This window comes from Bacteroidales bacterium (genome assembly GCA_035353855.1).
GTDB lineage: Bacteria > Bacteroidota > Bacteroidia > Bacteroidales > CG2-30-32-10 > DAOQAK01.
This window is the reverse complement of record DAOQAK010000032.1, coordinates 1-46862: the sequence shown is the minus strand read 5'-3', so window position 1 is coordinate 46862 and position 46862 is coordinate 1. Positions and strand designations below refer to the sequence as shown.

General features: G+C 33.3%; 38 protein-coding genes and 1 tRNA gene. 27 read left to right on the top strand and 12 right to left on the bottom strand.

The window, feature by feature from the left end; all coding sequences use genetic code 11:
* Positions 1 to 344: 344 nt before the first annotated feature.
* The 4 genes from PKK00_09470 (at position 345) to PKK00_09455 (ending at position 4365) form a co-directional block, all read left to right on the top strand.
* Positions 345 to 1208, top strand: a complete 864-nt coding sequence (locus tag PKK00_09470; protein HNW98623.1) for a hypothetical protein — start codon at positions 345 to 347, stop codon at positions 1206 to 1208.
* 82 nt (positions 1209 to 1290) lie between these two features.
* The gene (locus PKK00_09465) at positions 1291 to 1677 is read left to right on the top strand and encodes a hypothetical protein (GenBank protein HNW98622.1); all 387 of its coding nucleotides are present in this window, start codon (positions 1291 to 1293) and stop codon (positions 1675 to 1677) included.
* Positions 1678 to 1839: 162 nt separating this feature from the next.
* A complete protein-coding gene (locus PKK00_09460) occupies positions 1840 to 3033 on the top strand; it encodes a YCF48-related protein (GenBank protein HNW98621.1) in 1194 nt (397 codons plus the stop codon).
* A gap of 696 nt (positions 3034 to 3729) precedes the next feature.
* A complete protein-coding gene (locus PKK00_09455) occupies positions 3730 to 4365 on the top strand; it encodes an MBL fold metallo-hydrolase (protein HNW98620.1) in 636 nt (211 codons plus the stop codon).
* A 265-nt stretch (positions 4366 to 4630) separates the two neighbouring features.
* On the opposite strand, the gene PKK00_09450 is transcribed toward PKK00_09455, so the two are convergent.
* Entirely contained in the window at positions 4631 to 5617 is a 987-nt protein-coding gene (locus tag PKK00_09450; protein ID HNW98619.1) for a glycosyltransferase family 9 protein, read from the bottom strand.
* 136 nt (positions 5618 to 5753) lie between these two features.
* On the opposite strand from PKK00_09450, the gene PKK00_09445 reads away from it, so the two are divergent.
* The 9 genes from PKK00_09445 to PKK00_09405 all read left to right on the top strand — a co-directional run bounded on the left by PKK00_09445 (position 5754) and on the right by PKK00_09405 (position 15025).
* Positions 5754 to 6527 (top strand): TatD family hydrolase, encoded by a 774-nt coding sequence (locus PKK00_09445; protein HNW98618.1) that lies wholly within the window; start codon positions 5754 to 5756, stop codon positions 6525 to 6527.
* Positions 6524 to 7555 (top strand): type I asparaginase, encoded by a 1032-nt coding sequence (locus PKK00_09440; GenBank protein HNW98617.1) that lies wholly within the window; start codon positions 6524 to 6526, stop codon positions 7553 to 7555. Before PKK00_09445 ends, PKK00_09440 begins: the two co-directional genes overlap by 4 nt.
* A 61-nt stretch (positions 7556 to 7616) precedes the next feature.
* A tRNA-Ser gene (locus PKK00_09435) sits at positions 7617 to 7707 on the top strand.
* A gap of 1150 nt (positions 7708 to 8857) precedes the next feature.
* The gene (locus PKK00_09430) at positions 8858 to 9802 is read left to right on the top strand and encodes a substrate-binding domain-containing protein (protein HNW98616.1); all 945 of its coding nucleotides are present in this window, start codon (positions 8858 to 8860) and stop codon (positions 9800 to 9802) included.
* A gap of 24 nt (positions 9803 to 9826) precedes the next feature.
* Positions 9827 to 11530: a tetratricopeptide repeat protein gene (locus PKK00_09425; protein HNW98615.1), complete on the top strand. Its 1704-nt coding sequence runs from the start codon at positions 9827 to 9829 to the stop codon at positions 11528 to 11530.
* 377 nt (positions 11531 to 11907) lie between these two features.
* Complete coding sequence (locus tag PKK00_09420; GenBank protein ID HNW98614.1) at positions 11908 to 12891, top strand: MotA/TolQ/ExbB proton channel family protein; 984 nt, start codon at positions 11908 to 11910, stop codon at positions 12889 to 12891.
* Positions 12892 to 12929: 38 nt separating this feature from the next.
* Positions 12930 to 13562 (top strand): biopolymer transporter ExbD, encoded by a 633-nt coding sequence (locus PKK00_09415; protein HNW98613.1) that lies wholly within the window; start codon positions 12930 to 12932, stop codon positions 13560 to 13562.
* Positions 13563 to 13591: 29 nt separating this feature from the next.
* Entirely contained in the window at positions 13592 to 14221 is a 630-nt protein-coding gene (locus PKK00_09410) for a biopolymer transporter ExbD (protein ID HNW98612.1), read from the top strand.
* 36 nt (positions 14222 to 14257) lie between these two features.
* Complete coding sequence (locus PKK00_09405; GenBank protein ID HNW98611.1) at positions 14258 to 15025, top strand: TonB family protein; 768 nt, start codon at positions 14258 to 14260, stop codon at positions 15023 to 15025.
* A 288-nt stretch (positions 15026 to 15313) separates the two neighbouring features.
* On the opposite strand, the gene PKK00_09400 is transcribed toward PKK00_09405, so the two are convergent.
* From PKK00_09400 to PKK00_09390, 3 genes are all read right to left on the bottom strand, one after another.
* Positions 15314 to 17374 (bottom strand): OmpA family protein, encoded by a 2061-nt coding sequence (locus PKK00_09400; GenBank protein ID HNW98610.1) that lies wholly within the window; start codon positions 17372 to 17374, stop codon positions 15314 to 15316.
* Between the two features lie 28 nt (positions 17375 to 17402).
* Positions 17403 to 18449 (bottom strand): tetratricopeptide repeat protein, encoded by a 1047-nt coding sequence (locus PKK00_09395; protein HNW98609.1) that lies wholly within the window; start codon positions 18447 to 18449, stop codon positions 17403 to 17405.
* Between the two features lie 80 nt (positions 18450 to 18529).
* Positions 18530 to 19408: a UbiA-like polyprenyltransferase gene (locus PKK00_09390; GenBank protein ID HNW98608.1), complete on the bottom strand. Its 879-nt coding sequence runs from the start codon at positions 19406 to 19408 to the stop codon at positions 18530 to 18532.
* Positions 19409 to 19519: 111 nt separating this feature from the next.
* Between PKK00_09390 and PKK00_09385 the strand changes: the two genes are divergently transcribed.
* From PKK00_09385 to PKK00_09365, 5 genes are all read left to right on the top strand, one after another.
* The gene (locus tag PKK00_09385) at positions 19520 to 20302 is read left to right on the top strand and encodes a class I SAM-dependent methyltransferase (GenBank protein ID HNW98607.1); all 783 of its coding nucleotides are present in this window, start codon (positions 19520 to 19522) and stop codon (positions 20300 to 20302) included.
* Between the two features lie 46 nt (positions 20303 to 20348).
* Positions 20349 to 21101: an ABC transporter ATP-binding protein gene (locus PKK00_09380; GenBank protein HNW98606.1), complete on the top strand. Its 753-nt coding sequence runs from the start codon at positions 20349 to 20351 to the stop codon at positions 21099 to 21101.
* A complete protein-coding gene (locus PKK00_09375; protein ID HNW98605.1) occupies positions 21076 to 21639 on the top strand; it encodes a cob(I)yrinic acid a,c-diamide adenosyltransferase in 564 nt (187 codons plus the stop codon). The genes PKK00_09380 and PKK00_09375 overlap by 26 nt, the downstream gene beginning before the upstream one ends.
* A 12-nt stretch (positions 21640 to 21651) precedes the next feature.
* A complete protein-coding gene (locus PKK00_09370; GenBank protein ID HNW98604.1) occupies positions 21652 to 23037 on the top strand; it encodes a DUF5103 domain-containing protein in 1386 nt (461 codons plus the stop codon).
* A 455-nt stretch (positions 23038 to 23492) separates the two neighbouring features.
* Positions 23493 to 24158, top strand: a complete 666-nt coding sequence (locus tag PKK00_09365) for a hypothetical protein (protein ID HNW98603.1) — start codon at positions 23493 to 23495, stop codon at positions 24156 to 24158.
* Positions 24159 to 24395: 237 nt separating this feature from the next.
* Here the strand turns inward: PKK00_09365 and PKK00_09360 are convergent, their stop codons facing one another.
* The gene (locus PKK00_09360) at positions 24396 to 26552 is read right to left on the bottom strand and encodes an aldehyde ferredoxin oxidoreductase C-terminal domain-containing protein (protein HNW98602.1); all 2157 of its coding nucleotides are present in this window, start codon (positions 26550 to 26552) and stop codon (positions 24396 to 24398) included.
* A 472-nt stretch (positions 26553 to 27024) separates the two neighbouring features.
* Here PKK00_09360 and PKK00_09355 point away from each other — a divergent pair, with 472 nt between their 5' ends.
* From PKK00_09355 to PKK00_09320, 8 genes are all read left to right on the top strand, one after another.
* Complete coding sequence (locus tag PKK00_09355; protein ID HNW98601.1) at positions 27025 to 28470, top strand: histidine phosphatase family protein; 1446 nt, start codon at positions 27025 to 27027, stop codon at positions 28468 to 28470.
* 25 nt (positions 28471 to 28495) lie between these two features.
* On the top strand, positions 28496 to 29074 hold the full coding sequence (locus PKK00_09350) for a GGDEF domain-containing protein (protein HNW98600.1): 579 nt from the start codon (positions 28496 to 28498) through the stop codon (positions 29072 to 29074).
* A gap of 104 nt (positions 29075 to 29178) precedes the next feature.
* Positions 29179 to 30807: an L-glutamate gamma-semialdehyde dehydrogenase gene (gene pruA / locus PKK00_09345; protein HNW98599.1), complete on the top strand. Its 1629-nt coding sequence runs from the start codon at positions 29179 to 29181 to the stop codon at positions 30805 to 30807.
* 30 nt (positions 30808 to 30837) lie between these two features.
* Positions 30838 to 32487 (top strand): aldehyde dehydrogenase family protein, encoded by a 1650-nt coding sequence (locus PKK00_09340; protein ID HNW98598.1) that lies wholly within the window; start codon positions 30838 to 30840, stop codon positions 32485 to 32487.
* Positions 32488 to 32591: 104 nt separating this feature from the next.
* Positions 32592 to 33596, top strand: a complete 1005-nt coding sequence (wtpA, locus tag PKK00_09335) for a tungstate ABC transporter substrate-binding protein WtpA (protein HNW98597.1) — start codon at positions 32592 to 32594, stop codon at positions 33594 to 33596.
* A complete protein-coding gene (locus PKK00_09330; protein HNW98596.1) occupies positions 33586 to 34371 on the top strand; it encodes an ABC transporter permease in 786 nt (261 codons plus the stop codon). Before wtpA ends, PKK00_09330 begins: the two co-directional genes overlap by 11 nt.
* Positions 34358 to 35419 carry an ABC transporter ATP-binding protein gene (locus PKK00_09325; GenBank protein ID HNW98595.1) on the top strand — a complete coding sequence of 354 codons (1062 nt, stop codon included), beginning with the start codon at positions 34358 to 34360 and terminating at the stop codon, positions 35417 to 35419. The genes PKK00_09330 and PKK00_09325 overlap by 14 nt, the downstream gene beginning before the upstream one ends.
* A gap of 41 nt (positions 35420 to 35460) precedes the next feature.
* Positions 35461 to 36477: a hypothetical protein gene (locus tag PKK00_09320; protein HNW98594.1), complete on the top strand. Its 1017-nt coding sequence runs from the start codon at positions 35461 to 35463 to the stop codon at positions 36475 to 36477.
* 292 nt (positions 36478 to 36769) lie between these two features.
* On the opposite strand, the gene tnpA is transcribed toward PKK00_09320, so the two are convergent.
* The 6 genes from tnpA to PKK00_09290 all read right to left on the bottom strand — a co-directional run bounded on the left by tnpA (position 36770) and on the right by PKK00_09290 (position 44782).
* Positions 36770 to 37231 (bottom strand): IS200/IS605 family transposase, encoded by a 462-nt coding sequence (gene tnpA, locus PKK00_09315; GenBank protein ID HNW98593.1) that lies wholly within the window; start codon positions 37229 to 37231, stop codon positions 36770 to 36772.
* Between the two features lie 719 nt (positions 37232 to 37950).
* Positions 37951 to 39657, bottom strand: a complete 1707-nt coding sequence (locus tag PKK00_09310) for a nucleoside-triphosphatase (GenBank protein HNW98592.1) — start codon at positions 39655 to 39657, stop codon at positions 37951 to 37953.
* The gene (locus tag PKK00_09305; protein HNW98591.1) at positions 39638 to 40459 is read right to left on the bottom strand and encodes a DUF364 domain-containing protein; all 822 of its coding nucleotides are present in this window, start codon (positions 40457 to 40459) and stop codon (positions 39638 to 39640) included. The genes PKK00_09310 and PKK00_09305 overlap by 20 nt, the downstream gene beginning before the upstream one ends.
* 56 nt (positions 40460 to 40515) lie before the next feature.
* Complete coding sequence (locus tag PKK00_09300; protein ID HNW98590.1) at positions 40516 to 42858, bottom strand: TonB-dependent receptor; 2343 nt, start codon at positions 42856 to 42858, stop codon at positions 40516 to 40518.
* A gap of 30 nt (positions 42859 to 42888) precedes the next feature.
* Entirely contained in the window at positions 42889 to 43818 is a 930-nt protein-coding gene (locus PKK00_09295) for a hypothetical protein (GenBank protein ID HNW98589.1), read from the bottom strand.
* A gap of 82 nt (positions 43819 to 43900) precedes the next feature.
* Complete coding sequence (locus PKK00_09290; GenBank protein ID HNW98588.1) at positions 43901 to 44782, bottom strand: T9SS type A sorting domain-containing protein; 882 nt, start codon at positions 44780 to 44782, stop codon at positions 43901 to 43903.
* Positions 44783 to 45032: 250 nt separating this feature from the next.
* On the opposite strand from PKK00_09290, the gene thiF reads away from it, so the two are divergent.
* Positions 45033 to 45608, top strand: coding sequence for a sulfur carrier protein ThiS adenylyltransferase ThiF (thiF, locus tag PKK00_09285; GenBank protein ID HNW98587.1), 576 nt, complete (start codon positions 45033 to 45035; stop codon positions 45606 to 45608).
* Positions 45609 to 45619: 11 nt separating this feature from the next.
* Here the strand turns inward: thiF and PKK00_09280 are convergent.
* On the bottom strand, positions 45620 to 46862 hold a 1243-nt coding region (locus PKK00_09280), incomplete at its 5' end, for an ATP-binding protein (protein ID HNW98586.1).

Below are 46862 nucleotides of genomic sequence, written 5' to 3'. Positions count from 1 at the left end.
ATGTGTGCATTTTATCAACTATGGACAGTTAATATTTATAATGCGTTTGCCCTGTGGAGCAGTATATAGGATTAATCAATTTTCATTTGTTTTTTTAACTTATGTTTATGTTACTTTTCCGATAATTGTACTTCCTTTTTACTGCTCCACTTTTATAGACACAATATTTTTTAAAATTATATTGCCGAAAGTTGCAAACACAAATGTTACCAAAACTAATTGAATCGTTTTGATGAATATTTCGACCAAATAAAATAACATTAAAGAGTGGAGACTTGCAACCACTTTACAAACGGGGCGACACTACTAAGCCAAACTAGTAGTAAAATTTAAAATAAAAATAAATGAAAAAAATAATTACAATTATAATTCTATCTTTTGTTACTTTTTCTGCAAATGCACAAACAAAAGTTGATACCCTGACAAATGAAAAGGTAATTAAACTTTCAAAACTTGGTTTACAGCCATCAGTTATCGTTAATAAAATTCAAACGAGTTATACCTTATTTGATGTCAGCACGGACGGTTTAATAAATTTGAGTGACAATGGAGTGTCTGCAGATGTAATCAATGAAATGATGAAAACAGACGCAAAAGCACAATTAACTGTTGCAAATCAAAAGGATTTAAACGATCCTAAGACTATGCGCAAAACAGGCATATATTTGTATAATCCTAAAGATAGTGTAAAAATAATCAGACGAGTTGACCCAACTGTAACCTCAACAAACAGCTCTGGTGGTTTAGGTACAGCTCTTGCGCAACATTATACTTATGGAATTGCGAAAGATAAATTAAAATCCAACATATCTGGGAAAAATAGCAAAATGCAGATAATAGACACCAGTCCTGTTTTTTATTTTTATTTTGAAACCAATACAAATCCAGGAGCAGATGATTGGTTTTTTGCTACTGCTACTTCTCCTAACGAATTTTGTTTAGTTAAACTTGATGAAAAAAAAGATAGTAGGGAAATGGTGGTAGGTGATGCAAATGCTTATGGAAGTTCTTCAGGTATATCAAATAAAATAAAAGTTTCATTTGACTATGAAGAAGTAACAGAAGGTATTTATAAAGTTACTTTCAAACAGCCATTAGAAAAAGGTGAGTATTGTTTTCTATATGCCAGTTCAACTCCAACAAGATATTCTAACAATAAAGTTTTTGATTTTGGCATTCAAAACGGACAATTAAAAAGTAATGAATAAAAAATGGAGTCCAGATACCATTAAAAACGGGGCGATATCGAAAAGCCATACGAGTAGAAATTACAAATAAATTTATAATAAAATGAAAAAAATATTAATTATCGCATTATTACTCTTTTTTGTAAAGACTGTTTCTGCACAAACCTTTTATGTTGAAAAGACATCAGATGGATTTGAACAACCAATAATTGATAAATTGGTAGAATTAAATAAGAAAATTACCACAAAACAAGATTCATCTGATTATACAATAAAATGTATTATACAAAAAGCAGCAAAATTCTCAGCAGAAGGAAATATTGAAATTTATGAGACTAAAACTGGTAATGCGCTACAAAAATCAAAACTTGTTAAAGGACGAACTACTGCTTTCAATGGATATGCTAGCCCTAAAAAGATTGTAATGAATATAATAGCAAAAGATTATCTATATGACCTACTTTTTGAGGTAGAAAAAACAAAAAAATAGAAAAACTTTGCAAGCTCCCCTCGCTGATTGACGGTTGTACCGTCAGTCTTCTATGTTCAGGAATGTACAGTTTAATTTAAAAAAGTGGAAACAGGAACCCACTTAAAAAAACGCAGCGAACTGAAAAGCCAAATTAGTAGTGAAATTTAAAATAAAAATAAAATGAAAAAAGTTACAATAATTTTAATAGTTATAATTGCTATGACAATTAAAACTAATGCTCAGTGGGTAGCACAAACAAGCGGAATATCTTTAGCTTTATTTTCAGTTTATTTCACCAATTCCAATACGGGGTATACTGTTGGCATGAATGGAACAATTCTTAAAACTACCAATGCTGGCAATAATTGGATAGCATTACAAACCAGTGGAACAACTAGTCATCTAAGTTCAGTTTATTTCGCCGATGCTAATAATGGCTGTGCTGTGGGTGGTACTGGAACAATTATTATAACCCAGAATGCCGGTAACAGTTGGACGGTGAGAACAGGAGGCGGAGGTGAGCAATTATATTCAGTTTTTTTAACCAATCCCAATACAGGTTACGCTGTTGGCGGCTCTGGTGGTATAAGCAATGGTTTAATCATTAGTTCAAGTAATTTCTGGGGAGCAATAGGCGGGCAATATAATACATTATGTTCAATTTATTTCACCGATGTCAATACAGGTTACGCTGTTGGCTATGATGGAACAATTCTTAAAAGCACAGACGCCGGAAGTAGTTGGACATCACAAACCAGTGGAACAACTAATATCCTATATTCAGTTTATTTCACCAATGCTAATATTGGTTATGCTGTTGGTCAAAATGGAACAATTCTTAAAACCACAGACGCTGGAAATAGTTGGATTACACAATCTAGCGGAACAGCTAATAAGTTAAGTTCGGTTTATTTCATCAATGCCAATACGGGTTATGCTGTTGGCAATTATGGCACAATTCTTAAAACAACCAATGGCGGAACTATTTGGACAGCACAATCAAGTGGAACAACTAGTGGTTTAGCATCAGTATATTTCACCAGTAGCAATATAGGATATATTGTTGGAGGTAATGGAACGATTCTTAAAACTACAAATGGAGGTGTCGGTATTTCAGAATTATCTAATGAAGAAAATAATATTAGTGTTTTTCCTAATCCTGCTAATGATAATATTACAATTGAAAACACTTCTTTAAATAATTACAAAGATGAAATGATTTCAATTTATAATATTCAAGGGCAATTACTAATACAGCAACCAATGATACAGACAAAGATTAATATTGATATTTCTGACTTTACTAGAGGAATGTATTATTTAAAAGTACAAACTGAAAACGGAATAGCAGTAAAGAAATTCATAAAAGAATAAAATCAAAAACTACGGAAAGGGCTCAGAAATGAGCCTTTTTCTTTTAGTGTTCTTTGACACCCCAAAAGAATATAAGCTACTTCACTGAGAATATAAGCTATATCTCCATGAAAGTTTTGAGCTGCGCTGAGTGATTTTTCAACTGCTCTATGAATATAAACGACTGCTCCTAGTGATTTTTCACCTGCAAAAAGAATATGAGCGTCTGTGCCCAGTGTTTTTTCATCTGCAAAAAGAATTTAAGCGACTGTGCTGAGTTATTTTTGACATGCTCTGTGAATATGACAACCTGCGGCAAATGATTTTTCACCTGCGACAAGAAAATAAGCGACTGCAAAAAGAATACTTGCTTCTGCTTTCAATTTATAGAAAGTTTTGTCGCTGATTAACCCAATCGCACAATGTAAAGCACTTTTGCAGCTTAATTTTAAAGGCAGATATTTGTGTGGCGACAAAACAGCTTTCCATTTTTCGCCCACTATCGGCAGTAACCTATTCTCGGCAGACAAAATTCCCTTCCCTTCAGTAAAAATTTAAAAGCCAACACTCAACCCGACAAAGACATTATTTCTTTGACAGCAGAGTGCTATTAGTCGTTATCATTACAAACGCTATTTCAAAGTATTAACTCCATAATATCCAAATTCTTTCCCTTCCCAAATTATTAATACTTTTGTAATCACTAATTTAAATTTTATGATTACTGTAAAATCCTTTGTTTTCAACCCTTTCCAGGTGAATATGTTTTTGTTGTACGACGAAACGAAAGAATGTGTAATAGTTGACGCTGCCTGCATGAACAGCGATGAAGAAAAAAAACTTTTAAATTATATTTCTGCAAACAACCTTAAACCCGTGCATCTGATAAGCACTCACCCGCACATCGACCATGTTGCCGGAAATAAATTTATTTGCAATACGTACAATATTCCGCTCACAATTCATAAAGACGGGCTTCCTATTTTAAAAGGTGTTGCGCAATATGCAGCAGCGTTTGGCTTTGATGATGTAGAATATTTTGAACCTAAAAATTTTATTTCGGAAAATGACATTTTAAAATTCGGAAGCTCGGAATTAAAAATTTTATACACTCCCGGACATGTCAATGGCAGTATTTGCCTGTATTCCGAAAAAGATAATTTTGTAATTGTTGGCGATGTACTGTTTAACGAAAGCATTGGCCGCAGCGACCTTCCAACCGGAAATCATGATCTGCTCATCAGCAGCATAAAAAACAAATTGCTTGTACTGCCCGAAAATACTATGGTTTACCCGGGTCACGGACCTACGACAACTATTGGATACGAGAAAAAGAATAATCCTTATTTATAATAGAAAATAGTAAAGAGAAAATTGTTTTGTATTTTATTAGTTATTTTTTTACCGATGACTATTAACCAAACCAGCTGCTCAACCTATCAACCATTACCCCATTTATATGATAGAACACGAATGACGCGGATTTTACGGATTTACAGCAAATTTAAAAAATAATGATTGAATATTTTGTCTGCCTTAGGTAGGTTTGAGGTTTGAACTTTGAACTTCATTTCCCCTTGTCAACTTGTCTGCTTATCAACTTGTCAACTAAATTTTCTTACTCCCAATGAATGCTATTCACCACTTCTTTTTCATCAATAAGGTTCATGCATTTGAAATGGTTCTTGGGGCATTTTTCAAATCCAAGCTTTGAGCAGGGACGGCAATGCAGATTCTTTACTTCAATGATTTTTGAAAGGTGTTTATATTCTTCCGGGAAATAAGGATACATGCCGAATGCAGGGACAGTGTTTCCCCAAATTGATATCACAGGTTTTTTAAAAGCAGCTGCAACATGCATTAAGCCGGTATCGTTTGATATTACCTGCTTCGATTGTTGAATAATCGATGCTGCCTGGTTCAGCGAATATAGTCCGCAGGCATTATAAACTTTATCTCCTACTACACTTTTTATCAATTCACCCGATTCATGATTTTCTTTACCTCCAAGAATAATAACAGGATGATGAATTCTTGTACAAATTGAAATTATTTTATTATCGGGCAATCTTTTAGTAGCATGCTTTCCGCCAATAACAAAAGCAACATATCCATTCCTGTGAGTTTCGGGTAAATCGGAAAGATTCACAACTTCATCATCACTGATAAAATAATCCAGACCTTTACCATCATTCTTCACTCCAAGTTTTTCAACCACATCAAAAAACCGGTCAACATTATGAACTTTTGGAAGTAAATTTATTTTTGTATAAACGTAAAGTTCTTTTTTAATATTTAGCTTTTTAACCGAATTAAAAGGTCTTACAAGATGCAACACTGTTGATGTAGAACGTATGCTGTTATGTAAGTCGATAATAAAATCATACTTCTCTTCTTTTAACTGAGGCATAACCGACATAACACTTTTCTTTATGGTGTAAATCTTATCGATATAAGGATTATGCTTTACTATAGGCAAATGTGATTCTTTTGTAAGGTAATGTAATTCTACATCTTTAAGTTGTTGTTTTACGCAACGAATTATCGGCGAGGTAAGCACAATATCACCAATTGAGCTGAACCTTATTATCAGAATTTTTTTCAAGGTTATTGTTTTTTACAAAAATATAAAAATAAATCACAAACTATTTTAATTCAACATTTTTTAACTATTAAGAAATTATTAAATTTTCAAGTAAAAAATTAAATTTTTTCATTTCAAAAAGCAGTATTTTTGCCACATGATTTTGATAGACTCGCATACACATATTTACCTTGAAGAATTTGCAGATGATGTTGAATTGACCGTCAATCGTGCTATTCAGAACGATGTAAAAAAACTGATTTTACCCAACATCGACAGCACTTCAATAAAACCAATGTTTGATTTGTGCAATCAATTTCCCGGTATTTGTTTTTCCTGCATGGGGCTTCATCCCGGTTCTGTCAATCAAAATTATCATTCCGAAATGGAAATCATCAGCGAATGGTTAGCGAAAGAAAAGTTTGTAGCCATTGGTGAAATTGGAATTGACTTGTATTGGGATAAAACTTTTATCAATGAACAAATAGAAGTTTTTAAACTTCAGCTTGAGCTTGCAAAAAAATATAATCTTCCGGTAATCATTCACAGTCGTAATGCGCTGAATGAAATCATTCAAGTACTTAACGAGAAAAATTATTCCGATGTGAAAGCTGTTTTCCATTGCTATCCGGGCAGTTTGGAGCAGGCAAAACAATTGATTAAAAATAATCATTTGCTCGGAATCGGTGGAGTGGTTACATACAAAAATTCGGGGCTTGCAAAAGTTGTAAAAGAAATTCCTTTGGAAAATATTATTCTCGAAACCGATTCACCTTACCTGCCACCAGTACCTTATCGCGGACAACGAAACGAAAGCGCTTACATCAAAACCATAGCTGAATTTATTGCAACACTACGTAATTGCAGTGTTGATGAAGTAGCCGCAATCACTACAAAAAACGCATGTTCATTTTTTAATATCGAAATATGAAAAATAAAACTTCAATCCTGATTATTTATACAGGCGGAACCATTGGAATGATTGAAGACGAAAAATCAGGAGCATTGAAACCTTTCGATTTCAAACATCTTTTAAAACATCTTCCTGAACTGAAAAAATTCAACTTGAATATCGATTCGTATTCTTTCAACCCATTGATAGATTCATCAAATATGAACCCGGCAATGTGGGTAGAACTAGCCAAAGTAATACAAAATAATTACGAAAAATTCGATGGATTTGTAATCCTGCATGGCTCCGATACTATGGCTTTCACAGCATCAGCATTAAGTTTCATGTTGGAAAACCTTTCAAAACCCGTTATCCTTACCGGTTCACAACTACCTATCGGTGTAATACGCACCGATGGCCGGGAAAATCTTATTACCGCTATAGAAATAGCAGCTACCCGAAAAAACGATAAACCGTTAATTCCTGAAGTGTGTATTTATTTTGAACATAATTTATATCGTGGCAACAGAACGCATAAATTCAATGCTGAAAATTTTAGTGCATTTACTTCTGCCAATTACCCTCCTTTAGCCGAAGTTGGTGTGCGCATCAAATTCAACAACCAGTTTATTTCAAACCCAATAATGGATTTTTTAATCGTTCACACCAAGCTTGATGCGAATATTGCTATCCTGAAATTATTCCCGGGAATTGAAAAAAACACTATCGAAGCATTCTCACAGATAAAAGGTTTGAAAGCTCTAATACTTGAAACATATGGCTCAGGCAATGCTCCTACAGACAAATGGTTTCTTGAAGCTTTGGAAAAAATGATAAAAAAAGGAATCATCATCCTTAATGTTACACAATGCAAAGGTGGAGCCGTTGCACAGGGGAAATACGAAACCGGCGCAAGTCTTTATAACATTGGTGTTATTGGCGGTGCTGATATTACAACCGAAGCAGCAGTAACGAAATTAATGTATTTACTTGGAGAAAATTTTGCTATTCCTGAAATAAAAAAACTGTTGAAAATATCATTAAGAGGTGAACTAACAGAAGATTAATATATTTAAGTAATTTTTATTTTCTTTTATTTTTATATATTTGCAACCTTAAAAATTCAAAGGAGAGATGGCCGAGTGGTCGAAGGCGCACGCCTGGAAAGTGTGTAAACGTCACAAGCGTTTCATGGGTTCGAATCCCATTCTCTCCGCCAATCAAAAAGCCAGCTCCGCAAGGAGCTTTTTTATTTTCGGAAAAAGTCTAAAATTTATTTTATGACTTTTGAAGAAAATAAAAAAATAGCACGAACGTAGTGAGTGTGGTTTTTTGATTGAAGCCCTCCCTCAGGGTTCTTTCGCCACAAGGCGAATAATCCCTTTGTGTCTTGTGTTGTTTGTTTGTGGCAACTGGTTTGGGTAATTGTCAAAGGTCTTATGAAAATGAAATAAAAAAATAGCACGAACGTAGTGAGTGTGGTTTTTTGATTGAAGCCCTCCCTCAGGGTTCTTTCGCCGTAAGGCGAATAATCCATTTTTCGTTTGTCGTTTGATGTTTATTGTTTGTTGCAAATAGTCTAGTAAATTTTCAATGGTATTTTGGGAAAAAAATAATACGAACGAAGTGAGTGTGGTTTTTTGATTGAGGCCACCTCATTCGGGTTTTTTAGCCAAAGGCGAAAACTCCATGTTTCGTTTGTTTTTTTCCACCACGGCGGAGTATTTTGTTATTTTTTTAGAAATGTTTTGGTTTTTTTATTGAAGTATACCGACAGAAAAGAGTTTTGCAAAAATATTTTTTGTTTTCTGTACGGTATAACTCGTTCTAAACAGTTTTGCCTTTGCAAACCTTATAAGAACGAGTATATTTCCAATTTTAAATTGAAAATCGTGATATTATTCCATATATGTCATATTGTTTTGATAGTAATAAATATTCTAAATTATTTATGTTTACGAGCTTCTGTTATTCAAAGAAAAAGCTTTTATTATAAATGATTTCCCGAATAAAAAATATTTTTACATTTGTACCGAATAGTATTTAGGTCTTGATTTAAGAAAAATAAAAGTAATTACAATAAAATACTGTTTCTTGCGTTTAACAGTTAAGCGAAAAGAAACGGCGGCAATATTCAGAATGATGGCCTTTGACAAAAAGCTTCTCGCTAAAATAATGATCTGGTTCGGACTGGGAATGGTGGTTATTTTCTTTGGACTAGGCATTATGTTAATATATTTTCCTGTTTATACTTACCTGCCTCAGGAAATTAAAACTATAATCGGTATTTTCTTTATAGCTTATGGTTTTTTTCGCTTAGCTAGAGTTTACACACAAATCCGTCAATCAAAAAACGAAAGGAATAACCCATGAAAACCTATCTTAAATATAGTCCGGTCCTGATAATTATTTTATTCTTAACTTCTTGTTCAGGATTCAATAAAAAAAATAATACTATTAACGAAACTCCAACATCAGGCAATATTAAAATTGCTGTTGACGAAGCATATCAACTATTATACGACACTGAAATATATACTTTTGAATCTATTTACGCAAATGCAAAAATCAATGCTTCTTATAAGCCCGAAGGCGAAGCTTTTGCTGACTTTATGAACGACTCGGCAAGAATAGTCATTACTAACCGCAAGCTTACCGATACAGAAGAAAAAGTTCTTATGAGCAAACAAATTTATCCCAAAACGGTAAAAATTGCTATTGATGCTTTGGCTTTTATTATCAATAACGACAACCCTGACACCCTTCTTCAATACGAGCAGATAGCCGATATTTTTTCAGGTAAAATAAATAAATGGAATCAAATTAATCCTAAATCATTACTTACCGAATTAAATGTTGTTTTTGATAACACTAAATCATGTAATACACGTTTTATTAAAGAAAAATTCAATTTAAAAAATGATTTTCCAAAAAATTGTTTTGCTGTAAATACTAATTCCGATGTAATTAGTTATGTGGAAAAAAATAAAAATGCAATTGGTATTATTAGTGTAAACTGGATTAGTGATAAAGATGACAGCATATCTCATGAATTTCTAAAAAAAATAAAAGTAATTTCAGTTAGTACTCCGGGAAGCATTGACGACTATTACAAACCCTATCCCGGGAATATTGCTGAAGGCTCATATCCACTAACACGTGATGTTTATATGATTAACCGTGAAACATTCACAGGGCTTGGCACAGGTTTTGTTTCCTTTGTTGCAGGAGAAAAAGGACAACGAATAGCACTGAAATCAGGACTTGTCCCTGCCACAATGCCAGTCAGACTTATTACAATAAAAAGTGAATAATTTAAATATAAGGAGATAAATAAAATGTTACGTTATGTTAAATTTTTTGTATGCTTATTTTTGGTAGTAGTGCTTTCGCAATATACATTGAAAGCACAGGATCTAAAATCTGCCATCCGCCTTTCGGAAAGCGAACAGTATGATGCTTCGCATAAAGCATTCGACGACTTACTTGCAGCACAGCCAACAAATGGTGAAATATATTTTTATTATGGCGAAAGCTTTCTTAAACAATATTTTGTAGATAGCGCTGCTGCATCATTAAGCGAAGCAGCAAATTCAGCTCTTCAGTATTTTAATAAAGGTATTGAGAAAGCTCCTGCTGACCCATTAAATTATATTGGCGCTGGAAGAGTTTATATTTTACAAAATAAAAGAACAGAAGCAGATGCTAGTATTCAGAAAGCAAAAGATCTAATGCCTCTGAAGGGTATGAAATATACAAAATCAGATATCCCAACTACAAAACAAGCTCTATCTTATGCAAAAATTGCAGAAGCATACCTTAAAGCTCCTGGTTTTACAAAAGAAGCTTTGCTCGAAATTATTGATAATGCAACCGAACGAAGCACACTTGTTCCTGAAGTTTATTTGATTAAAGGTGATATTTACCTTAACTACAATGATGGCTCAAGCGCAATAGTTGCTTATAATAAAGCTAATGAACTTGACCCAAAATCATGTAAGGCTATGGTAAAAATAGGACAACTATGGATGAGAGCTAAATCATACAATGATGCTTTGGATTATTATAAAAAAGCTATTGATATTGAAAGTACTTTTGCTCCTGCTTATCGCGAAAGAGCCGAATTGTATGGTCTTGCACAACAATGGGACAATGGTATTAAAGATTACGAAAAATTCATAGAGCTTTCAGGCAATAACTTTTATGCGAAAGTACGTTATGCTGCTTTTCTTTACATGGCAAAAAAATATGAAGAAGCTGTTAAATATATTGAAGAACTGAAAACTCTTGACAAGGATGCAATAAATAAAAATTATAATTATGTCAACCGGTTGGAAGCCTATTCTTATTATAATCTTAACAATTATCAGGATGCTTTAACTGCAATTAAAACCTTCTTCCAATATACCAAACCTGATAAAATTATGGCTGATGATTATAGTTATTATGGCGACATCCTAAGCAAACTTGGCACTCATGATGAAGCTTCACAAAAATATATCAAAGCTTTAGAATTAGATTCTACTAATTATGATTTATACTCAAAAATATCAAAAGAATATGCTGCATTGAAACAATATGATTTGGCTGCAAAATATATTGAATTGAAAATCAGTTCAGGAAAACCAACTCTGATGGACTATTATGAAGCTGGAAAAACCTGTCTGAACGCAAAAAAATATGATAAGGCTGATACATGCTTTGGTTCTGTTCTTGCACAAAAACCAGATTATATTAATGCTGTTATGTATCGTGCACAAGGTAGATCCATTGTTGATTCAACAAGTGAACTCGGGCTTGCCAAACCATATTATGAAAATTTAGTAACTTTATCTTTAGCTGATTCGGCCAAATATGTAAAATATCTTACTACCGCATATAGTTATTTGAGATATTATTACTTCAAACAATATAATATGAATAAAAAATGCGAAGATGCTAAAAAAAGTATTGGTTACTGCGATAAAATATTAGCAATCGACCCAAAAGATCAAAATTCAATTGATATAAAAAAATCGCTGGCAGTGAAATGCCCATATTAATATTAACAATATTTTATTTTAAAAGGGGCTGAATATTCAGCCCCTTTTTTTTACCGTTAACTTTTTTATTTTATCCGTTAACTTATATTTTTTTACCTTATAATGATTGTTGCTTTTTAGATATTATACATAATATTATTTTTGATGTGTAAAACCACAAGAAATTTTATTTTTATTCATCTAATAAAAGGAGGTAATAAACTAATTATTAAACTAATTTGAATTAAAGGCAGGCAAGCCATCATTCTGAATTTTAAATAATAAAAATAATTAAAGAATTTACAGGTATTGTTATTTAAAAAAATATTTATATTTGCCACACATAAAAAACAAATAAACAAAAATCAAATAAATTATTAATCAATAAATTAAAAACTATGGCAAAGAATTCAACTGGTCAAACGCTGAAAGATGCAATGTCATCCGTTTTTGCAGTTAGCTCCCTGCTAATTGCATTAGCAGCCGCAATTGCGATTTTCATCTTCGTAATGGGAAACCCGGATAACTTTCAAGGAGGAAATCCTGAAGGAACACCAATACCCGGTAACTTTTTAGCAATGATGTATAAAGGAGGTATAATCGTTCCTATACTTCTTACTTGCGTATTAGTAATTATGATTTTCTCTCTCGAAAGATTAATCACTATAGAAATGGCTAGAGGTGGCAGTGTTGGTTATGCTACATTTAAACTTATATTAAGACTTGTTTCTTTCCTATTGGTTTTAGGAGGTTTTGCATATTTAATTTTAGTAAAAGATATGATTATCGGTCCAATTTTAATTGTTGCAGCTTTAATTGTTTTCGGAATTTTATCATTAGGAATGAGTAAATATAATGCAGGTGCATTTTTAAGGAATCTTCAAACTTTACTGGCTTCTGACCAAATAGAAGCTGCTATTGCAGAATGCGACAAACAAAAAGGTTCTATTGCCAATGTTGCCAGGGCTACATTAGGAAAATACAGAGAATTACAAAATGATACAAGATTAGAAAAGGAACAGAAAGTACTTGCTTTACAGAAAGAATTTGATGAAGCAGCTACCTTAGAAGCTCCTATGTTATCAAAGAATTTAGTATTCCTTTCTACCTTGGCTTCATTATCAGTACTTATTGGACTACTTGGTACAGTATTCGGAATGATCCGTGCATTTGCCGCTTTGGCATCAGCAGGTTCTCCGGATGCTCTTGCTCTTGCAACAGGTATATCAGAAGCTCTTATCAATACTGCATTTGGTATTGGTGGTTCAGCAAGCGCAATTATACTTTTCAACTATTTTTCATCGGTTATTGATGGTATGACTTTTAAAATTGATGAAGCAGGATTCAGCATTGTTCAAACTTTTGCTGCTACTACTAAATAATTAAGACCAATAAACTCATTAATTAAAAAAAATAAAACATGCCAAAAATAAAGCTACCGACCAAATCACCACACATCGACATGACGCCGATGGTGGATTTGTTTTCGTTGCTTTTAACCTTTTTTATGCTTACTTCTACTTTCAGGCCTCAAGAAGCTGCTGTTATTGATACGCCAAGTTCTATTTCTGAAAAACAAGCACCTGAAAAAAATATTATCACCATTTCTATTGCTAAAGATGATAAGATTTTCTTCAATATTGATAACGGTAAAGATTCTTCAACTCATTACCGCAGAGATATACTTGCAAAAATGGGAGAACGATACAATATTAAATTTTCCGAAAAAGAACTGAATAAATTTGAAACATCTTCTTCTTTTGGAATGCCTATTAATATTTTAAAAAGATGGTTAAATACTGAAGATTCAAAAGAAAGGGAAGCTATGGAAATAGGCATCCCAACTGACTCTGCAGATAACCAGCTTGGTTATTGGGTTCGTTATGCACGTATCGTAAACCAGCAAGCAGAAGTTGCCATAAGAGGTGATGCCAATACTGATTACAAAACAGTAAAAAAGGTTATGGACTTAATGCAAGAAAACAAAGTGAATAAATTTAACCTTACAACTAATCTTCAAAAAGAAGAAGTAAAACTTGAAGATTTAAATTAATAATATATTCTTGATATAAAATATAAATTATGGCAGAAATAATCCAGGAAGAAAAACAAGAAAAAGGTCAGAGAAAAAAACCTAAAAAGCACTCCACGCATATTGACATGACTCCTATGGTGGACCTTATGTGTTTGCTTATCACCTTTTTTATGCTTACTACAGCTTTCAGTAAGCCAAAAGTAATGGAAATCACTATGCCGGAAAAATCTGATAAAACTAGCGAGGGTCCTAAAATAAATAAAGACAGAGTTATAAATATTCTTATGTCTGGAGACGATAAACTTTATTGGTATCCCGGTTTGGCTGATCCAAAAACTCCACCACTGCCCGAATTAATAAAAACCGATTACAGCAAAGATGGCATTCGTAAAGTCCTTCTTAATAAAAATAAAAATGTTTTCAAACAGGTTGAAGAACTTAAACAGAAAGTTTTAAAAGGTGACTTATTAATGGCTGACAGTACTTTGAACCGAAAAATTAAGGAAATAAAAAAATCAGACAAAGGCTCGCCAATCGTTCTTATAAAAGCTGATGAAAAAGCTAAGTATAAGAATATTGTTGACATTATCGATGAAATGGCTATTTGCAACATTGCCAGTTACGCTGTTGTTGATATTAGTGATGTGGAACTGGGAATGATTGATGCTGCTAAGTAAAATGAATTTTATTCGTTATAAAAAATAAAAACGAAAATGGCTGAAAAAATAAAAACTGACATCGATGAGATAGTTTTTGAAAAACGTAATAAGGAATATGGAGCCTATTACCTAAGGAAAGCGTATAACCGTTTTGTTACCCGTGCGCTTACTGCTGCAGTAATAGCCCTTGCTCTCGCAGTTATCATTCCTTTTCTTATTTTCAAACAAGCTCATTCGGTAAATGTAGATAAAGAAGTAGGTGTTGTATTTACTGACATGAATAAACCACCGGAAGATGCACCACCTCCTCCACCTCCTCCACCTCCTCCTGAAGCGTTAGAACAAAAGGTGAAATTTACTGCACCTGTTGTTACTGCCGATTCTGTTGAAGATACCGGTGCTCTTAACCAGGATGATTTGAGCCAGCAATCTACAACAACAGCTGTTACAGAAGAAACAGAAATCGTTGTTGAAGAAACTCAAAACCAGGTTATTGAACAGGCTGCACCTATTCTAACCATAGTTGAGCTTATGCCGGGATTTGATGGTGGGGAAGAAAAAATGTATGCATGGCTTGGAGAAAATATTAAATATCCCCAGATTGCCAAAGAAACAAATATAACAGGAACAGTTATCGTAACCTTTGTTGTTGAAAAAGACGGAAGCATTTCCAATGTACAAGTACTAAAAGATATTGGCGGTGGTTGCGGTGAAGAAGCTGTACGTGTTGTTAAAAACATGCCTAAATGGAAACCCGGAAAACAAAATGGTGTTCCTGTACGTGTTCAATTTAACCTGCCTATCAGGTTTACTCTAGAATAGAAATAATATTTCTATATTCCCAAAGCCTTTCTTTTGAAAGGCTTTTTTTATTTATGATTTCATTTGTAATATATGAATTATATTCGCTTTCAACAGATTTGCAAACTGAACGATCAGTTCCGAATTCACATATTATCAAAAAGTGAGCTTATGAGCACAATTAAAAAAAATTGCGAAGCTAATATGATTAAAACAAGTTATGCTGATTTATCCCGATTTGCGGTGGATCAGAAAAAGACATTATGCAATCCATCTGTGTTGAATTACATTATCCAACTTACAAACCAATTACTTACTGATTACTTTAAATTCAGTACGCCTGTTCTTTTGTCGGCCTTCTTCAGAATCATTTGAAGCAAGAGGCTGGTCAAAACCATAACCTTTATATGTAAGTCGATCCGAAGATATTCCATTTTTTACAAGATAATCAACCACTGATTTAGCACGATTTTCAGAAAGTGTTTTATTATATGCTGCTGATCCAATATTATCGGTATGTCCCGATATCTCTATTTTTAAATTAGGCATATCTATAAGCAGTTTTACCAAGCGATCAAGTTCAGAAGTTGATTCTGTTCTAAGTGTTGCTTTATCAAAATCAAAGAAAATATTATTCAACACAATTTTATTACCTACTTCAATTTTCTTCATACGAATATCCTTCACAATTTCTCTAAATCCAGTAGCTGCAGGTATATCAAAATTTTCAGAATGAAATAAATAACCTTCTGCTTTTACGGCAATACCATAATTAACACCCGAAGGCAATGAAACAAGGTATTTACCTGATGCACTATTCGATTCAAAACTTGCTATAACTTCATTCTTCACATTATCGGTTAATTCAATTGTTGCTTTTAAAGCTTCAGAAGATTTATCATCAACAATAGAACCTTTAAGTAAAGTAAGCTGGTTTGATTTGATCTCAACCGTAGATTCAATAACTGTTTCGCTTACAGGAGCTGTAATGCTTGCAAGCAAGTTATCCTCATTATTATTTATAACCGGTTTTTCGGGACCAAGAATTGTAACCATATAAATATCCTGACTACCATATCCACCGGGCATTGCAGAAGAATAGTAACCATGAAGTCCACTTGCTGAAATAGTAAAAAAGACATCATCGTCAGTAGTATTAACAGGATATCCAATATTTTCAGGCTCTGACCATTTTCCATCAATAAATTCTGATTTAAAAATATCATAACCACCCATTGTTTTATGACCTTTAGAACTAAAATACAATGTTTTTCCATCGGGATGCATGAACACACCTTCTTCATCCATATCAGTATTAATAACATTACCAATATTAACCGGCTCTGTCCATTTATTCTTATCATTTTTCTTGGTAACATAAATATCACTTCCGCCAAAACCACCGGGTTTATCGCTTACAAAATAAAGTGTACGACCATCGGGGCCAAAAGATGCGCCGGATTCATGATAATTGGTATTGATTTGTTTTGAAAGTCTTTCCGGTTTTCCCCATTGGTTTCCATCAAGTTTACATTCATAAATATCACCTCCATTTTCTCCTTTGTATATCAGCAGAGTTTGTCCGTCAGGAGAGATTCCAACAGTAGCATCATGTGTTTCTGAATTTAACGGTTTACCGGGATTTATAGAAGGCGACCAAACATTATCTTTATTATATGATATATAAATATCTTCAAAATATTTAAAATCGGTTGGGTCTTTAGCTCCACCGGTAGTATTTTCATGCCGTGCGGTAAAAAACAGTGTTGATTCGTCAGCAGTAATAATAGGACTATATTCAGGAAGCGTTGAGTTTATTGAAGTTCCCATATTATCAATAAAAACCCGAATAGGATTTTTTACCAATTCAGCACCATATTGGGCTTGTGTAATTCTTCGTTCAATTTCTTTTGAAATTTTTTCTAATTCTGTAGGCGACAATGATTCTTTGTATGTCTTAAATTCGAATTGTGCTTTATCAAAGTCATAATTGAAATGATAAGCCTGTCCAAGCAGATAATGTAAGTCGGCTGCAATATTAGAATTAAGTTTTACAGCGCTTTCAAAATAAGGTATTGATTTTTTCTTATCAGGAGAATTCAAAAAACATTTTCCTAATTTATAATTAAGTAATGCATTATTAGGATTAAATGCCTGCGCTTTTAAATAATGATCAATGGCGATCGTGAAGTTCCCCCCACCCAGTTCATATAAATCATCACCTGCTCCGAGTTCTTTTAAAGCTTCTTTTAATTCTGATTTTTGATCAGGAAAATTTTTTTTATCAAATTCAACATTTTTCTGTGCAAATCCAATGTTGAGAATAAAAACTAAAATCAATGATACGATATAGAATTTTATTGTGCGCATAAAATTATTTTTTCAGGTTAATAAAATATTATTTACACTTTCCGGAATAAGTCTCGGCAGAAGTAATTCCAAGTGTTGCTGCCTTTTTCCAATCTTCACATGCTCCTTTTACATCACGCAGCATTTCTTTTGAAATTCCCCTATTTAAATAAGCATAACCATAATTCTCATTTAATTTAATTGCTTTGTTATAATCTTCAACAGCGCTTTTATATTCTTTTTTCTTATAATACGCATTGCCCCTGTTATTGTATGCATAAGCATAATCCTGTTTTAAATTTATGGCCTGTGTAAAATCTTCAATAGCGCCTGAGTAATCTCCCAATTCCATTTTAACGCTACCCCTGTTATTATAGGCAATGTAATATGAAACATCTATTTTTATTGCAGCAGTATAATCATCAAGAGCATCTTTCAGATTGCCTAATTTTTTTTCAACACTTCCTAAATTATTAAATGCAAATGCAAGTTTTGGATTTAATTTCACTGCTTTCTGATAATCTTCTTTAGCACCTTTTAAATCATCAAGCATTTTTTTTGCACTTCCCCTGTCATTGTATGCATAAGCATAATCCGATTTATTTTTTATAGCATTAGTAAAATCGTCTGATGCTTTTTGATACTCGCTATTTTCAAAATAAATTCCGCCGCGGTAATAGTATGCTTGTGCATAAGCAGTATTTATTTTTATTGCATTGCTATAATCTTCAATTGCTCCCGTTTTATTATCCTGTGCGTATTTAACCTGAGCACGGCTAAAAAAAGCTTTATCGTTACCAGGATTTAATTCAATTGATTTATTAAAATCGGTAAGGGCACCTGAATAATCTTTTAGTTCAAATTTTACAGAACCCCTGTTGTAATATGCTTTTTCAAATTCAGGTTTTAGTGTTATCGCTTCATTGAATTTTGCCAAAGCATCGTTATAGCTTTTTGCATCATACAAAGTGATGCCTTCGTTGTAAAGCTTTTCTGCTTTCTGGTCGTCAACACCTTTAGCAACAATAGTATCCTGTGAATGCGCAATATTAATAAAATAAATTGCGAAAAGAAAAATCAGAAAATATTTTTTCATGTGGAAGAAATTTTATCATCAAATTTTAACGCAAGATAATAAAAATGTTTCCATTTTTGAAATAATAAACACAAAAGAATTCATATCAGCCATTTAGAAATGATTTCCGCAATTACAAAAACCCCAAAAGATATGCTGGCAAAACCATTTAATGTAACAAAGGCCAGGTTGATACGACTTAAATCGGATGGCTTTACAATTAAATGCTGATAGATTAAAAGTAAAATATATATTAATGAGCCTATCCAGTAAAACATTCCAAAATTCAGAAAAATTCCGTTGTATATAATTATTGCAGCTGTAACAAAATGAAATAATCCTGAAAGAATCAATGAATTTTTTATACCAATAACTACAGGAATTGATTTAAGGTTTTGTGACTTATCGAACTCAATATCCTGTAATGCATAAATTATATCGAAACCGGAAACCCAGAAAAGAACAGCAAATGAATAAAGCACAGGTACTACTGCAAAATGCGCAGTTACTGCAATGTAAGCTCCTATAGGCGCCAATGCCAAACCTAATCCCAGCACTAAATGGCATAACGGCGTAAAACGCTTGGTATAACTGTAACCCATAATTACAAGCAAAGCCACTGGAGAAAGGAAGAAACATAATAGGTTAATAAAATATGTTGTAACTATAAATGCTGTTGCTGAAACTATTGTAAACACAAGTGCTGTAGTAGGAGAAATTTTTCCGGAAGGTATTTCGCGTATTGCTGTTCTGGGATTTTTTTTATCGAAACTACGGTCAAGGTAGCGGTTAAAAGCCATTGCAGAACTGCGAGCCAATACCATGCAAAGAAATACCAATAAAAAAAGTTTTATATCAAAATTATTATATATCTCATCAGAACCAAGGAAGAAGCCTATGAATGCAAAAGGTAAAGCAAAAACAGTATGAGAGAATTTTACCAAAGAAAAATATTTTGCAATTGAAGAAAATATTTTCATTTATATATTGTTTTATTTTAAACCGATTTTCACATGCAAATTTAAAATTAATATCAGATAATTTGAATGAATATATTATTAAAATATCAGGGTTTTATTTATCTTCGTTGAATGAATAAAGCCTCTGTCATACATCAATACCTGCATTATTATTTTTCGTCAAAAACCCGTTACGATATTCATTCTCCATTTATTTATGATTTTGTTTGTAATGTAATAAAAAGCAAAACCAACAATAAAGGAATAACAGATATTGAACATTTGCGAAAAGAACTTAAAAAAAATAATTCGGAAATATTAGTTACCGACTTTGGTGCAGGCTCGGTAAATAATAAAAATAAAACAAAAACCATCAGCGACATAGCAAAGCATTCGCTGAAAAGCAGGAAATACGCATTATTACTATATCGGTTGGTAAAACATTACAAGCCTTCGAAAGTTTTGGAACTGGGCACAAGCCTTGGTATCAGCACATGTTACATGGCTAAAGCAAATCCTGAAACTAAAATTATTACTATTGAAGGCTGTAAAAATATTTCTGAAATTGCAAAAGATAATGCTAACAAATTAAGTTTAAAAAATATTGAATTCATTACAGGAAATTTTGATGACATCCTTAAAACCTTTGTCAGTCAGAATAAGCCTGAATTTATTTTTTTTGATGGAAATCATACAGAGGAAGCTACTTTAAAATATTTTGAAACTGCTCTGCAATTTATTAATAACGAAAGCGTTTTCATTTTCGATGATATTAACTGGTCGGAGGGAATGAAACACGCATGGGATAAAATAAAAAACCATACATCAGTAAAAGTTTCTATCGATCTGTTTTTTATTGGGATGGTATTTTTCCGTAAAGAATTGAGTAGAGAAAGTTTTGTTATCCGATATTAAACAATAAATCGATACATTTGCAATAACACTATGATTCATAAATAAAATGGCAGAAAAAGAAGAAGTAATACGATTTGATCATATAACAAAGAACTATAAAGTGGGAACTGAAATAGTTCGGGCATTACGTGATATTTCATTATGCATTTACAGGAATGAATATGTAGCATTAATGGGACCATCCGGTTCAGGGAAATCGACTTTAATGAATATTCTTGGTTGCCTTGATTCGCCTACTGACGGACAATATATACTAAACGGCACTGATGTAAGTTCACTTTCCGATTTCAATCTTGCAGTGATCCGTAACAAGGAAATTGGTTTTGTATTTCAAACTTTTAATTTACTTCCCCGCGCTACAGCTCTTGATAATGTTGCTTTACCTTTAATATATGCCGGTTTCGGGAAAAATAAAAGAATAGAAAGAGCAACAGAAGTTTTAAAAAGCGTTAACCTTGAAGATCGAATTACACATCGTCCAAATGAACTTTCGGGGGGCCAGCGTCAGCGTGTTGCAATCGCAAGAGCATTAGTAAATAATCCGTCAATTATTCTTGCCGATGAACCCACTGGAAACCTGGATTCAAAAATTTCAATTGAAATCATGGGGCTTTTTGAAGAAATTCATAAAGCAGGAAATACTATTATCATTGTAACCCACGAAGAAAGTATTGCTCTTCATGCGCACCGCATCATCCGATTGATTGACGGGAAAGTAGCATCCGATGATATCAATAAAAACATTACAACATACAACAAAGCTATTTTAGATTATGCCGACGAAAAAAAACAAAGCTAAAATATATACAAAAACAGGAGACTTCGGCGAAACCTCGTTGCTTGGAGGTATGCGCATCCCCAAGTTTCACAAACGGATTGTTGCATATGGAACACTCGATGAACTGAATTCATACATAGGATATTTACGCGATGTAATTTCCGATACAGATACTAAAAAAATTTTGCTTCAAATCCAGAATAAATTATTTACAGCCGAATCGCTGCTTGCAGCCGAAAATGAAAAAGCCGCAGAAAAGTTACCAAAAATAAAAACCGAAGACATTACACTTCTTGAACAAGAAATTGATACCATCAGTGAAACATTACCCGAACTGAATTCGTTTATAATACCCGGTGGTCATTCAATCGTTTCACTTTGCCATATCACACGTTGCGTATGCCGTCGCGCTGAACGCGTTACTCTTGAACTTGCAGCTCATAATGAAGTTGATAAACTTATAATACAATACCTGAACAGGCTTTCCGATTTTTTGTTCATTCTTGCCCGTAAAATTGCAAGAGATAATAATATTGAAGAAATTATTTGGAAACCTTAATTACTATTCAAAATGTATTTATTCAGTAAACTGAAAAACCAATCATATATTTTTCCTTTTGTTTTTATTTTTTTGTTTTGCTTCTCTTTGTCTGTAAAAGCATCTATTCCTTGTGATACTATAAAAAAGAAAAATAAAAACAAAGAGAAACCTGTTTCAAATGAAGATGAATATTACAAAAAAACCTTTCTTCGTTACGAAGATTATACTTATAAAGAAAATATCAATACCATCTTATTTTATAAAGATGGATTTGAATTATCTCCTCCTCTTTTACAACTTGGCTCAGACGAGGAATTAATACTTAGTTTTGATGATTTCAGCGATGATATAAAATCATACAAGTATACGATCATTCATTGCGATGCCGGTTGGAAACCTTCGGATATGCTGCAAATGGATTATATTGATGGGTTCAATGACGATTATATAAACACCTATTCTCCTTCGTTTAATACCTTGCAGAAATATTATCATTACGATTTAAAATTCCCTTCAGAAAATCTTCGTCCCACAAAATCAGGAAATTATATTTTAAAAGTTTTTGAAAATGATGATACCGAAGAAAACCTTGTACTGACAAGACGTTTCATGATATTTGAACAAAAGGTTGATGTAGTAGGAGAAGTAAAGCGCGCTACGTCGAACGAAGATATGTTTTATAAACAGGAAGTTGATTTTTCCATTTCAAATCCATCATATACTATTTCTAATCCTTACATTGATTTAAAAGTTATCATACAGCAAAATAATCGCTGGGATAATGCAGTGTATGATATTAAACCAAAATATGTAAAAGACAACAAGCTTGTTTATGATTACGAAGACATCAATGTTTTTAATGGCGGTAATGAATTCAGGCATTTCGACACAAAAAGCATTCGGTTTATTTCTGACCGTATAAATAAAGTTGTTCGTGATTCGCTGGGTTATGAAGTATACCTGTTGCCTGATGAACGTCGCTCATATAAAGTTTACTCATCTGAAACTGATATCAATGGATTGAAGTTTATTAAAACAGATGATGCCATTAAAAGCAGCGATATTGAAGCAGAATATGCTTATGTACATTTTGTATTACCTTATTACGAACAAATTGCCGAAGGAAATATTTATATTTTTGGCGCGCTTACCGACTGGCAATATAAAAAAGAAGCCATCATGAAATATGATAAAACACATAGTGCATATACAGGAACATTATATCTTAAACAAGGCTACTACAATTACGAATATGTTCTGTTGAATAACAATGAAAAAACAGGCGATGAAACTTTTATTGAAGGAAATCATTTCGACACTGAAAATGATTATACCATCTACGTATACAACCAGGAACAAGGAACAAGCTACGACAGGCTGATCGCTGTAAAAAAATTAAATTCTTTCAGGAAATAAATTGCATATAAAATTAAAAATTTTGTCAGCCACGTTTAGATTTGTTTTAGATTGATGACAACAGGTTAAACCCAGATTACGCAATAGAAAATTCAATTACTGAAAATCCATAAGTTCATAATGCGTAGCATTAGAACTTTTTAAATAATAAAAATACCTGCACTTATTGCCCGTCAACGGTTTTATACTTCGGCTGAACGAATTTGCAAAATAATGCAAATTCATTCGCTCAGTATTACTGAATCTAAACGACTTTGACTTTGCAAATTCGTCAAGATTCAGTATAATCAAATTCTTAATTTTATTTTATCTAATTTTTTGCCTATTACATAATTTGGGTTTAATGCAATTTTAATGTCTCATTAACCCCGTTTTAATTGCAGCTTTTTATTACAACAATAGATTTGTCAAATCATAATAATAAAATAATACAAGTAAATTTTAAATTTAACAACATGAAAAAAATAAAATTAATCACAATCATAGCAATATTAATTGCAATGTCGCTCACTAAAAGCTACGCTCAGTTTACATTTAGTGTAAGTCCGGGTTTACAATTAAACAGTGCTACTTTCGGCATAAAGAAAAATAATTTTGTTCCATTTTTTAGCCTTCAAATGATAAATGGAAATGTTAACTATATTGAAACCGGAAGAAGGTATGATTCAAATATGGGTAGCATTGTAAGTTATAAAGATGAATATAAATATTCATTAACTGTTTTGGCTCCTTCACTGGGATTAAAATATTTCATTAAAGAAAACAATAAGCTTAAAGCCTTTCTTAGTACAGGTTTTATAAAGTTTTTTCCATTTGGGAAAGTTGAAGACAGTAGTGACCCATCAGCCAATGAAGATTTTAAAGAAAATTTAAAAGGGATTAACGCGTTAGGATTTCAATTCGGCTTTGGTACTGAATATTTCTTCGACGATAACTTTAGTATAGGTGGAGAATTTGGGTATAGGTTTCTTCATTTAAAATATAAATACGAAGATGATGTTCTTGTTTATGATCCTAATTTAGGAACAGATGTGTCAACAAAAAGAACATATGACAATAAGTATAACTTAAACCCAACATATATAAAGCTTTCATTGAATTTTTATTTTGACAAAAAATGAAGCCCCCAGCCGCAGAGCAGTGGGGTATCGATAAGTATTTCTTTTTTTGCTCAGCAAGCTGCGGAGTATTCAATCATTTATCCCGTTCTGATTGTATCGGAACGCATCTGCTATCGGGATTTCTATTTCGCCGGCAAGGCTGGCGTTCAACTTACAAATTTCAATTCAGAATGTTTTTGAAATTTGAGTTTCACGAATAAAAAGAAACCCCGCTGAATCAGCGGGGTTTCTTAATTTTTATTGTAGAGGTTTTACCACTTCAATCAATTCGGGTAAATCCATTCCTATTTCTTTTAAATGTTCAATTGTAGGAACTCCGTTTTTGGTCCAGCCTCTTCTTTGATAAACTGCATCGAGCAACTGTTCATAACGATCTTCACGATATTTACGAGTGATTGCAACTTTCTCAGTAGTTGATTTTCCGGTTGGATCAACACCAATCAGTTCTTTCATTTGCTTGTCATAACGTTCCTGTCTTGATTCATATTCTTCATTAGTTACAGGTCCACAAGCACGGTAAGGTTGAGCATCATGTTTGCGCAAGCCGTATCCCCTGCGGATACTGAATATCCTCTGGAAATTATATACTCTTTCCGATTGAAGTATCAATCCTTTATTATCAAGTGGTAATCCTGTAACTGCGGTGAATATTGTCAGGTAATTGTCCACATGTTCGGGAACTTTTGCAGGTTCAGCGGTTTGTTTATTATTTTCGGGTTCCACGTCGTTCCATGGTAATTTACATAATCCCATTAAACCGAACCATGTACGGAACATTGGGAAATAATGTAAAGCTTCCGCTTTTTTCTCAAAAGTAGGAATCTGGTTGTTTACCATATCCATAAATATCAGCCATGCTTCATCGTGCTGAGGACCTTTATTGGTCATGGCATAACCTCCTTGCTGAGCAAGCGATTCCTTTGAAACATACTGAGAATATTCAAGACCTTTATTTTCCATGCCTATATCCTGCATAAACTTAAGATCGCCCCAGCCGTTCTTTGCAAATAATTCTTTCATCTTACGAACACCGAGTCCTGCAATTTTCCCAAAACCTTCGCCACGTGCCATTTGATGCAGCATTTCCATTACTGCATCCCAGTTTCCAAAATTCAATTCCAGTCCGCCTGTTCTTTCTTTATTTAAAATTCCGTTCTCATAACATTCCATAATGAAAGCAGTAAGCGTTCCATAAGTGATAGTGCATATTCCATATGTATCACAATAGAAATTACATTCAATAACATGATCGGCTTCCCATACGCCAATACACGAACCAAGACTTCCGGCTGTTTCATATTCCGGTCCGTCAACAGTAACTTTAGTTCCCTTGTATGGTCCGGTTTTTAATTCAAAATTATCAACTGCTTTTGCACAGGCCATAGTACATCCAATCCAGCAACCATCGGGTAATCCCTGTGTAAATTTCGATTTCCATATTTCAGAATGAAGTCCGCCGGCTTTGGGATGACTTCCGAATTTAAAGTTATGAGTAGGCAACAAATCATAATCGTTCATGATCTCAACAAGGTGAGCAGTGCCTTTGGTACGCATTTCACATTGTTTATCGTCGAGTTCACGAATTTCTTTATTGAAACGTTTCCCGCGTTCAGCAATAGCTTCGAGGTTTACAACATTATTTAAATTTCCTTTTACACCTGAATATTTACAAACTATTGCTTTAATTTTTTTATCTCTTAAAACGGTTCCTATTCCACCACGACCGGCTTGTTTTAAGCGGCAGACTTTTCTTCTCGGATCCCAGAAACTAAAATTAAGCATACCTATAAGACTGTGCTGTGCTGCCATTCCGGCTGATACAACAGCAACATTCATCCTGTCTTTTTCATCATTGGCATACATCATTGTGAGTTCTTCAGCAAGAATATGGCTGTCGATAGTTTCTTCAGGCGCTTCTTCAATAGTAATTCTTGAATTAACACCATCAATCACAATAATCACTTCTTTTTCTGATTTTCCTTGTAATTCCAATGAATCAAATCCAGAGAATTTCAGGAATGGTCCAAAATACCCGCCAACATTACTGTCTATAACTACATCCGTTTGCGGAGAAATGGCAACAACCAATGATTTTCCTGTGCCGGAATACTGAGTAATACCGGCAATTGGTCCCGGAGAAATTACAATTTCATTATCGGGGTCATTCCATTTTGTATCGGGTTTTGTTGCATCCCACAACAACCTTAAACCAAAACCTTTTCCGCCGATAAATTTTTCTTTCATCTGCTGGCTTACCGGTTTTTCATTTATAGTATTATCAGAAACATTAACGTATAATGTACGGTTATTATAACCTTTGTCAATGGGAGCCGATTTATATTTGTATTCTTTCAACAATACATGTCTGGCTTTCATTTCCTCTATGTTTTTCATAAATTCAATTATTTTATTTTGGTAATTATTCTTTACAAAATTATAAATTTAAGTCATTCAAAAAAATATTTTCTCATTATGTAATGCAGTGCATATCGTGGGATTCAAAAAAATAAATTTTCAAAACTATCGATAAGAAATTAAGCCGGCTCATTAAAAATAAATTAAACAATCATTAACACCTATAATATATTATAATATTCGCATACCATTTCAAATACATTGTTAAACAAGGTCTGTAACACAAATTATATCGGGTTAACCGAATCAGAAATAATAATTCGTATTTTAGATTTTTATTAGTTTCACTTTAGTATAACTTTTTTTTGTTAATCATTTAAGATAATATTTATGTTTAAAAGCACCTAAATCGATTGAGTTTAATTGACTTTAGAAACAATATGTATTATATTTGCAAACTTAATTTTTACCGACTATAATTTTATATAAAAATATTTTAAAGTATTATATTATGAAAAATGAAGAATTGAACGGTTGTCCCGGAGAAGATACCAGAAAAACAAATGAAAAAAAAGAAAAAAAAAGAGTAATTTCAACCAGCATCGCATTAAGAGAACATGCCGAGTTTCATAACTGCCATACCGAAAAAAGTGTAAAAGAAGATATCGCTTTTTTAAAATTGGTATATGGCGATAAACTTAAACTTTCAGAACACGATGTAACTATTGATTTTATTAATAATTTAAAAATAATCAGTAAAGAAATTTATTTCTTTCTGAAAAATTTCGAGATAGATTTGAATCCGCAAAGTTATATTAAAAGTAAATATGAATTTATAACACACCAGATACCCAATGCCGACCCTCATCTCCTCTATCTGGCATGGAACGGGTTAATACAGAATGACAGTTTCAGAAGACTATTACTCCAGATATTCAGCATTAGCAAATTCAGTGATATGCTTTGCCCGCAAAATATTCCTTCATACGGCTCGTCACTTACAAGATACCGTACCAAGCTTATCCTTGCCGATGATATGGCCACTAATCCCGATGGCAGCAGAAGAACGATAGGGAGAACACTTGATGATGGAAGCGGCTTATCCATGCAGGAAGCGATAATATGGCTGCCTAATGGGAAAGCCATTCCAATGTTTGCCCAGGCTTATGTCCCGCTGAATCAAACGCAGGTAATCCTTATCCGGCATGGCAAATCAATTCATGAATCGGGTGGAGATAATCCTGAATTTGTTGGTTCAGGCTTTTGGGATACCTGGAACAGCAATCGCCGCATTCCCGGAATATGCAGTAATTTCCTTAAAGAAGAAGGAATTGCAACGGCTAAAGAATTGGGAAAAGATTTTAAAGTAGCTGTTGATATACTTGATCAAAGCGGATACCCCCTTTGGGCTTGGTCGAAAGATAATCCGATACAGGTTTATGGCAGCGAATCGGAAAATACTGAACAAACAGCCCGACATTTCCTTCAAGAAGCCGGATACACTAACATGACATTTAATGCAATGTTTGGTATCAATTCACAAAAATATGGCGCGCTGACTTTCAGAAATAAAAAAGAAATCACTAATGAAGCTATAAAAATATACAGCGGAGGAAAAGAGCCTACTCCTGAAATTCAAAGCAGGGTTTCAAAAATGTTCAAGAACCGTTTCTATCATTATCCTGAAGGCGAAACATTAATTGAAGCCGACTGGCGTATTGCATACACATTTGTAGATTTACTGAACAAAAATCTCGGTAAACGAATTTTACTTGCTGATCATTCTGGCGCTATCAGGGTGTTTGAAGCGATCATACGCACACTTGACTTTGCTGAATACAGCACAATCAAAGAAGCACAGGATTCCATCATTGCATTGTGCTATCAACCGGGACGTAATCTCCGTTATGATTATTTACAGAAAAAAGAATACCCGCTTAGAATCAGAAAGAAATAATTTTCCGTAAAATAATTTACATTTTATGTTTAATAGTGCAACCATTTATATCGGTAATTTATTTCTTTTTGTATTATCGTTAATTGTAGTTTTTCTTTTGATACGTATAAGTTATTTCCGAAAACTTTCTGAAACTGATCGTATGACCTCACTGATGAATTACCATGGGATGTGCAGGAAAATAGACCAACTCAGGAAACATAAAATACCTTTTTCATTGGTTATAGTTGATATTGATAATTTCAAAATTTTTAATGAACACAGCTATAAATTAGGAGATGATGTTCTAAAAGAATTTGCCGGTTTAATAAAAAATACTTTTCATGAACAGGCATTGCTTTCGCGTTTCCGTATCGGAGATGAATTTATTATTGTTTTTCAAAATAAAAATCTCAACGAAACAAAACATGAAATCGACAAGTTCAAAGAAGTTTGTACAAATCATCATTTCAAATGTCTTAAAGATTTTTCTATTCATTCTATAAACTTTTCGGAAGGTTATTCTGAATATAATGCAACGATTGATTCGATCGAAAAACTTTTTTCAGAAGCCGAAAAATTATTGAAAAAAAATAAATCGCAAAAATTCCCGATTTATAATTAGCTACTTATCAACGCAAAACAAAATTAAAAATAATGTCGTTATGTTTTGTTAAACATATCGCTTATGTTTATAATTTTACAAAAAATTTAAACTATCATCATACTATGAATAATGCCGTATTTAATTTTGAAGATCCTAAGAATGAAAATGTATTAAACTACGAGCCAAAAAGCAATGAGCGCTCCAATTTAATTAAAGAGTTAGAAAAGCAAAGCAAACAACAAATTGAAATTCCCCTGATAATTGGAGGGAAAGAAATAAGAACAGGGAAAATCGGGAAAGTGGTAATGCCTCATGATCACAAGCATGTATTGGCAACTTATCACATGTCAACCGAGAAAGAAGTAAAACTGGCAATTGATGAAGCCATGAAGGCACGCAAGGAATGGGCAGATCTTTCATGGGTTGTACGTTCTTCTATACTTGTAAAAGCTGCTGACCTGATGTCAATACGTTATCGTTTTTTATTAAATGCAGCAACCATGCTCGGACAAAGTAAAAATGCATACCAGGCAGAAATTGATTCAGCATGTGAAGCTATCGACTTCCTGCGATATAATGCATACTTTGCATCAAAAATATATTCCAGCCAGCCTAAATCAGGGTTCAACCAGTTGAACAGGATGGAGTACCGTTCATTAGAAGGTTTTGTGTTCACTGTAAGTCCATTTAATTTTACAGCCATTGCTTCAAACCTGAATATGGCACCGGTATTAATGGGAAACACTACTTTATGGAAACCTGCAACCACATCAATTCTATCAAATTATTATCTAATGCAGGTATTCAAAGAAGCAGGACTGCCTGATGGGGTAATTAATTTTGTTCCCGGAAGCGGTTCTTTGATAGGCGGAATAGCTATTCAAAATAAAGATCTTGGAGGTATTCATTTTACAGGCTCTAATAAAACATTTAATTCATTATGGAGCAGCGTAAGTGAAAACCTAAAAAATTATAAATCATACCCAAGAATTGTAGGTGAAACCGGTGGAAAAGATTTTGTTTTTGTTCATCCTTCTGCAAAACCTTTGGAAGTGGCAGTTGGCATAATTCGCGGCGCTTTTGAATACCAGGGACAGAAATGCTCGGCTGCATCGAGAAGCTATATACCAAAATCACTTTGGGCAGAAACAAAAAAATATCTTGTTGAAATGTGTTCTGAAATAAAAATTGGCGATGTAAGAGAATTTTCAAATTTCATGAATGCAGTAATTGATGAATCGGCCTTCGATACAATTATGAATTACATTGAAGAAGCAAAACAATCAACTGTAGCAAAAATCATCACCGGAGGCAAAGGAAATAAATCGAAAGGATATTTTATTGAACCTACAATCATTGAAACTAACGATCCATATTTCAAGACCATGCAGGAAGAAATCTTTGGACCTGTAATGACCATTTATGTTTACGATGACATTGATCTTGATAAAACTTTGGATTTATGCGATTCAACATCTCCTTATGGTTTAACAGGTGCAATATTTTCAAACGACCGTGTTGCTGCAGCGCATGCATGTAACAAGCTAAGATACGCAGCAGGCAACTTTTATATAAACGATAAACCCACCGGCGCTATGGTAGGATTCCAGCCTTTTGGCGGAGCAAGAGGTTCGGGTACCAATGATAAAGCCGGGGGTGAACTTAATTTATTGCGTTGGACAAGCCCACGAACAATAAAGGAAACATTTGCCCCTGCAACAGATTATAAATATCCATTCATGATGAGTTAAATAAACTTCCAGAAATAAAAATAAAATAATATGAATAATAATGTAATTAATTTTGAAGATTCAAAAAAAGAAGTCGTTATAACCAACGAACCTAAGTTAAAAGAACGCTCTAATCTTAGTAAAGATTCAGATAAAGAAAAAATAAAAAAAGTGCTTGACCGCTTTGGTATCAAGGCTGTGAATGAAGGTGTATGTACAGGCACTACATGGTTTAAATCCGAAGGAGATATCACAAGTTCTGTTTCACCAATTGATAATACTGAAATTGCAAAAGTTAAAAATGCAACAATTAAGGATTATGAAATGGTTGTAAAAAAAGCTGAAGAAGCTTTTAAAATATGGCGTGAAGTTCCTGCTCCACACAGAGGTGAAATAGTAAGGCAGATAGGTCTTGCACTGCGCGAAGCAAAAGAAGATCTGGGTTTTCTTGTTTCATTGGAAATGGGAAAGATTTACCAGGAAGGTATGGGCGAAGTACAGGAAATGATAGATATATGCGACTTTGCTGTTGGACAATCCCGCTTATTAAATGGATTTACCATGCATTCAGAAAGAAGAGATCATCGTATTTACGACCAGTATCATCCATTAGGAATTATTGGATTAATTACATCATTCAATTTTCCAGTTGCCGTATGGGCATGGAATTCTATGCTGGCAGCCATTTGCGGCGATGTTGTAATATGGAAACCCAGCTCAAAAACTCCTTTATGCGCTATTGCCACACAAAATATCATTACTGATGTTCTCAAAAAAAATAAACTTCCTGAAGGAATTTTCAATATGGTCATTGCAAAATCATCAGTACTTGGCGATAATTTTGTTGCCGATAAACGGATTCCTTTATTTTCAATTACCGGTTCTACAAGAGTTGGTAAAAGAGCCGGGGCAATCATTGGAGAACGGCTTGGGAAATCCATACTCGAATTAGGAGGGAACAATGCAGTTATCATTTCAGATTCTGCCGATCTTAATATGGCAATAGCATCAACAGTGTTTGGAGCTGTAGGTACATGCGGACAACGTTGTACTTCAACCAGAAGAATTATCGTTCATAAAAAAGTATATAACGAAGTAAAATACAATCTTATTAATGCATATGAACAGATAAAAGAAAAAATAGGAAGCCCGCTTAAAGAAACAACATTGGTTGGACCTTTGGTTGATAAAGCAGCTGTAAACGCATTTGTTAATGCAATAAATGAAGTAAAAAAAGAAGGAGACAAAGTATTGTTTGGAGGTGAAGTACTGGAAGGGTCAAAATATCCTTCAGGAAACTATGTGGTTCCGGCACTTGTTGAAGCACAAAATAATTATAAAATCGTACAGGAAGAAACTTTTGCTCCTATTCTTTATCTGATTAAATACAGCGGCAGCATTGATGAAGCCATTGCAATTAACAACAATGTTCCCCAGGGGTTATCTTCATCTATCTTCACATTGAACATGCGTGAAGCAGAAAAATTCTTATCAGATTCCGGTTCCGATTGCGGACTTGCAAACATAAACGGCGGCACATCCGGTGCTGAAATCGGGGGTGCATTTGGCGGAGAAAAAGATACCGGTGTAGGACGCGAGTCAGGTTCCGATTCATGGAAACAATACATGCGCAGACAAACCAATATGATCAACTACAGTAATGAGCTTCCTTTAGCACAAGGAATAAAATTTGAGTTTTAATTTGTTCATATAAAAATAATAAAAAAGCCGCTCGCAAATTTGCTAACGGCTTTTTTATTATTTTTGTTTCGATATGTTAATAATATCATAACGACATCTCAATTATGATAAATAAAATTTCCGCAGCAGTAATCGGAATTTCTCTCTTGGCAATATTAGCTTCATGTGGAGGAAATTCAGATAAAAATAATCAATCCGATAAGGATACAGCAATTACTGGCAACCTTATTCTTTTTCATGCAGGCAGTTTATCTGTTCCAATAAAAGAGATCATTAAAGAATTCAATAAGGAATATCCAAAGGTAAAAGTATTGGCAGAAGCTGCAGGCAGCGTGGAATGCGCACGTAAAATCAGCGAACTGAAAAAGCCCTGTGATGTTTTCGCTTCAGCAGATGTAAAGGTCATTGATAAAAATCTGATTCCAGAATATGCCGATTGGAGTATAAAATTTGCTTCAAATGAAATGGTAATTGCATTTAATGAAAAATCACGCAAAGGCTCTGAAATCAATAAAGACAATTGGTACGACGTTTTACTTAATGATAAAGTTGCTTTTGGAAGAGCCGACCCTGATGCCGATCCCTGCGGATACAGAGCAGTTCTAACTGCAAAACTCTCGGAAAAATATTATAATAAAAAAGGTTTTGCAGATAAAATTCTAAAAAAAGATATACAGCATATCCGTCCAAAAGAAGTTGATTTACTTGCATTGCTAGAAAGTAATACCATTGATTATATTTTTATTTATAAATCGGTTGCAGAACAGCACAAGCTTAAATATGTAGCATTACCTGATGATATCAATTTAAAAAATCCGAAATTAGATTCTCTTTATTCAACCGTTTCAGTTGAAGTAAAAGGCAAAAAGCCCGGAGAGAAAAAAATTCAGAAAGGTGAAGCAATGGTATACGGAATTACTATTCCCAAGAATGCTCCAAATATGAAAGCGGCATTGGCTTTTGTTGAATTCTTTCTAAACAAAACAAAAGGGATGAAGATTATTGAAGCAAATGGTCAACCTTCATTGGTTCCTTCTTACACACCAACATTCGACAATCTTCCGGATTCACTTAAACAATTTGCTACTAAAGAAAAAAGTGAAAAATAATAAACTAATACTTGCATTCAGTTTTTTAGGCGGACTGGTACTGCTGTTCATCATCGCTCCGTTATTGGGTATGTTATTTTCTACATCAGGAAAAGAAATAACAGAAACAATAAAAGATTCAGAAGTTACAGACAGCATTTGGTTAACTATTTGGATATCGATGCTGGGAACAATAATTTTTGCAATAGGTTGCATTCCTCTCGCATATGTTTTATCACGAAAAGAATTTTATTTTAAAAAAATAATTATTGGAATTATTAATTTACCTATTGTGATTCCTCACTCTGCTGCCGGTATTGCATTATTATCTGTTCTGTCAAGAAATACTTTAATGGGAAAAATAGCGGAAAGCATGGGTTTTGGTTTTGTAAGCAGTACAGCCGGAATCATGCTGGCAATGGCATTTGTGAGCATTCCTTATCTTTTAACAAGCGCCATTGATGGATTCAATACAGTTCCTGTAAAATTAGAGAAAGCAGCAATGAATCTTGGCGCTTCACCCCTGCGTTCATTTTTTACTATCACTTTGCCTCTGGCATGGCGTCCCGTTCTTTCAGGATTAATAATGATGTGGGCCCGAGGAATGAGTGAATTCGGCGCGGTTATTATTATTGCATATCATCCCATGACAACACCGGTAATGATATTTGAAAGATTTAATTCATTCGGATTGCAGTATGCAAGACCTATTGCTGTTTTATTTATAATTATATGTCTTATTTTATTTGTTGCGCTTAGACTGTTTTCCAGGAACAAAATAAATGATAGAAATTAAGAACATATCGAAATCATTTCAAAATTTCAATTTGAAAAATATTTCTTTTTCTGTTGAGAAAGGCGATTATTTTGTTTTGCTTGGCGCATCAGGTATGGGAAAATCGATGTTACTGGAAATTATTTCTGGAATTACAAATCCTGATTCCGGTGAAATTTTATTGAATGGAAATAATATAACTTTTGAAAAAATACAAAAAAGAAAAACAGCACTCGTATACCAGGACCAGGTTCTTTTCCCTCATTTGACGGTATTTGAAAACATCGCTTTTTCTTTACGTTGCAAAAAGAAAAGTTCAAACGAAATTAGAAATACAGTAAATGAATTAGCCGATTTAGTTGAAATTAAAAATTTCCTTCAAAGAAAACCGGGAACATTATCCGGCGGAGAAGCTCAGAGAGTGGCACTTGCAAGGGCGCTTGCCACCAAACCCGAATGTCTTTTGCTTGATGAGCCCTTATCAAATATTGATTCCTCGTTAAGATATGAGCTTCGAAGTTTGCTCAGAAAAATAAATAATAATGGACAAACTATTATTCACGTTACGCATGATTATGAAGAAGCCATATCACTTGCCAACAGGCTTGCCGTTATTGAACATGGCAATATTGTTCAAATCGGTTCACCTGAAGAAGTATTCATGTTTCCAAAATCAGAATTCATTGCAAAATTTATAGGTGTAAAAAATTTCTATAAAGGAAATTTAATTTCAAATGAAAACAATAGCGACCTTAAATCATTTGAAACTAATAACATAAAAATTTACGTTACAACAGAAAATACGTCAGGAGAAGGCTTCTTGTTGATACCTTCTGAAAGCATTGTAATTTCTAATGTTCAGACAGAAAGTAGTTCGCGAAATATTTTCAAAGGAACGGTAATTGATTTTTTCCCGGCAAGAACAGGAATTGAAGTTGTAGTGAATATAGGTGAAATAAAAATCACATCTATCATTTCAAAAGATTCCTTTGAAAAATTAGAATTAATAAAAGGAAAAGAAGTTTGGACAAGCTTTAAAGCTTCGTGCGCAAAATTTATTTCAATATGATTAAATAGACAAATAATTATAACACATAAAACCTTACTAAAATGAAAAAAATTGTTTTTATTTTTTTATCAATGCTTTTTGCTCAGGCTTTATCAGCACAAAGCAAAACAGAGACCAATGATTTCTATGATAATGATTCTACATACAATCTTGAAATTCCCAAATTAGAAATAACAGGAGAAGTTGCAAATGCAGTTACAGTAGACCTTTCAAAACTTCCGCTTCGATCAGAAATAGTTAAGGAAGCTACACTGAATGAAAATGGCGATACCGCTTTTGTTGGAGCATACCGTTATGACGGATATTCGCTTTATGATATTCTAAATAACATCATTCTTAAAAAGAAAAATGAAGCAGAATTCAATTCAATAATTGATTTGTATGTTGAAGTTGAAAATGCAAAAGGAGATAAAGTTGTTTTTAGTTGGGGCGAATTATATTATCCGGTGAATCGCTATAAAATATTTTTCGCGACACAAGTCGCTCGCATTGTACCTTCGAAAACAAAAGACTTATGGCCACTTCCAACCGAAAATAAATTAATTGTAGCAACCGACCTTATTACTGTAAGAAATATTTCAAACCCTACAAAAATTACCGTTAAATCATATTCTGCTTCAATTCCCGTTAACCGTGATTTACAGGACAAATATGCTAAAGAAATAACCATAACAAAAAATGAAAAACAAGTTGATAAAATTTCGAAATATCCTGATGAATTGAAGAAGGAAGATTACTCAACAGTATTCTATGGCAGAGGAAGAGGCATTCACGGAATAAGTGATTTTAAAGGAGCTCCATTAAAAAATGTTCTTGCAAAATATGTTCAACTGAATAAGAATAATATTCAAAAAGGTTTGGTTGTTGTAGTTGGAAAAGATGGTTACCGATGCGTTTTCACTTATAGCGAATTATTTAATCGTAATGATTTTGCAGAAACATTATTACTAAATCGCAGTGATGATAAGGAAAACGGAGCCTTTTCAATTTTCGCTGCCTCGGATTATTTTTCTGACAGAGCAATTAAAATGATTTCGGAAATAAGAATAGTTGAATAGAAAAATCAAGATTATTTTTTTAAAATTATTATTAGTTACCTTTTTTATATATCGTCCCTACGGGACTTTGATGCATTATGATATTATTGTTCTATAAATATTTTGTCCCTACGGGACAGTGCGTTTTATTCTTTATTTTCATTCTACAATTTTTATTTACTCTCCAAATATTAATATTTTCATGGTTTTCGAATTTATTTAATTTTTATTTCGTTTTTATTTGTCTCGTCAGGGACTTAATGTTTATAAAAAACAGACCATGTGCCGTTACAAGTCCCGTAGGGACGATATATTATTCAACATCTTTTAAAATGTATTTCTCATCGTAAGCAATATTAAATTTCTTTAATAAATCAATATATTCTTCCCTGAATGTTCTTTTCTTATGGTGTTCTTCCTGGTTCATAATATAATTCACCACATTATCAATATGAGAGTGTGAATATGAAAATGCTCCATAACCTTCCTGCCAACTGAATTTTCCTTTTAAAAATTTTTTGCTGTTAATCCAGCCCGATGAAGAACCTTTAATATCCTGAAGCAAATCGGGTATTAGCTGATGAGGTTTATAACCTACAAAAATATGAAGATGGTTAGCGGTTCCATTTATTGCAATTAGTTTATGTTTGTTATTTTGCACAATACCTGTAATATATTTGTAGAGTTCATCTTTCCAATTGGGTTGAATTAATGAAATTCTATCCTGAACTGCAAATACAAATTGAATATACATTTGTGTGAACGTGTTTGCCATGATTCATTTTTTATATATCGTCCCTACGGGACTTTGATGCATTATGTTATTATTGTTATTATAAATATTTTGTCCCTACGGGACAGTGCGTTTTATTCTTTATTTTTATTCTACAATTTTAATTTATTCTCAAATATTAATATTTTCATGGTTTTAGAATTTGTTTAATTTTTATTTCTTCTTTCATTTGTCCCGTTAGGAACTTAATGTTTATAAAAAAACAGACCATGTGCCGTTACAAGTCCCGTAGGGACGATATATTATTTAACATCTTTAAAATATATTTCTCACTGTATGCTATAAATTCTTCTTTTTATTACGTCCCTACGGGACTTTGATGTATTACGATATTATTGTTCTATAAATATTTTGTCCCTACGGGACAGTGCATTTTTAATTTTATTTTCCCTCAACAATTTTTATTTCATCATCTGTTAAACCATATAATTCATAAACTATTTCATTTATCCTACTTTCGCAATAATCAATCTTGCTTTCGAGTTGTTCAATTTTTGTTTGCAGTTTTGTTTCTGATTTTTCTTCATTGAGTTTTAAAAGTTGGTCAACATTTTTAATAATCTCAAGTTAAAATCCTTTTTTAATATTATTTTGAATATCAAAGTTAGCAAAAAAGAATTTGAAAATTATTTCTTGTATATTAATCACAAATTTTTTCTAAATAAATTTTTTACACTTTAAGGAATAGGAATAATTCAGGACTATAAGAAAAATTTAAGAATCTTTTCTTGTGCCTCAGAAACCCGGGTTTTTGAAACATCAATAATAACAGGGTTCTTCAGGTTCCATTTGCCAATTACATCCGTAAGTATTTCTTCACGCACCACCCAAATCATTTTATATTTTGAATGCGCCGCAAGTTTATTTAAACTTTCAGCCCAGCCTCCTTCTTCAAGTTCCCACGGTCCTATTTCATCAATTATTAATATTTGCGAATCAAAATTTATTTCCGATTCTAATATTTTCATGCCCCATTTCAAGCCATCATTACTGAAATAAAATTTTCTGAATTTTGTTGATTCAGGAAAATTCTCATCTTTGATAAACAATTTTTCTTCACCCGTGGAAATATTCAGCAAATTATAACCTGTTTTGTAATTCTGCTCTAATACGCCTACCGAAAGAATTCCCCGAACATCGCGGCCTTCTTCTTTAAGAATGGTAATTATTTTTTCAAGAAAACTTGTCTTTCCCACATTTCCTTTACCAGTAAGGACAATTATTCTTTGGTCATTTTTTATTCTTACTTCCTGTTCTTTAAAATGCAGATCCGCTTTTTTAACGTAAGTAAGAAAAGATGAAAAAGGTTTACGGGTAATATCTTTCCATCCCGGCACATTTGAAATTACTGCCGGCAATGATTCAAAAGCAAGTTCCAAAGCAACAGGCAGCTGTTTAAAACCGATGCCATATAAACATTTCCCAATAACAGGATTTCGTAATTCCTTACCTACCACAGCAAATCCCAGTATCATTACAATTGCGCGCAGGTTCATTTCTGCGCCAATTATCCAACCGTTATTTTTTCCGGTTGTAATGTTCGTGAACAGGTATGCTGATAAAGTTGTAGTGAGAACCAGAAAAATCCAGAAGCCCGGTTTTTTTAATGGCCTGAGCACTTTCGGATATTTTATTATCCAAAATGTAGCAACTATTATAACAGTAATGACCGATAATAAAATATTTTTAAAACTAAAAATATTCAATGCAACAATCATTATAATAATATTACATATTAATAATCCTAATGAAAAATTACCTTCAGGTTGTTTATTTATTCGTGAAATGTTTTGTTCAGTATTATTCGTAAAATTTCCCTGTTCGTTCAGGTTTGTTTTTTTTGATTTCTTTCCAATATATAAACCAATACCTCCTGCTACCATCCCTGCAAGGATATAAAAAATTGCAATAATTTCTACAGGCCACCAGTAATTTGAATAAGCAAATCCAAGCTGACGCTGAAAATTCTCAGTAAGTTTTTCAAACAAATAAATAATATTGGAACCATAAGTAATTACATAAGAAAGCAAAAGTTGTACAAGGTTCCATAGCATTGCCAATGCACTGCCAACCAAAAATGAGAACATGCTTTTGCGGAATATAAAAGTACTGGCTTCCATGATCAGCGCTTCGGTAAAAATGGCAATCATTGGTCCGAAAATAATAGCGCTTGGGGAAATGGATTTCATTAAAGCGCATACCAGCCCTGTTCGCCAGAATAATCCGCGTTCTGTCCAAATTTGCCCGACAGAAACCATGATAATAATACCAATACCTGTTAAAATATTTCCACAAAAAGGAACACGAAGGTTATGTAGAAAACTACCGATCACAATTTCAGAAGATGCCCAAAGGCAGCCCAAAACAGAGGCTTTTAACCAGATATTATCAATTTTTTTTAAAGCCATCATTGAGTATACATATTTTTTTTGCACAGGTATTGAATAAATGATAACCCGTACCTCCTTCGGAAATTATAGTGAACATTTTTTCTGCATCAAGTATTCTTGTCGAACCTATAATGTTTATTTTATGCCTGAATAAAACATCAGGAATAAGGCTGCTGCTGGGACCTACAAGAATTGTTTGAGCGCGTTCGGGAATATTTGCCAGAAGGGTGTTGAGCGTATTGTTTGCCAACGTTGCGCCTGTAATTATAATTATATCCGACTTAGAAAATGTTTCAGCATACTTTTCTGCCGGAACATAAAACTGTTTTTGATTTTCCTCAAAAGCATTTTCATTCAGCTCAAGAACAAATAAGTTATTTTGTGTAGCAGCGATTTTATTTATATACGACTGAAATGCACCAACAACACAAATAGTTTTTTTATGATTCAAATCAATTAATTCAATAGGATCTTTATCTTCAATAACATTATAATTAGAACGTGAAATTATTTCTGATGATACTGCATTCAAAACAGCCAACCTTACATTATTCAAAACATCAGTATTCTCAGCTTTTTCAAACAAGTCAATAATTTTCTGACCATTAATTTTTCCCGGAGAGAAATCGCCGAAATTTCTTTTATGTTTGTATGAATTGCAGCAATGGCTGTCAATTTCTGTCTTTCCCATTCCTGCAAAACCGCTTGATAATTTTACAGCAGTAAAGTAAACTCCAACAACAACTCTTTCAATCGTAGTGTTCCTGAAAATTTCGGTATAGTTATTTTTTAAAAAATCGTATGTTTCCTGAACTATCATGATATGCATTTACAAAAATTTCTTCAGATGCATTGCTCTATATATATTTTGCAAAGCTATAAAGAATATTTTATTGTAAATGAAATAAACCTTCCGGCGCATTGTTCCAAATTACTGTTGATATATTTCTTATTAAAAATATTTTCAACACTAAAACTTGCCGAAAGACCTTTAAAAAATTGCTTTTCGAGCCGAATATTAAAAGTTCCGTAATCAGGAAATTTATCCGTTTTGAAATAATCCACATCAACAATGTTCCACTCGTTTATCCATGTTTTTCCAATATACTTGAATAAAACAGAAGTGTTGACAATTTTATTTCGCCATGTAATTCCTGCACTGGCCGTATGATCTGGAATATCGGTTAAATATTTTCCGGTAAGATTAGAATCAACTTTTGAATTTAAAATATTGTCTTCAATAATTTGGGCATGAGTATAAGTATAATTCGCAAAAATATTTAAACTGTCATTTAGGTTATACTTGAATTCCACTTCTGTTCCATACAATTCAACTTTGCCAATATTTTGTTTTTTAAAAATCGGCACACGTGCATAACCCACGTTTACTGAATCTCCGGTACTGGTGTAATACATAAAATCGTGTCCTACGCTGTAATATACCGAAGCATTGGCTTTGAAATTTTTCATTAATTCCATATCGCCGCCTGTTTCGTATGTAGTAATCAATTCCGGTTTTAGATCGGGATTTGCAACTTTAAATCCGCCATGCTTTTTCCCGGTGCGGCACATATCATCAAGTATCGGAGCCCTGAAACCTTTAGCAATGGAAATATAGGCTCTGCTGGTTTTTGAAAATTTATACTGTGCCGAAAACCTTGGACATAGGGCATTCCAGTGTTTCGATGGCATTGATGCATCTTCAAAATTCTCATAAAAAATTATACTATACGAAGGATCATCAATGGTAAATAAACCATCATGAAAGTTTGCAAAATCATAGCGCAGACCAGCATTCACCTGGGCTTTATCGTTAAGAAGATTTACCTGGTCCTGCAAATACAAGGCATAACTATCCATTTTCCCGGCATTACGAATAATATCTGTTGATGTGTAATAGGTATCAGAACCATCAACCCTGCCATATTTGCAACTTAATCCTCCTGAAATTTCATGCTTCTTATATTTTAAAAATGAAACATCAACAGCACCTCCCCTGTCTTCTCTTTCAGAATTGGCCTCGTAAAGCTGGTATGTCATTTCTTTCATGTACTCATATATCCTGTGATAATTTTCGGTAATGTTATATACATTTGTATTCCATTTAAAATACCCGAAATTTCCCGAATACCTTGCCGTACCATTATATGTCTGATGCTGCTGATAGGCTCCGTAATAATCGAAAACCTTAAACCCGTTTCCGCGCATATCATCATAATAACTTAGCTGCAATTCAATATTCTGATTCTTCCTGAAACTATACCCGGTTTTTAAAGAAGCATTTATTTCTTTTAAAAAAGTAGGCTCAACTGTTGTATCATCTATTGTTCTGTATTGTTCAGGTAAGGTAATATATCCATCGCTTTTTCTGCCAAAACCTGTAATTCCCCAGTAAAAAAAATCTTTCGAGCTGTCAGGTTTTATTATTCCTGCCAGGTTAATATTTGAACTCATCGTGTTGAATGTTCCGTATTCAGTAATGATGTTGCCTTCCAATTTTTTTGAAGGTTTTTTTGAAATCAATTCAATTACGCCACCCATAGCGCCACTGCCATACTTCGCCGAACCGGGACCTTTAATAATTTTTATTTCTTCAATATTATTTTTATTGATCATGTTCCAATTCACACTTCCTTCATCCGATTTATTTAAAGGAATTCCATCAAGTAAAACGAGTGTGCGCGACTGGTCGTTGGATGGCAATCCACGCATCGTTACTATTGCTTTGCTTGAAAATATTCCTGAAATATTGCTGGAGTTTATGCCTGAAGAATAATTAATAATTCCATTGATGTTTTGAGCAGGTATTGTTGTAATGCTTTTAGCAGATATAATACTTACCCTGTTTGACTGGTCAAGAATATCTTTTTCGCGGTTCGCAATTATTTCAAGCTCCCTTGATGTGAAACTTGTGTCTTTTAAAAATATTTTAACATGAATTGAAGGCTCATTTTTTACTTCAACTTTTTTCTGAACGCTTTGGTAACCCAAAAAACTTACGTTCAAAATATATGTTCCTGTTTCAATTCCGGGTAAAGAAAAATTTCCATTTTTATCTGATGCGGTACCTATATTTTTATTTTTTAAAACAATGCTTGCATTGAATAAAGGGGCATTATCATTTGCATCGAATACAGTTCCTGTAATAATTGTTTTCTGACCTGATTGTGTAATACCAAATAATGGAAGCAAGAAAAATATAAATAATAACTTCCGCATTAATAAAGGTGTTAATTCTGTTCTGAAATATTATTGTTGAATTTTAACGGAAATATCCATAATTCCCGTATCTGTTGAATCAGCACTGTTCACTTTAATCAATCCTAATTTTCCACCTGCCGTGAGAAAAGGTACTATTTTTCCGGTTGTACCAAATCTGAATTTCTTTTTCCCCCAAACATCGTGATAGGAGACGATAAGCAAACTGTCGTTCTGAGCTGCATCAAAATCAGCAGCAGTTAAAGGAGTATTGTTTCCATTGTCAAAACTGATGTCCCATAATGTATAATTACGCGGCGACCAGTTAGCGATAAACGGGTAATAGGTTTGTGCTTCGGTGCTTGCATTATCCATCTCACCGGGCGAAGAAAGCACAGGTGAAGGTAAACCATTACTTATAATATAATAAATAAGGACATCTATCTTGTCATGGTGTGCAGTTGCCGAATCATCCATATAAACCATGCCTGTATTAGGATCTAAAAAATGCCCGTATGTGGTATTATTCTGATATCCTAATTTAATTGAAGGATAATAAAAAATACCGCCATAAGTCGAATTGGGGTCTTTATAAATCACCATTGAAACCTCGGCAGACATATGATTCCTGTCCATCACAGCAAATTTCCATGTAGCTTTGTCTTCTACATTCTGATAAAATATTTTGTCCAGGTCGAGCGTTTGGTTAAATAATCCTGTATCCATTACAGTTATTACCGTTCCGTTATCCAAATATTTTTTTACTGTAAAATTGGTAATGGATTCACTAATACCTTCGGCATGAATACCAAAGAACAATTTATGACCAACCTGAACAATAGCGCCATCCTGGGTGTATGAAGCGCCTGTTTTAAAACTAATTGTTGGCGGTAATTGTTCATCATCCTTTTTCTTACATCCGCCAAGGATAAGAACTGACAAGAAGAGAATGATACCGACAGAAAAAATATTTTTTCTCATAATAATTTATGTTTGCAATAGTTAAAATTTTACCCTGCCTTTGAAAATACAAGACAGGGTAAAATTATTAATAAAATTATTCTTATTCTACAATGATCTTGTAAGTATAAACATTTTCCGATGTTGAAGTAAGCTGAACCATGTACATTCCGGGAACAAAGCCGGATAATTCTGTTTTGTATTCAATAACATTTTCTTTGGAATAAACACATTTGCCAAGTAAATTATAAACTGCAATTTTATTTATTTCGCCATTATTTTCAATAAAGAAATTACCATTACTTGGATTCGGATAAACTTTTATTAAACTTTCATTTTCTGTTTCTGCTATTCCTGTAGATACTACACCTGTAATAATAATATCATCAATTTTTGAGATACCTGTTGATAATACCGTGCCACCATTAATATCAATATTTGATGAAACCAGCCACCTGATTGAAATCTGGCTGCTTTGATTATCACATGCTGATGGAATGGTAATTCCGTTTACTACACCGGTTGTCCAGTCATTAGCGCAGGTAACCGTAGTAAGATCAACCCAAGGAGAAGTAGACCCCGGAAGTTTATATTGCACTTTAAAATCTCTTGGCCCGGGATTAGAACCGCCACCCTGTTGTTTTGAATAAAGTTTCAAATTGCCATATCCTGTAGTTTTTAATTTTATCATCCAGTAAGCTGAATCAGCTCCGTCATTCCAACCTGTTGCTTTTGCACATTTATCGGGAGAGCCCAATGAACCATTGGTTGTATAATCGGTTGTTATTGCATGATAAGTTGTAGCGCCCCATGTTCCATACTGACAACTGATATAACGACTTGAATTTAATGAAGGAGCAACATCTACAAGTGAATCGGCAGATGTTGAAGGGAAGGTCCATGCAGCAAGTGTATCCTGAGCAAAAGAATTACTCGTTAAAAAAGGCATAACTGCCAGACATAAAATCGTAAAAATTTTTTTCATAATGTTACCTGTTTAATTAATAAATATTTATCGTTATGTTTTTAATTTCATATCGCAAAAGTAAAAATTTAATTCTAATTACAAAAAACTGATTAGGTATAGAGGAATATGGTATAGAGATATACTGTTTTATACCTTATACCCTTATACCCTTATACCTTTATACCCTTATACCTTTTAACCAAACTTTACAGTCCATCTCAAAATCATTTGTATTTCTTTTTATATTTGTAATGAATTATAATATTTCATGAAAGATTACAAAACCATCCTTAAAACCAAATGTGTAGGTATTGCAGGCTGCGGTGGGCTTGGCTCCAACTGCGCTGTAGCACTGGCGCGTGTAGGGATTGGGAAATTAATAATTGCCGATTTTGATTCGATTATTGAAAGTAATTTGAACCGTCAGTATTTTTTTTATGATCAGATAGGACAGAAAAAAGCATATGCATTAAGAGAAAATATAAACAGGATAAACCCTTCGGTAATTGTCAAAGCCCACGACATAAAACTAAAATCAAAAGATGTTTTAAAAATATTTAATGAGTGCGATGTTATTGTAGAAGCCTTTGACCATGCTGACCAAAAGCAAATGATCATTGAGACTGTTCTTTCGGAAATGAAAGGCAAACCAATTGTTTCGGGTGTTGGACTTGCGGGCTGGGGTGATTCCAATTCTATTAAAGTAAAACATATTGGAGATTTATATGTTTGTGGTGATGCAATAACAGAAGTATCGGAAGACATGCCACCACTTGCCCCACGTGTAGGCATTGTAGCTAATATGGAAGCAAATGTGGTGATGGAAATTTTACTCGGACATTAAAATTCTAATTATTATTTTTCAGAAATATTCACAGGAATTTTTACTGTAAACTCTACGCCACCATTAAGTCGATTCTTTGCAGTAACTGTTCCATTGTGTGCTTCAACAAAGCTTTTTATTATCGAAAACCCAAGTCCGGTTTCTCTTGTATCATCTTTTTTAACACGATATAAATTATTAAAAAGTGAAGCCATTTCAGCTTCTTGTATGACCTTTCCTCTATCCATTACTATAATTGAAAGGACGCCATCATCATAAAAAAATTTCATTCTTATTGTGCTTCCTGAAGATGTGTTTTCAATTGCATTTTTTACAAGATGATACAACACTTGTTCAATAAGGCCAAAATCAATATAGACCTTGGGAATATCATCAGGAATTATAACAGATAGATTAAACGATTCCAATTCGTGTTTAAGCGTTTCGGTCACATTATTTATTAATTCTTTAACATCACACCACTCCGGGTTAATTTGAATTTGACCTGTCTCGATATGTGACATATTAAACAGATTTTTAACAAGGCTTTTTAATTGTTTTATTCCACCATTAATTTCAGAAAAATATTTTTGTTGAGTTTTATCAGGTTTTGCATTTACCATTAATTCTTCTGTGGCACTAACTATCGAAGATAATGGTATTTGCAGTTCATTTGAAATGGAATCAAAAATGTTTTTATAAAGTTTATCAGACTCCCTTTTCAAAAAATCTTTTTTTGTTGCATCACGTAAAAATTCCCGTTCATATTTTCCTGAAATCTGCGATAGGAAGGCATCCCAAAATTGTTCTTCTCCTTGGGTAAAATTTTTCCGATGTTCTACTGCCACAACCCCCATATTAGCACTATTTCCGGTTAACGGATAAAAAGTATAATTACTCGATGGCAATGTTTCTGTATATTTACCTGCTTTAGCAGAATGTCTGAAAACCCATGCTGCAATGCTTATATCATTTTCTGAAAGTTTAAAATTAGTTTCATATTGTTGATGATCTTCAAATCGATTAGCTTCATTTTTTAAAATAATTACACTTTCAAGATTAAAATATTTTTTAATATTTTGAATTGCCGCTTTAGTAATATCATTAATATTCGTTACCGACGAGATTTCTTTTGTAAGCTGATACAATGCCTGCGTGCGTTCTTCGCGTATTCTTATCTTTTTTTCTTGTAATCGTATTCTCGAGGTTAAAATACCATTTAACAATAGTTCGTTAATTTTTTTATACGTTTTAACAAGCAATTTTACCAAGCCA

Excerpts from the sequence above, each read along its gene's own strand:
- PKK00_09470 (HNW98623.1), top strand. The coding sequence starts at position 345 with ATGAAAAAAATAATTACAATTATAATTCTATCTTTTGTTACTTTTTCT.
- PKK00_09465 (HNW98622.1), top strand. The coding sequence starts at position 1,291 with ATGAAAAAAATATTAATTATCGCATTATTACTCTTTTTTGTAAAGACT.
- PKK00_09460 (HNW98621.1), top strand. The coding sequence starts at position 1,840 with ATGAAAAAAGTTACAATAATTTTAATAGTTATAATTGCTATGACAATT.
- PKK00_09455 (HNW98620.1), top strand. The coding sequence starts at position 3,730 with ATGATTACTGTAAAATCCTTTGTTTTCAACCCTTTCCAGGTGAATATG.
- PKK00_09445 (HNW98618.1), top strand. The coding sequence starts at position 5,754 with ATGATTTTGATAGACTCGCATACACATATTTACCTTGAAGAATTTGCA.
- PKK00_09440 (HNW98617.1), top strand. The coding sequence starts at position 6,524 with ATGAAAAATAAAACTTCAATCCTGATTATTTATACAGGCGGAACCATT.
- PKK00_09430 (HNW98616.1), top strand. The coding sequence starts at position 8,858 with ATGAAAACCTATCTTAAATATAGTCCGGTCCTGATAATTATTTTATTC.
- PKK00_09425 (HNW98615.1), top strand. The coding sequence starts at position 9,827 with ATGTTACGTTATGTTAAATTTTTTGTATGCTTATTTTTGGTAGTAGTG.
- PKK00_09420 (HNW98614.1), top strand. The coding sequence starts at position 11,908 with ATGGCAAAGAATTCAACTGGTCAAACGCTGAAAGATGCAATGTCATCC.
- PKK00_09415 (HNW98613.1), top strand. The coding sequence starts at position 12,930 with ATGCCAAAAATAAAGCTACCGACCAAATCACCACACATCGACATGACG.
- PKK00_09410 (HNW98612.1), top strand. The coding sequence starts at position 13,592 with ATGGCAGAAATAATCCAGGAAGAAAAACAAGAAAAAGGTCAGAGAAAA.
- PKK00_09405 (HNW98611.1), top strand. The coding sequence starts at position 14,258 with ATGGCTGAAAAAATAAAAACTGACATCGATGAGATAGTTTTTGAAAAA.
- PKK00_09400 (HNW98610.1), bottom strand. The coding sequence starts at position 17,374 with ATGCGCACAATAAAATTCTATATCGTATCATTGATTTTAGTTTTTATT.
- PKK00_09395 (HNW98609.1), bottom strand. The coding sequence starts at position 18,449 with ATGAAAAAATATTTTCTGATTTTTCTTTTCGCAATTTATTTTATTAAT.
- PKK00_09390 (HNW98608.1), bottom strand. The coding sequence starts at position 19,408 with ATGAAAATATTTTCTTCAATTGCAAAATATTTTTCTTTGGTAAAATTC.
- PKK00_09385 (HNW98607.1), top strand. The coding sequence starts at position 19,520 with ATGAATAAAGCCTCTGTCATACATCAATACCTGCATTATTATTTTTCG.
- PKK00_09380 (HNW98606.1), top strand. The coding sequence starts at position 20,349 with ATGGCAGAAAAAGAAGAAGTAATACGATTTGATCATATAACAAAGAAC.
- PKK00_09375 (HNW98605.1), top strand. The coding sequence starts at position 21,076 with ATGCCGACGAAAAAAAACAAAGCTAAAATATATACAAAAACAGGAGAC.
- PKK00_09370 (HNW98604.1), top strand. The coding sequence starts at position 21,652 with ATGTATTTATTCAGTAAACTGAAAAACCAATCATATATTTTTCCTTTT.
- PKK00_09365 (HNW98603.1), top strand. The coding sequence starts at position 23,493 with ATGAAAAAAATAAAATTAATCACAATCATAGCAATATTAATTGCAATG.
- PKK00_09360 (HNW98602.1), bottom strand. The coding sequence starts at position 26,552 with ATGAAAAACATAGAGGAAATGAAAGCCAGACATGTATTGTTGAAAGAA.
- PKK00_09355 (HNW98601.1), top strand. The coding sequence starts at position 27,025 with ATGAAAAATGAAGAATTGAACGGTTGTCCCGGAGAAGATACCAGAAAA.
- PKK00_09350 (HNW98600.1), top strand. The coding sequence starts at position 28,496 with ATGTTTAATAGTGCAACCATTTATATCGGTAATTTATTTCTTTTTGTA.
- pruA (HNW98599.1), top strand. The coding sequence starts at position 29,179 with ATGAATAATGCCGTATTTAATTTTGAAGATCCTAAGAATGAAAATGTA.
- PKK00_09340 (HNW98598.1), top strand. The coding sequence starts at position 30,838 with ATGAATAATAATGTAATTAATTTTGAAGATTCAAAAAAAGAAGTCGTT.
- wtpA (HNW98597.1), top strand. The coding sequence starts at position 32,592 with ATGATAAATAAAATTTCCGCAGCAGTAATCGGAATTTCTCTCTTGGCA.
- PKK00_09325 (HNW98595.1), top strand. The coding sequence starts at position 34,358 with ATGATAGAAATTAAGAACATATCGAAATCATTTCAAAATTTCAATTTG.
- PKK00_09320 (HNW98594.1), top strand. The coding sequence starts at position 35,461 with ATGAAAAAAATTGTTTTTATTTTTTTATCAATGCTTTTTGCTCAGGCT.
- tnpA (HNW98593.1), bottom strand. The coding sequence starts at position 37,231 with ATGGCAAACACGTTCACACAAATGTATATTCAATTTGTATTTGCAGTT.
- PKK00_09310 (HNW98592.1), bottom strand. The coding sequence starts at position 39,657 with ATGGCTTTAAAAAAAATTGATAATATCTGGTTAAAAGCCTCTGTTTTG.
- PKK00_09305 (HNW98591.1), bottom strand. The coding sequence starts at position 40,459 with ATGATAGTTCAGGAAACATACGATTTTTTAAAAAATAACTATACCGAA.
- PKK00_09300 (HNW98590.1), bottom strand. The coding sequence starts at position 42,858 with ATGCGGAAGTTATTATTTATATTTTTCTTGCTTCCATTATTTGGTATT.
- PKK00_09295 (HNW98589.1), bottom strand. The coding sequence starts at position 43,818 with ATGAGAAAAAATATTTTTTCTGTCGGTATCATTCTCTTCTTGTCAGTT.
- PKK00_09290 (HNW98588.1), bottom strand. The coding sequence starts at position 44,782 with ATGAAAAAAATTTTTACGATTTTATGTCTGGCAGTTATGCCTTTTTTA.
- thiF (HNW98587.1), top strand. The coding sequence starts at position 45,033 with ATGAAAGATTACAAAACCATCCTTAAAACCAAATGTGTAGGTATTGCA.